Here is a 57,671-nt window from a genome sequence, read left to right on the forward strand (position 1 = left end):
CTTATAGAAACCACACCCGATAACAGTCTCACTTTATTCGACAAAGGCTTCTATTCTTTAGGGCTTTTACATAAATGGCAAACGACTGGCAGTGAACGCCATTGGCTAATTCCCCTGAAAAAAAATGTGCAATATGACGTTATTCAAACATTAGGGCGTAATGATAAATTAGTCCAACTTAGCAGCAACCCAAGAGCAAGAAAAATGTGGCCAACGCTGCCTGACACCTTAATAGCGAGGTTAGTGACTCGAAAAATAAAGGGGAAGTCATACAGTGTGATGACATCAATGACAGATCCGATGCGATATCCGTCAGCCGATATAGGCGATTTGTACAGTCACCGCTGGGAGATAGAGCTTGGTTATCGCGAACAAAAGCAATATATGCTGGGTAATCGATTTACATTAAGAAGTCGTTTAGCAGCGCTTGTAAAGCAAGAGCTGTGGGGAGTGTTGCTTACTTATAATATGGTGCGATATCAGATGGTAAAAATGTGCCACACATTAAAAGGTGATTATTTACCGTACCAACTGAGTTTCAATGGTAGTTTAGCTCAAATAATGAGGTTGCTTGTTGGATTACCTTATTCAACCCCAGGGGCCATACCACGTCAGTTAAAATACTTTTATACGATGGCAGAAAGCCTAATTCTAGAGCCTCGAAGGGAGCGAAGTTTTCCTCGCTCAGTCAAGCCAAGACCGCAGCGGTACGCTAGAAATAAAAAAGCCGCTCACCTTAAGTGAACGGCATTACTGCATTTGCAGGCTTTTTTATTGCTCAGAATTAATGTCACACTGTGTAACTAGTTAAAACTAGTGGTCGCGGTCAACCGCAATACGAGCAAGGCTTATGAGTGCTTGCTTGTAGTCAGACTCACCTAAAAAGTCTAAACACGCAATGGCTTTGTCGGCTTCAAGCTCTGCTTTTTGCATTGTAAACTCAAGCGCATTGGTTTGCTTTAGTGCAAATAAAATTTCTTCTAAATGCTCCATACCATTGCTGTGCTCTATTGCGTCACGAATAAGCTGCGTTTGCTGCTCGCTACCATGTTGCATAGCATAAATAAGTGGAAGCGTTGGTTTGCCTTCAGCTAAATCATCACCAATGTTTTTACCCAACTGCTCAGCATCTGCATTGTAATCGAGTACGTCATCCACTAACTGAAACGCAGTCCCTAAATGCATGCCGTACAGATTTAGTGCATCAAGCGTGGTTTGATCTTGCTCAGTGATAATAGCAGCAAGCCCTGTAGCGGCTTCAAACAACTTAGCCGTTTTAGAGTAAATAACCTGCATATAACTGGCTTCGGTTGTATCTGGGTCATTGCAGTTCATTAGCTGCAATACTTCGCCTTCAGCAATAATGTTTGTTGCATCGGCAAGTACTTGCATAACCTGCATTTTCCCAAGGCCAACCATAAGCTGAAATGAACGAGTGTAAATAAAGTCACCAACCAATACGCTAGCGGCATTACCAAATTCAGCATTTGCTGTAGGCGTGCCACGTCGTAAGTTTGATTCATCTACAACATCATCGTGCAATAGCGTTGCTGTATGAATAAACTCAACAATTGTTGCAAGCGTTATGTGATCTTTACCCTGATAACCGAGTGCTTTGGCCGCTAAAATCGCGAGCATTGGACGAACACGTTTGCCGCCACTGCTAACTATATATAAACCAAGCTGATTAACTAACGCCACATCTGAGCGCATTTGCGCATGTATAAGTTGATTGACGTCATTCATATCGCTTTCGATTAACGCCTGGATAGCTTTTATATCCATTGATCTCCGAGCCAATTTTTATGTGTGAACGGCGCAGATTGTACAACAAAAAATGCACTAGCTCGATATTTTGTGACGATTGATTGAAAAAACACTATTAAAGTACTTAATTTAGCCTGAATTAGCCAAGATAACTGATTAATTGATAATCAATATACAGTTTATGGTGTGCTTAGATATTAAGCTGTGAGGGTCATATTTGAGTGCATTAATTTATTTCGTCCAAGAGTTAAAAAGCGCTTGGCAAAAGGGCTAATTAATATAAAATGGGGTAAATATTGAATTGCTCTCAAAGCAGCTACTTTTTATTCATTTTAATTACAAAATAGGCTTGCTAGTTATTTCGCGTTAGCGTAAACTTCGCGCCCTATCGAAGAATATTTTAGTTGCGCCGATTTGAGGGTGCACAGACGGAGTTAATTATGTACGCGGTTTTCCAAAGTGGTGGTAAACAGCATCGTGTGACTGAAGGTCAAACGATTCGTCTTGAAAAATTAGACGTTGAAACTGGTGCGGCAGTAGAATTTGATTCAGTACTTTTAGTTGCTGATGGTGAGAAAATCGAGATCGGTGTACCGTTCGTAAACGGTGGCAAGATAACAGCTGAGGTTGTTTCACATGGTCGCGGTGAGAAGATTAAGGTTGTTAAATTTAGACGCCGTAAGCATTCTCGTAAGCAAATGGGCCATCGTCAATGGTTCACTGAAGTTAAAATCACTAGCATTAGCGCTTAATTAGAGGTACTTAGAAATGGCACATAAAAAAGCAGCTGGTAGTACTCGTAACGGTCGCGATTCAGAAAGCAAACGCCTAGGTGTTAAGCGTTTTGGTGGCGAATCAGTTCTAGCGGGTAGCATCATTGTTCGTCAGCGTGGAACTCGTTTCCACCCTGGTACTAACGTAGGTATCGGTAAAGACCACACTATCTTCGCAAAAGCAGATGGTAAAGTTCAATTTGAACAGAAAGGTCCTTTAAACCGTAAATACGTAACTATCGTAACTGAGTAATCAGTAAGGTAGTTAAAAACCCCGCCTTTGCGGGGTTTTTTGTTTTGTAGTCAGTCAAAATATATACCCAAGCCTGCATTTGTGTTGGCTTGGGTATATAATAGAGTTATTAAACAAGCCAATCCCTAAAGTGAGTAATCATGAAGTTTGTAGATGAAGTAGAAATTCGCGCAGAAGCTGGAGACGGTGGCAGCGGCATCGTGTCTTTCCGTCGTGAAAAATATGTTCCAGATGGTGGACCAGACGGCGGTGACGGTGGAGACGGTGGTAGTGTTTATCTACAAGCTGATGAAAACTTAAATACCCTAATTGATTATCAGTTTGAGCGCTTTCATAGAGCTGAACGTGGTACTAACGGTCGTAGCCGTAACTGTACAGGCCGAAAAGCCGATGATTTATTTGTTATGGTGCCTGTAGGCACACGCATCATGGATGTTGATACCCAAGAGGGGCTTGGCGACTTAACTCAAGATGGTCAACGAATTTTGGTTGCAAAAGGTGGTTTCCACGGCTTGGGGAATGCACGTTTTAAATCAAGTACTAACCGAGCACCTCGTCAAAAAACATTGGGTACACCCGGTGAAGTACGTAACTTAAAGTTAGAGTTACTATTATTAGCTGATGTAGGCTTACTTGGGTTACCAAACGCAGGTAAATCTACGTTTATCCGCAGTGTATCTGCAGCAAGACCAAAAGTAGCTGATTACCCATTCACGACGCTTATTCCTAATTTAGGGGTAGTTCGTCCTGAAGCAAATAAATCATTTGTTATAGCGGATATCCCAGGTCTAATTGAAGGTGCATCTGATGGTGCGGGCTTAGGCATTCGCTTCTTGAAGCATTTAGAGCGCTGTCGTGTGTTATTGCACATTATTGATGTAATGCCGGTAGATGGTTCAAACCCTGTTGATAATGCATTCTCAATTATTAACGAGCTACATCAATACAGCCCTAAATTAGCTGAAAAGCCACGTTGGTTGGTTTTTAATAAAATAGATTTATTACCAGAAGACGAAGCAAAAGCGCTTTGTGAAGCGATTGCAGAAGAACTAGGTGAAACTGAAAATATTTATCATATTTCAGCAATCAATAAGCTTAATACTCAACCTTTAATCCACAACATAATGACACTACTTGATAGCATGCCTAAAGAGAAGTTTGTACAAGTTGAAGATGAAGAAGTTGAATTTAAGTGGGATACCTATCATGAAAAAGCCACTAAAGGTAAGGGCAATGATGATGATTGGGACGACTGGGATGAAGATGATTACGACGTAGAAGTAGTCTACGAGCGTTAATTAAATAGAATTTATTAAAAAGGAGCTTATGCTCCTTTTTCTTTGTTAAGAATAAAGTACTAGGTATTTATTATGATAATTTCAATGATTGCTGCAATGGCAAATAACCGTGTAATTGGCCTAGATAATCAAATGCCATGGCATTTACCAGCAGATCTTCAGCATTTTAAAAAAGTGACAACAGGTAAACCTGTGATCATGGGTCGCAAAACTTTTGAGTCGATAGGTCGTCCTTTGCCTGGACGTCGTAATATTATTATTACTCGAAATAGCGAATATACTGCACAGGGCATTGAAACTGTAACTACCCCAGAGGCCGCATTAAGGCTAGTTTGTGATGTAGAAGAAGTAATGATTATTGGTGGCGGTAATATCTATGAGCAATTTTTACCAAAAGCTGATCGCTTGTATTTAACTTTTATTGATTTAAACGTTAATGGCGATACACAGTTTCCTGATTACAATAAAGTCGCTAATTGGAACGTAAAAGAAGAGCAAGAAAATCTTCCTGATGAAAAGAACAAATCTAGTTATAAATTCGTAACCTTATATAAAGCACGTTAACATTATTGCGTAATTTTTAGTAGGTTGATATAATATTAAACAGTCTATATACGAATAAAGTACCATAAAGGGTTTGTCATGTTTAAATTATCAAAGCTAGTAGTAGTTACTGCTGTTATCGCTGTAAGTTCATTTTCGTACACAGCACCTGCAAGTGCTGAAGATCAATTAGCGGTATCTATTTGTGAGTATATTGCTGCAGACGATAAAAACCGATTACGCAGCAAGCTTAAAAGCTCTCGCGTAAAAATTCGTAATATTTATGATGCGGTACAATGTAATGGTAATAACTTATTACGTCATGCTGTTGCTAGTAATGCAGTGGATACTGGTGAGTATATAGTTAAAAACTTATCAAAAAGTGCGTTAGCTGATGGTGCTGATATCGCTTGGGCTGAAGGTAACTTTGCCAGCTCACCACTTATTGCAGTAATTAAAGATCGCGCTGGTCTTTAATTATAAAAAGGTTTTATAACTCTACCTTCAGTAAGGTATTGTTAAATATTGATTAGTCTGAAGTTGTTATTAATAACAATCTCAGGCTTTTTTATTTAGCTAATGTAATCTCACTCCCCCCCAACAAAATCATTAATAAGTTCACTATTTACCTATCTATTTTATATTCCCAAAGTATAGAGTCTTCATTTTAAAAGCAGCTTTAAATTTACTTCTTCAAAAGATGTAACTTTATTCAGCTCGTATCTATTTTGAATCTGGTAGTTTATTTACAAACTTAAACACCAAGGATAGATATGAAAGCTGTAATTCCAGTAGCAGGCTTAGGGACGAGAATGCTCCCTATGACAAAAGCTATTCCAAAAGAAATGCTCCCAATAGTCGATAAGCCACTTATTCAATATATTGTCAGCGAATGTGTGTCTGCTGGTATTAAAGATATTGTATTAGTGACGCATAGCTCTAAAAATGCAATCGAAAACCATTTTGATACAAGTTACGAGCTAGAAGCTACTCTTGAAAAGCGGGTTAAACGTGCTTTATTAGATGAGATTCGCTCTATTTGTCCGCCTGATGTCACCATTATGAGTGTACGCCAAGGTGAAGCTAAAGGACTAGGGCATGCTATTTTATGCGCTAAGCCAATAGTCGGCGACAATGATTTTGTCGTGCTCCTACCAGACGTGATACTTGATGCGTATACAGCAGACCAAAAAACTGAAAACTTAGCTGCGATGATAAAACGCTTTAAAGAAACTCAAGCGAGTCAAATAATGCTTGAGCCGGTAGCTAAAGAAGATGTGAGTAAATATGGTATTGCGGACATAAACGGTGTTGAGTTAATGCCAGGTAAAAGTGCTGCAATTAAAGCGATGGTTGAAAAGCCTGATGCAGATTTAGCTCCTTCAAACCTTGCTGTTGTAGGGCGATATGTACTGAGTAAAAATATTTGGCCTCTACTCGCAAAAACCTCAGTAGGTGCTGGCGGCGAAATACAGCTTACTGATTCTATTGATGCGTTAATGGCGCAAGAAACCGTTGAAGCATTTCATATGAGTGGCCGCTCTCACGATTGTGGAGATAAGCTCGGTTATTTAAAAGCAATTGTAGAGTACAGCATGCGGGATAAAAAGTTAGGTAATGACTTTTCTCGCTTTATAAACGATTTAAATTTACCTTAACTGCAGATCAATAAATTTCATGAAAACTATAGAAGCTAAAATAGCTTTCATGAAGTGTAGTGAGCTCGGTCTATAAACCTTTACTATACTGCACTGGGTTACGTAGTATGGTTGTTACTTATTCTGTATTAATCTTTCCAAGGAACTACCATGATTGAGCAAGGCCAAGAATTACCAGCAGTTACACTAACGCAATTAACTGACGATGGTATGCAGTCTCTTACAAATAAAGAGTTGTTTGAAGGTAAAAAAGTCGTGTTATTTGCAGTACCAGGTGCATTTACGCCAACGTGTTCAAATGCACATCTACCTGAATTTATTACCCTTGCTGATAAAATTAAAGCAAAGGGCGTTGATGCTATTTACTGTGTATCTGTTAACGATGCATTTGTAATGAAAGCATGGGGCGACTCACAAAACGCACAAGAAATTACAATGCTTGCTGATGGCGATGGAAGTTTTACTAAATCGTTAGGGCTTGATAAAGATACTGCTGGTTTTGGTGGTGTACGTTCAACGCGTTACGCTATGATTATTGAAAATGCAGTAGTAACTGGTTTATTTGTAGAGCAAGACAAAGAGTTTGTTGTAAGCCGCGCAGAAGCAGTACTCGAGAAGCTATAACAGTAATAAAGTGTAGATATTTAACTTTAACTACTCAGCTATTTATTATTAAAAAACCGATGTTGAAAACAACATCGGTTTTTTATTTACGGTTAAAACTTAAAGTTACGGTTGGTATTGCCCGCTAAGTGTTAAACCAGAGAAAGTGCTATAAGCGTTAACGCTTAAGTGCCAAGTACCTGCTTGTGGATTGGTAAATGTACATGTTTCTGTATTGCCACTTTTATAAGGGCGACAATCGTACGTAGTGGTTGTTGGTTGGCTGCCGTATTTAACAAATAAATCTGCATCACCACTTCCGCCTGATGTTGTTACTGTAAACGTACTCATTCCTGCTGGCACATCTAACGTGTAATGTTTCCACTGACCAGTATTGGCTGTCACATCGCTTATAGTACCGCCACCTGCCTGTGGATTACCTGTGCCACCAGATGATGAACCACCAGTAATATTACCTATTAAGCTCACAGCTGAATACGCAGAGTAGCCATTAAGCATTACGTGGTAAGTTCCCGCAGTTGGATTATCGATAGAACACTCTTCGTTATTACCGCCCTCATAAGGACGACAATCATAGGTAGTCGTTGTAGGTTTGCTACCTGCACGTACGTATAAATCAGCATCGCCGGTGCCACCATTCATAGTGAACGTGACGTTAGTTGCACCGCTTGGAACGGTCATCGTGTAAAACGCTTGTGCATTTGCAGCCCCACTTAAACCTGTTTTAGCTTCACCATTAATAAGCTCGCTATCACCAGCTGTAGGTGGGGTAGTACCGCCACTTGCTGCTGCAACAGCTGCGGCTGCATCAACAATACCCGTACCACAGCTAGTACATGTAGCAGGGAACGAACGAGTAGTTGATTTTAAAATACTTTCTATTTCATCAGGTGTTGCATCTGGTTTTGCTTGCTTAATAAGAGCCGCAACACCAGCAACATGAGGTGCCGCCATTGATGTACCTTGCGAGTAGCCGTAGCTGTCGCTTGAAGGTGTAGACGAACCTGAGTTATAAGTTGATAAAACACCTTCAGAGTCGTTTGCAAAACTTTGCGCGCCACCTGGGGCTGCTACATCAATGTTACTACCATAGTTTGAGTAATAAGCGCGACCGCCGTTGCGCCCAACCGATGCTACGTTTACTACACCGCTACAGTTACCTGGATTGTAGTTTGCTGAGTTATCGTTATCGTTACCTGCAGCAATAACTACCACAGTGCCGTTACTACGCGCGGTGTTAATTGCATTTTGAGTTGTAGAGCTACATGAGCCGCTGCCACCTAAACTCATGTTAATTACATCTGCAGGGTTTGAGTTAGCAGGAATGCCTGAAACACTTCCACCAGATGCCCAAATAATACCGTCTGCAATATCTGAGGTTAAACCACCACACTTACCAAGTACACGAACAGGCACTACTTTTGCGTTATAAGCTACGCCTGCAACACCTTCACCGTTATTGGTTACCGCAGCAACTGTGCCGGCTACGTGCGTGCCGTGCCAGCTAGAGTTTTGTGCACCGTTAGTGCCACATTCATTCGCAGCAACTGCATCACCAGGATCACGTGCATCGCTATCGCGACCACCGCCATCGTTAGCTACCGATAGGTTAGAGATCATATCGTAACCCGGTAAAATGTTAGCATTTAAATCGGCATGTGGGCGGTAACCTGTATCTAGTACAGCTACAACTACACCGCTACCCGTTGCGGTATCCCATGCAGTCGGTAAGTTTAAACCACCGGCTTGCTCGTAGTAGTGCCATTGGTCATCAAAGCGTGGATCGTTAGGAGTTGAAAACGGCTTTAACATTTGATCCACTTCAATGTATTCCACATTGCCTGAATCAACCATTTCTTGCATAAATTCTTGCGCTTCTGCTGTACTTAATTTTTTATCAGCACGCATGACGTGGTGGTTATTAAGTGCCATTGCACGAATATATTTTGCTTTTACTTTGCCTTTTTTAGAAGCGAAGTTTTTAACAAAGCTTTGTGCGCGCTTTTTCATGCTAGACGGGCTTGCGTCTGCAGTTGAAAAACTCGCCATTTCGTTATTATTTTTATATTTAATAATGAACTGAGTTTCAAAGCCGCCTTGGCTTTGTAGCTTAGCTGATGTTTCAGCCATTGAGCTTGAAACCGATTGAGCCATGCCTGATGTTGCAGCAAAAAGCGTACTAACTGTAAGTGCAATTGCGCATTTTTTAAAAGTTTTACTAGTTGTCATAATTATCCCTAGATTTTTATTTATTATTTCGTGATGTAAGATCACGATGCGGGAACAAAAGTAAACGATCTGTTAATAAGGTTAAAATATCAATTTAGTATGTACCTCTTTCATTTGGTTATAACTCAGGTTTTTAGCGGTTTACTCGTTGTTTAGTATTTGTCATATAAATTAAAAACAAGTATAAAGGGTTGGTTTTTTGTTCGCGTAATTATTCCTTACTTATTACTGATTCGATTTTGTTGTGTTATTACTAATAATTCAAATGCTGCGTTGTTAGCTATTAACTTTGCTATAATCGAGAAAATTTTTTAATGAGATAAATAAATGACCCAAGTAGATGTAATTGTAATAGGTGCGGGAGCAGCAGGATTAATGTGTGCAGCGCAAGCTGGATACCGTGGCCGAAGCGTTACAGTACTTGATATGGGGAAAAAACCAGGTCGTAAAATTTTAATAAGTGGTGGTGGGCGTTGTAATTTTACAAATGAAAACGCAACACCGGATAACTACTTATGTGGCAATCCTCATTTTGTTAAATCATGTTTAAGTCGCTATACACAGCATGACTTTATTGAGCTTGTAGACAGACATGGCTTGGCGTATCACCATAAAACACTAGGCCAGCTTTTTTGCGACAACAATGCACAAGACATTGTTGATATTTTACTGACCGAATGTGAGTGGGCAGGCGTAAATATAAAGCTACGCAGCGAAGTGATCAGCGTATCAAAAACCGAAACCGGCTATAACGTTACCACAGAGCAAGAAACCTTAAGCTGCGAGTCGTTAGTTATTGCATCGGGTGGCTTAACTATGCCTAAACTGGGTGCAACACCAATTGGCTATAAGGTTGCAGAGCAGTTTGGGTTAAGCGTGTTACCAACCATGGCAGCACTTGTACCATTTACTTTGCACCAGCACGATAAAGAGCGTTTTGAAGGACTCTCGGGAATTAGTATCCCATGTGAAGTTTCAAGCGAAGATGGCACCGTATTTAAAGAAAATATCCTCTTTACTCACCGAGGGTTATCGGGCCCTGCAATATTACAAATAAGCTCATTTTGGCGAGCAGGGCAGGCTGTTACTATAAACCTATTACCTGAAATAGATTTAAGGCAACAACTTGCTGATTGGCGTGAAACACAAGCCCAAAAGTCGTTAAAAAATAGCCTTGCGACTATTTTACCTAAACGCTTTATAGAAATACTGCACGAAAGCAAAGCGATACCAGATTGTAATATTAATCAGCTTACACATGCTCAAATAGATGAGTTAGTAAATTATATTCATGCGTGGCAAATTAAACCCAATGGCACAGAAGGTTATAGAACAGCAGAAGTAACATTGGGCGGTGTAGATACCGACGAGTTGAGCTCAAAAACCTTTGAAGCTAAAAAAGCTAAAGGCCTATACTTTATAGGCGAAGTAACCGATGTAACGGGTTGGTTAGGGGGCTACAATTTTCAGTATGCGTGGAGCTGTGGATTTGCTTGTGGGCAGTATGCTTAGGTTGTGTAGAGACAATAAAGTTTGTAACCTTGGGGTGATCGCTTCACCCCTTAACCTTGGTAAAAAATATTATTTAAAATATGATTGAAAGTTAACCACTTGAATTTAATGTATTTTATTCCTTAAAAATAAAGTCATAATTTAAGTCATAAAAGCAATAAAATAGCGATTGAAAAACAAGCAAATAAGTCATATTTTTATTCTTTTTTTGACCTCATTTCTTTAATGAATTGTTCATGTTTAGCTAATTCTTCAGGTATTCGATCATAACAGGTTATATCCTGACTTTTTTTCTTGTTTTTAACTTTGCAAAATGACAACCATCTATCAAAAATATAAGATTTACGCCAGAGGGTGATTTTACTTTTAGCTTCCCTTCCAATAATTGTGGGAGCTATGGCTTTTACTGTATTACTATAAATGCTATTCGCTGGAAACTTATCGCTCATTTTTTTAACATAGTTTGAGTCATCTGTAGACCTAAAAACAATAAATGAGCCTCGACTCCTAAATTGAAGTTCATTTAGCAGATGTATATCTGGTAAGTTTTCAATTATGGTACAGGAACTATTTTTAGCTCCCATTTTATAGATCTTACTATCATATAAACATAAGGTAATAGTGCTTGATATTGGTAAGAAAACTTGCAATCCACATTTAGACAAACCACTGATATCTATTGAGTGTAAGTTACGAAGATACCAGTTGTAATGAACCACAGGATGATCTGATATCACAAACTCAGTGGCTGTTTCATTAATTAGTATGTGCCACTCTAAATCTAAGAGAAGAGGCACTTTGAGCGCTGCTTCCAGTGTTTGCAGTTGAAGAAAATATTTTGGGTTATCAAAAGAAACTTTTATACCGTCTAGAGCTTCTTTATCAAAACCATTTAATTGACCTAATTGATTTATTAATTCATTAAAATAATTGTCAATATTATCTAGCGAGGAAGAATATGCATTTGGTGTACGGCTTAATTGAACTAAAATAAACCGAAGAAGGTCTACTCGCCCTTCAAAATCCAATTGTCCATCAACTTCCCTTGTAATTATTTTTAAAGCCTGAGCGCCTGGCCCTTCAATATAATCACGCAAAAAATTTTCGATCGTGTTGTCTTTATCATAGAAGTTATTCTCGAATAGTTCAGCTCCAACATTAGATGGCCGTAACTTATTCCTAGTTGAATCGAATATATTAATAGCACCATCGTTATAGCTAAAGTTTTTAAGTAAACACCTGGGTACGAAGTGCTGCTTCCTTGTTATCTTTTTCATTTATATTTTCCCTACAATGTAGCGGCAATTATTAATAACCTCTAGCTATTTAATGCTAACGATCTTAGGTTTTGATTCTCGTAATAATCTAATTCTATCTTCTATATCTAGAAAATTCATCATCGCAGTTAACAGCATTGTTTGCTCTGCATATGCTTCATCTAGCCTTTGATTAGCAACATCTAACTCATGTCGGTATTTATCTTTTAGCCTTTTTTCTTTTGATTTATCTTCTTTAATTCTCTCCAAGTCAGTGCTAACAGAGCGTTTACGAGCCTTACCAGTTTTTTTAGCCTGAGTTTGTTTCTCTGATGAGATTGCATCCAAAACCTCAAGATACAAGTGGTACAGTGATTTTGGCCACCCATTAAGAAAAAAACCGCCAAACTGGCGGTTAAAAGGTCTACACAATACTGTAAAAGTTATAACTACATAGTTACTTTAATAGTTCGAGCACATCAAAGCAGGCACCCATAGTGTGGTAATCAGTTTTACCAATAGGGCTTTTCTCGGTATCCATTTTTTTGTTATCTACGGTTAAAATTCTAAACCACGCACCGTATTGATGATCAACTAAATGCAGCCACGAATACTGCCAAATTTTGTCGTACCATTGCTGGTATTTTTCATCACCTGTTGCTTGATAAAGATAGGCAGCACAACACAGTGTTTCGGCTTGAACCCAAAAGTACTTATCGTCATCGCAAATAGTTTTATCTGGGGCAAAACCGTAGCAAATACCGCCGTGTTTTTTATCCCATGCTACATCTATTGAGTTATCAAATAATGCTTGAGCGCGTTCAATAAGCCATTTTTGTGGCTTATGCTTATTTAAAAACATAAGCAGTTTTGACCACTCTGTTTGATGACCAGGCTGAAAGCCCCACGGACGAAATAAATTTTTAGGATCGTTTTTGTTGTACTCTAAATCGACCTGCCAATTTATATCGTAATGCTCCCAGATTAATCCGCCCATTAAATTAGCTTGGCGGTTAACCATGTTGTCGGCAAGAGTAAGCGCACGGTTTAAAAATATCTCGTCTTTTGTTGCTTCATAAGCAGCAATAAGTGCTTCGCAAGTGTGCATGTTGGCGTTCTGGCCACGGTATGAATCGCACTTTGTGAAGTCGCTGTTGTGCTGATCTTTATATAACCCGGCTTTTGCATCCCAAAAATGTGTTTCCATTGTTTGAAATGTATCGTTGAGGTATTCACGCGCCTCTGTAACGCCCACACGGTATGCCCAGCTGTACGCTAAAATAACAAACGCAAAGCCATAACAATGGTTAGTGTTATCAAGTACGGTTGCTTGGCCGTTTTCAACTTTTAATAACCAGTTGTAGCCGCCAGTTTGCTCAACAAGATGATGCTTACGAATAAACTCAATACCCGATTTAACACGGGTAAGGTATTTTTCGTCATTAAAGGTTTGATACGCGCGTGCATAGTTAAATACAAAACGAGTAGAGCTTACTAAATGGCGCGTTTGTTTATCAAACACCTCACCATTATCAGAAAAGTTTTGGTAAAAACCACCGTGTTCGTCGTCAATATTTGGCTCGTAAAACGCTAAGGTGTCGCTAATGTGCTGCGTTAAAAACTCATGGCTTTTAAAGTTATCAGGTGTACTTTTCATAGTTCGCTCCTAAAATCGTGTAGAGACTTTTGGTTAGGTAAGGAGTTAAATGCCCCTTTGTAAGATGCGGCGTGGGCACCGCATAACGAAGCAAATTCAAAAATAGTATTTAGCTTTGAATTATTTTCACAAAGCGTACTAAAGCTCACAGGTGTAAGTGCTTGTAAGCCTAGCTGATATAATAGGCCACCTACAAAGGCATCGCCGGCGGCGGTAGCATCAACCATAGTTACTTTTTTAGGGATAAGCATTTGTTTGCCGTGTTTAGTAAACCAATACATTGGGTTACTTGCATCTGTGACTACAAATAGCTCACAGCCGTTACTCAGTGTTTGGGCAATAAATTCATCACTCGATTGCTCACCCGCAAGGTATTCAAGCTCTTCTTTTGAGGCTTTAATAATTGAGCAGTCTTTTAATAATGGTAAAATATGTTCGCGAGGGTTAGCATCGCTTGGCCATAAATTAAGGCGCAAGTTAATATCAAAGCTCACAATTGAGTTATTTTGTTTTGCAAATTTAACACCGTAAGCGGTGGTGTTTCTGATGTTTTCGTCGGTTAACGTGTTTGAGCAAATATGAAAAATATCGCATTGCTCAAACCATTCGCTACTAAAGTCATTATTACTAAAGTGCAGATCGGCGGTGTTATCACGATAAAACTCAAACGTACGATCGCCGTCGTTATCAAGTGACACAAACGCAAGCGCCGTTTTAGCATGATCAGTAAAGCGCATAAAGTCGGTTTTTACACCTTGCTCTTTTAATGCGTTATGTAAAAAGTCGCCAAAGCTATCAGTGCTTAGCATTCCTGCAAAGTAGGCATTACCGCCTAGCTTTGCAATAGCTACGCTTACGTTTGCAGGCGCACCGCCTGCAAACTTTGTAAACGCTTCGTGTTCGTTGCTGTTTTGGCTCAATTTATTTGAAAGTAAATCAACCAGTACTTCACCAAAGCATATTGTGTGTTTCATGATGTTGCCTTAGTTGTTAGTCAAGTAGCCAATGTAATGCTATTGCAGCTGTCCACGAGAAGTCTTTACCACCACAGCCTGCGCCTGTTTCTGGGTTAAAGTATTCGTAGTAGCCTGACTTAACAACGAGGTTGCGCGTATCATCTTGAATTTTTTCAGCCGTTGTTACACAGCCGGCTTCTTTAAGGCCTGTGGCTATCATCCAGTTAATGTGTAACCAAATAGGGCCGCGCCAGTAGCGTTGTGGCTCGTATTTTTCTTCTTTAGGGTGGGTAGAAGCCACACTAAATTGGCTCGACTCAATAAAATCTTCAGTGGCTGTATTAATTATTTTAGTTTGCTCATCGCTTGTTAAGCCTGCATATACAGTTAATAGCGCGGCTGATGTTTTAACTTTCGCTAAGCTGTTAGTTAATACATCACGACAATAAAAATACTGACTTTGCTCACACCATAAAGTGTTTATGGCTTGCTCTGTTTTTTGTAAACGCTGTGCTAAGTAATCAGTGCGGGCATCGTTTAAACCAAGTTGTTCACCCATTTTGAGTAAATCTTTGGTTGCACGGTGCAAAATAGCAATAATACCTAGGTCATTCATTTTGTACGGGCTGGTTTCGTAAATTACTTTACTGTCAAAGTTGTTACGTTTAAAAAAGTCTACAAGGTATAAAAAGCGGTCGTATTCACTTTTATGTGGACGTTGAGAAGAGTCTACATGGCTTGTATCACGGCGCGTATATTCCCAATCCACACATGGCACAGCTTGAAGAGCGTCATCCCATGATGGGCTGTTATCCATGCCCGACTCCCACGGGTGGTATGTCACTACTAAACCAGTACTTTCAGGATCTCGGTCGTTGTACCACCATAAATGATAGTCAACTACTTGTGAAAATAACGCTTTAACTTTTTGTTCTGCAAGTGTTTTGTCTTTCGCACTGGCAAGCATCTCCTTCATTACAGTAGCAACTACTGGCGGCTGTGAAATAGAGGTACTTTTGATTTTTTTATCTGATCCCCATACGTCAGGACCTGGAAAATAAGTATCTGAATCTTTATGAAACAAGATGTGCGGCACCATGCCATCATCCCATTGGCCTGAAAATAACACATCAATTTCTTGCCATGCGCGGCTTTCGTCAGACTTCATCCAACCTAGCGCTGTAATGGCTGAGTCCCAGTTCCACTGAAACGGGTATAGGCCATGTGTTGGTACTGTATAGCCACCTAAGTCGTTTGCTATAAGTGTTTTAGTAGCAAGGTCTGCAAGCGATGAAGCCGTTGCTGAGTCAATTTTACCGCTGTTTATAGTAGTCATATTGGGTGCTCTTTGTGTATTATTTTCGATTTGGACAATATTAAAGCACTCATTATGGGTTGTAAATGTTTTTTTTCTGTGCTTAAATCCTGTTCGAAGTAACAAAAAACTAACATGTTCACTTGATTATTTCGGCTTTACTTAGCCACACTCTAAGTAAATACACACAGACAACTAGCACAAATGGAGAATACCCGTGAATAAAACTACGATCGCCTCTATTGTATCTTTATGCCTTGCACAGGGCGCTTATGCAGCAGAAGAAACTGCACCAGATACAGCAAAAAAAGCTAACAACGTTGAGCGTATTATCGTCTCTGGTACCAGTAAAGGGCGTGTTATTTCAGACACTCCACAATCAGTAACATCTATTAGCGAAGACGAGCTGGTAAAGCTTTCTTCAAGTAGCCAAGCAGATGTGCTTCGCTATATTCCGGGTATTAAAGTAGAAGGCGGTGGCGGTGAAGTCGCTACTAACCTTCAAGTAAGAGGCTTACCTTCATCGGGTCAGTTTCAATTTACGCCACTGTCGTATGATGGTTCACCGACACTGAGTGTTTTTGGTTTGAACTCATCGGCGTTTGATGTGTATTACCGTAACGATCTGGGTATTGAACGCGTAGAGTTTGTGCGTGGTGGTGTATCTAATTTATTTGGCCAAGGCTCTGTGGCCGGCATTATTAACTATATTTCTAAAACGGGCAGTGACGATCCGCAAAGTACCGTACAAATGGAGCTTTCTGACCAAGGGCGTACACGCTTAGATTTTGCAACGAGCGGTCCACTTAATGAAGACGGCTTATATTATGCGCTTTCTGGTTTTTACCGCTACGACGAGGGCCCTTTAGATACAGGCCTTGAGACTAAAGGTACTCAGTTACGTGGTAATATTCGTAAAGAATTTGATGATGGCTCTGGCTCATTTACGGTTTACGGACAGTACATTGACGACCAAGCTCAGTTTTATTTACCTATTCCACTTGATGGCGAAAGCCGTGAGCGCTTAATCGGTAACGATGGTCGTGAAGTAGAATCACTGCAAACAGCGCAAGTATCTAACTTAACGTACGATACAGCAAATGGTCGTTATGAATCGCCAATCAGCGATGGTGTAGTCACTAAAGGTGGCTCTGTTTCAGTGGTGTTTGAAAAAGAACTCGCTAACGATTTTGCTATCAACATGCGCAGTAAATACGCTAAATACCAACACGAATTTAATTTATTTTTAGATGGCGACGGTATTATTAATGTACCTGAAAGCCAAGACGACTTTTTAGCTAACCGTGGCTTAGGTGATGCAAGCGGCGCTGAGTTTTCTTATGTTAATTCAGGTATCGCACTTGCAAGCGATGACTTACTATTTGCTAACCGCATTTTAGACCGCGACCGCCCAGCTGAAGATTTTTCTGCAGAATTTAATATCATCAAAAGTATTTATGTAGGTGATTTTAGCCATGATATTACAGTTGGTACATTTTTCTCTCACAGTGAAGCCGACGACGATAACGTTATTACGACTTACTTAGGTGAATTTAATAATAACCCTCGCTTAATTGACTTAACGTATACCGATGTTAATGGCGACGAGATTCAATACACACAAAATGGCATTAGTGGGCCAGGTATTTCTTATACTAACCAAACCATTAGCGCTACCCGCCGTGCACTTTATATAGCGGATCAAATGGAAAGTGACGATTGGATTTTTGACTTTGGTGTTCGCTACGAAGAAATTGAAGGCAAAATTAGCCGCGAAGGCAGCCAAGTTGTACAAATAAATAATGACCCATCACTCGCATCTAACTTACAAGTAAACACAACCGGTAGTGGTGTAATGACCTACGGTGAAGTAGATACGTCTGAATTTGCTGTATCGGGTGCGGCGTTATATCGCTTAACAGATAACTTAAATGTATATGCCAATGCATCTCGCGGGTTTTTCTTCCCAGAAATTAGAGGTATTCAGTTTAATGACTTAGGCGAACCAGCTAGCTACGAAGCTGAAATTGTAGAGCAGGGCGAACTAGGTGTTAAGTTTTTTGATAACGACTTTAGCGGCAGTGTTGCGTTATTTAGAACTGACTTAAAAGATAGACGCAGCGTAGACTTTGTAAACGATGGTAACGGTGGCGTATTAGAACTGCCAGTTATGCAGTCAACTAAAGCAACCGGTGTTGAGCTTACAGGTCGTTACGATATTACCGATGAGTGGGCTGTTGATGCCAACATGACCTACACCGATCACGAATTTACCGAATTTGATTCAGATCCTTCTATTATTGGTAACGAGTTACGTCGTAAACCAAAAATACTATTCAATACATCTATAAGCTATACCACAGATGACTGGGATGCTTCTATTTATCATAACTTTACAGGTAAAAACTTTGCTAACGATGCAAACTCTGTAGAACTTGATTCATTCCATTTATTTAGATTTGATGCAGGTTATAACTGGCAAGTTGCACCAGAGCAAACAGTACGCTTAAGCGTTGGGGTATTTAACCTGTTTGATTCTGACGGTGTTACTGAAGGTTCGCCACGTTTAGGCAATAGCCAAACGGCAGATAATCCATACTTTGTAGGTCGCCCGATTCTCCCACGACGCGTTACTTTAAGAGTTAAATACGACTTTTAAATAAATGCTTTATGCCTATTAACTCACTTTTGGGTTAATAGGCTTTTTGCATTGTGATGCATTTTTCAGCTAAGTTAGTTACAGGTTTACCTTTTGGAATACGATTGTTTAGTAAAAAGGTAAAGGCAGGTAGCCGTTTGGTATTTTAATTTTGAAAAGGCGCAGTGTTTTCATATTGTGAATACGCGAATAAATTATGAATATATTAGATTTTTCAATAGTTGCTCTTTATCTTGGTGCCTTATTGGTAATGGGATTTATGCTACGCGAACAAACCAATAAAAATGACTATTTTTTAGGAGGTAAAAGCTTAGGTTGGAAACCTTTGGCTTTGTCGGTAATGGCCACTCAGCTTTCGGCTATTAGTTTTATTTCGGCTCCTGCATTTGTTGGTTTGCGTGAAGGTGGCGGTATGCAATGGCTCTCGTATGAGCTGGGTGTTCCGCTGGCGATGATTTTAATTTTAGCAACTATTTTACCCAAGCTTTATAAAAGCGGCATTGTTAGTATTTACGATTATTTAGAGATGCGCTTCGGACGCTCAACCCGTGTACTTATTAGTGTGGTATTTCAGTTTAGCCGTGCGTTTGCCACCGGTATTATGATTTACGCGGTATCACTTATTCTACAAGGCACCATGGGAATAGAAGCATGGCAGGCCATTGTATTAACTGGCGTTATAACTGTTTTATATTCACTGCAAGGTGGGATGAAAGCCGTAGTATATGGTGATGCGATTCAAATGATCATCATTGTTCTGGGGACTATTGCTTGTATAGGGTTTGGGCTTTATCACTTAGGTGGCGTTGACTCGTTTATTAGTAATGTTGATTCGAGCCGATTAGAAGCGATTAAGTTTGATTCATTTGGTTTTAGCGGTGATGGCTTTGGCTTTTTACCGATGATTTTTGGTGGTGTGGTACTTTATGCCTCTTACTACGGGTGTGACCAAACGCAAGCGCAACGAGCGCTCAGTGCAAAAGATCCTAAAAACCTACGCTACATGATTTTAGCAAATGGCGTAGTGCGCTTTCCTATTACTATTTTATATTGTGTGTCGGGTTTAATTGTTGGCACACTGGCAATGAGTAATCCTGAATTTTTAGCAAAAATTCCAGCAGATAACCCTGATTGGATGATGCCTATATTTATTTTAGATTACCTACCGCATGGCTTAATTGGTTTATTGGTTGTTGCTATTTTGTCGGCAGCGATGTCGTCACTAAGCTCTGCAATTAATTCACTTTCGGCCGTAAGTATTGAAGATTACAGCCGTATATCTAACAAAGAGCTCGACCAACCATCTTACTTAAAATTAGCTAAATACTTAGGTTTAGCATGGGGCGCAATTACACTTGTGCTATCACTTTTTGCTGGCGATATTGCACCAACCATCATTGAAGCGATTAACAAAGTAGGTTCGTTATTTTATGGCCCAATACTGGCGGTATTTTTAGTTGCTGTACTAAGTAAACGCAGTGCTGCATTGCATGCCAATATTGGCTTAATTAGCGGTGTATTAATTAACTTGTTGGTGTCGGTATTTGCGCCTGATATTTTCTGGTTTTGGTGGAACTTTATAGGTTTTGTAAGCGCCGCTGTGATTATTTATGTGACGAGTCGTTTAATTCCACGAGAAGTAAACGAAGTAACAAAAGTACAAAATGCCGAGACAGTGTCAAACTCAATTTTAACTGGCAAAGATATCGTTATGCTACTTAGCATGTTTATTGTGATGATATTAATTTGTTTAGCTATTCCTTCAATTTTTTCGTGAGCTGTGACTAATGGATTCTAAAAAATCGTTTTTAATTGATTTATTTACCACTGCGGTAAATGCCTGTAAACCCAGTGCTTGCATGAGTAAGTATTTAGAAAATATAGATGCAAGTAAAGGTTTGTGTGTAGTGGGGGCAGGTAAAGCCGCCGCCGAAATGGCCGCTGAAGTTAATCGCTTTTATGGTGATAAATGTTTTGGCGCAGTGGTAACGCGTTATGGCTACGAAAGTAGCGGCGATACTGGGCGAATTAAAGTGCTTAGTGCAAACCACCCAACACCAGACGATAACAGTTTAGCTGCTGGCAAAGAGTTATTGGAGCTTGTAAGAAATAATCCGGCTGATATTCCTATTTTGTTTATTATTTCGGGGGGCGGTTCGTCGTTGATGTGCCTACCTGTTGATGATGTACCTTTTTCACAAAAGCAAAAGCTTAACCAATTTTTACTGAGAAGTGGTGCAAGCGTTGATGAAATAAATGTAGTCCGTAAGCAGTTGTCACTTGTTAAAGGCGGCAAGTTAGCGCAGGCCGCTAAGTCGGATTACGTTACGTTGATTATTTCAGATGTAGTAGGGGATAAACCAAGTGATATAGCGTCTGGTCCAACTATTAGCGATGGCAGCACAAAAGCCGATGCACTGGCTATTTTACAAAAGTACAATTGGCCGGTAATTACAGAGGTTCAAGCGCATTTATTAAAACCTGAGCAAGAAAGAGCTGCCGATACCATAGGTGAGCACTTTATTGTTGCAAACGCGCAACATGCTATTGATAGCGCTATAAGTGTTGCACAGCATCAAGGTTGGGAAACCCAAGTACTAGGATATGATATTCAAGGCGAGGCTAAAGAAGTTGCAAAGCAACATGCGGCTATCGCACTTGAGCAAAAAGCCCAAGGCAAGCGCGTTATGTTGTTCTCCGGTGGCGAGCTTACCGTCACCGTTGCTGATGTTTATGGCGATGGTGGGCCAAATCAAGAATACTTAATGGCACTGGCTGAGGCACTTAATGGCAAAGCGGGTATTTACGCACTTGCTTGTGATACAGATGGTGTAGATGGTAGTAAAGATGTAGCGGGTGCTTACATAAATAGCACCACGATTACACGCGCTCAAAACGCCGGAGAGAGCCTTCAAGCACAGTTAGAAGGGCATAATAGCCATCAGTTTTTTAAAGCCATTGATGATTTAATTATTACTGGGCCAACTAACACAAATGTGAATGATTTTAGAGTGATAGTGATTGAATAGGCGCAGTTTATCTACTTGTTCTTTATAATGGTTTCACGTAATCTTGTGCTCCAATTTTGTTAGGGTTAATACCTATGTTTTCGTTAAACAACAGTAACTTATTACGCTCTGGTTTTGAGCTTGGAAAAGGCGAAAAGCTATTTCAAGATATTGAGCGCGATATTATAAAAGTGGTGTTTTGGGAAAAGTGCGTAACTCAAAGTCATATTGTGAGCGCAACTCGTATTCCACAACAAACTGTGTCGCGTTTACTTAAGTCGTTAACCCAGCACGGCGTAATAGTGCAAAGCGATACGCTAATTCCAAATAAAAAAGGTAAGCCAGGGTTTGGCATTGCCCTTAACCCCGATTACGGATTTACCTTTGGCTTAGCTATTTTGCTTGATGCTATTTCGATTGCCGTAATGGATTTTACGGGAAAGGTGGTTTACACCCATATGCAGCTAATGTCGGATATGAGCATTAATAATGTGCTTAAATGTGCACAAAAGCTGGTGGAAGATATAAGCGCTGAGCGGGACATCCCAAGTGAAAAAGTACTGGGAATGGGCGTGGGTATCTCTGGCTTTTTTAGCTCAATGGATGGAAAAATGAATACTCACCATATGCTAGAAGAATGGTCGCAAGTTGATATTATCGATATTGTGTCGCAGCATTTTCAGCTTCCTACGTGGGTTGTTAACGATGCAACAGGCGCAGCTGCAGGCGAGGGCGTTGCTGGTATTGGTCGTGAGTACAAAAACTTTGTTTATATGTTTGTATCGGCCGCATTTGGTGGCGGTATTGTAAATAATGGCGATGTACTGCGTGGTACTTACGGAAACGCAGGTGAGCTTGGCGACATGCTACCGCCTAAATTGTATGCGCACCCTAATCTTGAATTACTAAAACGTATTTTGAAAAAAAATGGCGTAGCCGTTACTTCTATTTACGATCTGCACGACAACTTTGACCCCGATTGGCCAGGCGTTGAAGAGTGGCTGTTTAAAGTTCAAGACTCATTTGATTTAGTGGCAACTTGTTGCTCTGCATTATTAGATGCTGAAGCGATTATTATTGGTGGTCATATTCCAAAAGAGTTGGCTGAAAAAGTTATTGCACGTACTGAGGTTTATGCACAATTTAGACGTGGCGCTAAGCGGCCAATGCCTAAGTTGGTGGTATCTAATATTGATAATTTTCCGGTATCAATTGGCGCAGCTACTTTGCCATTTAGAGAGCTGTGTTTGTAGTTTAAGAGGAATTTAAAAACAAAAAAGCCGATATTGTTTATGCAATATCGGCTTTTTAGTGTGGGTTATTTACTCTTCAACGAATGCCTCACCTTGTGTCATCCACTTAGCAGCTGGTTTGCCTTTTAAGTAATGATCAAAGTACTGCATCATACGTACTGAAAAATCGACCTGATTAGGAAACTTTTTCAAGTGGTGTGGTTCACCTTCGTATTGTAAAAATGTAGCATCTTTTCCTGCACGGCGCAGAGCTAAGTAGTACTGCACGCTCTCATGCCAAGGTACTGCATCGTCTTTGTCGCCAGACATTATTAAGATAGGCGTATTAACTTTGTCTGCAAAAAATACTGGTGAGTTTTCTATATAAAGTTCTGGTGCTTCAAATAAGTTTTTGCCAATACGGCTTTGTCCTGTTTCGTATTGAAATTGACGAGCAAGGCCCGATTTTAAACGTATGCCACTGTAAGCACTGGTCATGTTTGATACTGGCGCGCCAGATACAACCGCTTTAAACATATCTGTTTGGGTTATCATAAACGCACTTTGATAACCCGCCCAAGAGTGACCTTGTAAGCCTATTTTATCTGGGTCGGCTATGCCTAAATCTATTAATTTTTGGGTAGCGTTTATCATGGTTTGCGTTGACGATTTACCAGGGTGACCTATTTCAAAGCGAATATCAGGTAAAAATACCGCATAACCGTTTGAGGTAAACATAGGGAAGTTAGGGCGATGATTTAATTCCATCTTAGGAAAATCAAACATGCGTTGACTCATGTAACGATAAAAATACACAACCACAGGTACTTTATCGCCTTTTTTATAGCCCGCTGGTTTTATAAGTACGCCTTGTAAGTCTTCGCCATCAAAACCTTTATAGCTAATTAGCTCTGGCTTTTCGCCCCACGCAAAATTATTAATTTGTGGGTTTAGCGTGGTCACTTGTTTTGGTGCGCTAAAGCTAAAATCTGTTTGGTAGTAATCAGGAAATTGGCTATAAGTTTGCGAGGTAAATAAGTACTTGTCAGCCTTTTTGGCTTTTTTAACCATATCAAAGCGTTTATTACCGCTAAGCACCTTAGTTAGTGTGTTAGTGGTTAAGTCGAGCTTTGCAACTTCGCTTTGTTTAGTTTGTAAGTTAATAGCAGAGACAAGTAATGTATCGCCTTTTTTAAAGCCCACTTGGGTTTTATCAAGCTTAATAACACGGTACTGCGTATTGCTTTGCTTACCATTAGTTAGGCGTTTAGCTTGCTGCGTTTTTACGTCAAATGCCCAAATATCGTACTTACTATAAGCAAGCACTTGGCTGCTATCGGTCATCCAACCAGCAAAACCATAACCAGGTTGGGTAGATGGGTAGTCGTGTTTGTCATCAGCAAAGGTTGCCTGAATAGCTTTTGTAAGCGGTGTTACTTTATTATTTTTTAAATCTTTTAACTGTATTTGGCTATCGCTAAAATAAGCCGCAAACTCACCACTTGGTGCAAGGCTTGGTCTAAACGGGTAGTTGCTAATAATGGGTGTTTGCTTACCTGTATTTATATTTACTGCAAAGTAATCAGCAAAAAAACCGCCGTACATTATTTTTTCTAGATAGGGGATGTTAGATGAGCCAAGTAAAGAGGCATCTCGCTCAGGGTTCAGTGCAACCTCAGGCATATTAGTGGTACTTAGCTGTACCACTTTTTGCGAGTTAACGTGATATACCGCGCTGTAATGGCGATTTTTATTAACTTGATTCCATTGTTGTTCTTCACGTGGTTTTATTTGCGCATCGTTGTTATGCCATACATCTAAACCTTTATGTTCACGTATGGTATCAAAGTCGTACAATGAGGCTTCATCGGTATATTCTTTGGCTTTTACTTTAGCTGCTAATTTTGGATGGTTTTCAAAATATAAGCGCTCGCCATTTTCTGACCACTTAAGAGAGGCTGTTTTACCTAAAACCCATGTTTTATCAGGTGATGCTATTGTTGAAAGTTTATCGTTTTTATATAGCTGTAAACTATAGCTACGGCGACGCGTGTCATCATTTACATAATTACCCAATGTAAACGCTGCAATGTTGTCAGTTGGGTGCCACGCTATTTTATTTGCGATTACGCCCGGTTCATCAATTAATACGCTGTTATTAAAGTTACTTAGCTCAATTAACGCTATTTGGTTGTTATTACCGTCGCTGTAACTTTGACTCACTAATAGTTGGCTGTTAGCTGAGTTAATAGCGTAGCTAAATACGTTTTCTATTGTATGGGTGCGTTTATCAGATAAATTTACGATAACAAGCGCATAGCTCTTATCTTTTTTATCGGGCGTGATAGCGTTATCTTCTTCGTTTTTAGTGCTATCGGTTTTATCTTCTACTTTTGCGTCATCGTCTTTTTTATTTAAACGATAAGCAAGCCACATACCGTCATCAGATAACGTGTAATCTTTTACATCAGCAAAGTTTTGTTGGGCACCTGATTGCGTGTTTACGAGTACCAGATTGTTTTTAAGGGTGTCTTTTTTTTTGGTTGTTTCTTTTTCAAGTAAGGTAGGTACTTGTGTAAAAGCGACCCAGTTTGCCGCTTTATTAATATGAGGCTTAGTGCCGCGCTCTACTTCTGCGATGAGAGTATTGCTTTGTAGTGAGTAAACTTGGCCTGTTGCATTACCACGATACGGCGTTGCACTAAAAGTGAGTACTTGACCATTGTCAGACAGTTGCGTGCTTTTTGCTGATTTAAAACCAAATACATCTTTAAATTGTAGCGATTCTTTAGCGTGTATGGCGGCGCTAGTTAAGCTAGCAATGAGTGCTGTGCTTAATAGGGTGAGTTTTGTTTTCATTATTGATTCTCGTATTATGACATGGTTTCATTGTAACGAGTTTGGTTCATAATTCGAGCGGATCAGATAAATGGCAGTTACATACGACAAAACGACCCGTAGGTCGTTTTTTAGTATTTAATTTAGTATTTAATTTATTAATTTAGCAGTAATTACAGCCAAATTTTTTGCAGCTCAAGCCATTGTTTTTCAAATTGAACACTGGGCTTTGCTTTAAAGTCGCTGCGTACAAACTGATTCATTTTTCCTTCAACGTAGGCAAGTAAAAAGTTTGCAAGAGTAAGCTCATCACTTTGAAAGTTTTTACCTTCACGTAATTTACGCTCACGAAGTACTTGTTTAAACTGAGTTTCTAATTTTTCAAACAGACTTTGTACACGCTCGCGTAAACGTTCCTGCTCACCTTGCAATGCGTCGCCGGTTAAAATACGGGTAATGCCTGGGTTTTTTTCAGCAAAGGTTAGAAGTAATAATAAAATGTTGTAAATGCGCGTTTGGCTTTCTTTTTCGTTTTCAATAATAATATTTATACGCGATAAAAGGGTATCTTCAATAAACTCAATTAAGCCCTCAAACATACGTGCTTTGCTAGGGAAGTGGCGGTACAGCGCGGCTTCAGATACGCCTACTTCAGCAGCTAGTTTTGCTGTAGTGATGCGTTGACCTAAATTAGTTTCTAACATTTGTGCGAGTGCTTGCAGTATTTGCTCTTTGCGATTACTTCTTTTTGTCGCAGGCATGAACATTCCTTTTTATTAGTTATTCTTAGTGGCGCAGTTAAGAACCCTAGTCATTTTTTGTTCAAATGAATGGCGTATGTTAATGTTTTATTCAGTTTGTTTCCAGCCTTTTTATAGATGTTTAGCCAGCTGTTCGATCACCTTGCGAGCTATTTCTGTTTTACTTGTTGTTGGTAATTCTAGTTGTTCATTATGCCAGTACAGTGTTAAAGCATTATGATCTGAATTAAACCCTAAGCCACTTTTTGATACGTCATTAGCGCAAATCATATCTAGATTTTTATTTTGTAGTTTACCTTTAGCATAGCTTTCTACATTTTGAGTTTCGGCGGCAAACCCAACCGTATAAGGACGGTTTTGTTTAAGATTGGCAATAGCTGCAATTACGTCAGGGTTTTTAGTTAAAGTAAGGGTGAGTTCGTCGCCTTGTTTTTTCATTTTTTGAGTCGCAATGTTTGCCGCTCGATAATCTGCTACAGCGGCGCAGCCTATAAATGCATCTGATTGTGGTGCATAAATTAATGATTCATTTAGTAACTGCTCAGCGCTTTCTATATTAATAAGGTTTACGCCAGTAGGGGCTTTAATGTTTACAGGGCCTGAAATTAAGTTAACCTCTGCACCGAGTTGCAAAGCAGCCTCTGCCAGTGCATAACCCATTTTTCCAGAGCTGTGATTTGATATAAAACGTACTGGGTCGAGAGGCTCACGCGTTGGGCCTGCCGTTATTGTGATTGTTTTTCCTGCAAGTAATTGCGGTTGCTCTTTTGCTATACATAGGGCAACAAGCTCATGTGGTTCTAGCATGCGTCCAGCGCCTACATCGCCACACGCTTGCTCACCTTTCCCTGGGCCCCAAATTAGTACGTTACGTGCTTTTAATGTGGCCAAATTAGCTTGTGTAGCTGCGTGTGCATACATTTGCTGGTTCATTGCTGGTGCAACGGCCACTTTTGCAGGCGTTGCGAGCAGTAACGTTGTTAGTAAATCATCAGCAATGCCGGCTGCCATTTTAGCAATAATATTACACGTCGCTGGAGCAACTAAAATTAAGTCAGCCCATTTTGCAAATTCAATATGGCCCATTGAAGCTTCAGCAGAAGGGTCTAGCAATGAGTCAGAGACTGTTTCGCCACTAACGGCTTGCATGGTCAGTGGTGTAATAAAGTGTTTAGCTGATTCAGTCATAACTACTTTTACTTCACAACCAGAGTCTTTTAATCGCCTAACGAGTTCTGCACATTTATAAGCTGCAATACCGCCGGTAATACCTAGTACAATTTTTTTGTTTGTTAAGTTAGTCATGGATGTTCATCAGTTTTTATTAAATATTGGGCTTAAAATAACAAATCTTTAGCCATACAGCGAAGTTTTTTAATTCGAAATAACAGGCTAAATTTCAAATTTGCATTACATTTATAAGACACTTTCGCCTCTCAAGGATGAATAATGCAACTTACTTCACTACCAAACTCACTTCGACCTCGTGAAAAATTGATCGCAAAAGGGGCTAAAGCACTCAGTGACGCAGAGCTTCTTGCTATATTTTTACGAACAGGGTTACCGGGAATGAATGTAATTGAGTTGGCTCAGCATTTATTAAACGAGAATAAAACACTTCATAATTTGTTTAATGCAAGCATTGAGGAGTTTTGCTCTCAAAAGGGGTTAGGGACCGCTAAGTATGTTCAGCTACAAGCTGTGTTAGAGCTAAGCCAACGTTATATGCAGGAGCGTTGCCAACGAGACGCCGTGTTTAATTCGCCAAACTCAGTTTACGATTACCTAACAATTCAAATGCGGGGCTTACAACAAGAAGTCTTTATGGTGTTATACCTAGATAGCCAAAATAGATTAGTAAAAGATGAAATACTTTTTTATGGCACAATTAATTCTGCCAGTGTGTACCCGCGTGAAGTGGTAAAAGCTGCCCTTAAAAATAATGCAGCCGCTGTTATTTTTGCGCATAATCATCCAAGTGGTATTGCAGAACCGAGCCAAGCAGACAAACTTATTACTAATAAATTGCAGCAAGCACTGCAATTGGTCGACATAAGTGTGCTCGATCACATCATTGTTGGTGGAGAAACGTGTGTTTCGTTTGCCGAGCGAGGCCTGATTTAGCTTTGTTAGATACAGAAGTGTGTTAAAAATGAGCTGTTTAACGTGTTTTGGCAAATTAGTTTAATTTAAATGCAGTTTTTACTTTCCCTAAGGGCATTCGATCTTTATAATTAGCCGCTATCAAATTTACATATATGAGCTGATTGGATAGATCAGTGTTTGATCTTTGCCTGTAAAAGCTGTATAAAGAGCGCCCTTCGATTTATCTCTAGGGCGGAAATACACGGCCTTAGATTAAATTAAGCTCGAGCGAAGTTATTGGAGATATATAGACATGTCTAAAGTATGTCAAGTTACAGGTAAGCGTCCTGCGGTTGGTAATCACCGTTCACACGCGAGAAACGCGACTAGACGTCGTTTCCTACCTAACCTACAAACACACCGTTTTTGGGTTGAAAGTGAAAAACGTTTTGTAACATTACGCACTACTACTAAAGGTATGCGTATTATCGATAAAAAAGGCATCGACACGGTTCTTACAGAAATCCGTGCTCGCGGCGTTAAAGTTTAAGGATCTGAATCATGCGCGATAAAATCCGTTTAGTTTCAACTGCCGGTACTGGTTTTTTCTACACTACTGACAAAAACAAACGTAACATGCCTGAGAAGATGGAAATCAAAAAGTTTGATCCAAAGATTCGTAAACATGTTCTTTTTAAAGAAGCTAAAATTAAGTAATTTTAGTTCTTTTAGAATTTAAAAACCCAGCTTAGGCTGGGTTTTTTGTTTTTAAAAATATGATTAGGGAATTGATATAAAAAAACCTCGTTGGCATAACCAACAAGGCTTTTAAGTCAAAAAACGAAAACACAATTAGATTTTTGTGAATGCATCTTGTAGTGGTGGTACTACTTGCTTTTTACGGCTCAGTACACCCTCTAACCATACTTTATCATTTTCTGGTTTTACGCCATAAGCCTGCTCAACTAAGTTTGCATCGTCAGATACAATTAGCATTTCTGAGCCTTCTTTCATTATATCGGTAAGCAGTAAAAATACCGAGTGGCGGTTGCCCTCAACTTTTAGCTTAGCAATATCGGCTGCAAGGTCTGCTTTAATATCGTCAAAAACAGCAAGGTCGATTACTTCTAATTGGCCAATGCCTACTAGGTTACCGTTCATGTTGAAGTCTTTAAAGTCACGCATTACTAAATCACGTGCTGGTGTGTCTTCTACCGCAGATTTAACGCGGAACATATCCATACCCAATTCTTTAAAGTCATCGATACCTGCAATTTCAGCAAGCGCTTCAACACATTTAATATCGGCAGTGGTACATGTTGGTGATTTAAATATGACTGTGTCGCTTAAAATTGCACACATCATAATACCCGCGATGTCTTTAGGGATTTCTACGCTGTAGAAGTCGTACATCATTTTAATAATAGTGTTTGAACAACCAACAGGACGAATCCAGCATTCAAGCGGAGTAGATGATGTTAAGTCACCTAATTTGTGGTGATCTACCACGCCAACAACGCGAGCTTGGTCGATATCATCGGGTGCTTGTGTTTTTTCTGTGTGATCTACAATATACACATCTTCACCCGCGTAGCTTAATTTAAGCTCTGGTGCTTCGAAGCCAAATTTATCAAGGATAAATTGAGTTTCAGGTGAAATTTCACCAAGACGAGTTGGAATTGCAGGCTCATCGATTTGGTTTTTTAAATAAGCCAGTGCAATTGCACCACAAATAGAATCTGAATCTGGGATTTTATGGCCCACTACATACATAGACATTGACGGAACTCCTTTAAATTTGCCGATATTCTAACAAAGTCTGCGGCCTTTAACATATAGACAGCGCAATTAAGTTTTAGTTACACTTTAAAATCTTGAATTTACTAGGTGTATTAATATGCGACTGGGCCGTAAAGGTTGGAACAACGTTATAATATTTTCGATGTTGATTATGATCTTCTTCTTAAATGGCTGGCATAAGCAACTTTTTGGAGGGGAGGATAAACCAACATTACAAGCCGTACTCCCCCAGCAAAGTTTTGTACTGACACTGCAATTTGTTGATCAAAAAATTGAGCGAATAGGAACAAGCTGGCGTACAACCCCACTACAAAAAGACATACCGCTTGTGTGGCAAGCATCTGAGCAGCAACTTAGTGATTTAATTAACCAATGGCAAAGCGCGCAGTTAATGGGCGTTAACGAATCTGTTGTTTTTAATCCTAATGAGCCTTTATATGTTGCTACATTTGAGTTGGCTGGCGAGAGTTTACCTTGGGTTTATTTGCTTTATAAAGGCGATGGGCAATATTACTTACTCGAAAAGAGTAGCCAACGAATACTCGCACTCGATTTAAAAACTGCACAGCAGTTATTTCCTAGTTTTGATTTTTCACAAAGTGAGTCTAATTAATGCCTGAATTACCAGAGGTAGAAGTGAGCCGAATGGGCATCACTCCCCACATACAAAACCAAGTAGTTACTAAGGTAAATATTTACAATGCCAGTATGCGCTGGCCAGTGCCAGATGACGTGTATCAACTTGAAGGGCTAATTGTTACTAGTATTGAACGACGAGCTAAATATTTACTTTTACACTGTGAGCTTGGAAGCACTATTTTACACTTGGGTATGTCGGGTAATTTACGTGTTGTAGAAAAAAATGAGCCGCTTAAAAAACATGACCATGTTGAGTTTATTTTTGGCAACGGTAAAGCACTGCGCTTAAACGATCCTCGTCGCTTTGGTTGCTGCTTATGGCAAGAGCGAGGTGAAGTGCATAAGCTACTCTCTAAGCTTGGCCCTGAGCCGCTTACCGATGATTTTTTTGCTAAACGCGTGTACGAACAGTCGCGCAATAAAAAAGTACCCGTAAAGCAATTTATTATGGATAACGCAGTGGTGGTTGGTGTTGGTAATATTTACGCGAATGAATCGTTATTTAAAGCGGGTATACATCCAAAGCGAGAAGCGGGAAAAGTATCGCTCAAACGTTATCAAGCACTTATCCCTATTATAAAAGACACGCTTGCTGCGGCTATAATACAAGGTGGTACAACGCTTAAAGACTTTGCACAAAGTGATGGTAAACCAGGGTATTTTGCTCAAGAGTTATTAGTATATGGGCGCAAAGGCAAGCCATGTATGACGTGTGAAAACGAATTGGAAGAAATTAGATTGGGGCAGCGCAGTACTATTTTTTGCTCAAATTGCCAAAAGTAGTTATCTAGTTATCTAGTTATTTGAATATTTAGTTATGTAAATTTTTTCGATTCTAAATTTAATGATATTTAAGGGCCAGCTTTAAAAGCTGGCCCTTTATTTTAAAGCTCGAACGGTGCTACACCGACCGCTTTCATTTTATATCCTACCTGCGCTATTTCGCCCGACCATGTTTGTGTACTTATGACTCCAGTTACAACAATTGCGTCGTATAGGCTATCTATTGGTACTCCACCTTTAATTGTTACATGGACTATTTGATTTGGCGGTGGTGGTGGTACGTGTATACAGGCGCCAAAATAAGGGACGAGTAAAAACTCAGTAATGACTTCGCTATCGCCCTCAAGTGGTACAACAAAGCCGGGTAAGCTTACCGATTGCCCATCAAGTGCTTTTACTACTGGTGCATCTAAATCGGGTTGCACCCAGTTTTGATCACTACCTTCGTGATTAGCTTGTGCTTGAGTGTCTATTTGCACGTGGTTTTTAGGGATTAAGTCTTCCCAAAAAATTTCTTTTGGTGGATTGGCACTGCTTATAAAGCTTATAAATAATAAGCTAATACACAAGCTGTAATTAACTGCTGTTTTAAAAAATGTCATAGAGTACCTAAAAATTATGCTTTTATACTCATGCCATCGCTGAGTGAATAAAAATAAGCGCGAGTAGCGGGTATTAAGCCAATAATAAAACCGGCTGCCATAATAACGCCGATTAAGCCCAGTTCATAGTAAGAGAGCATTGTGATATTTACGCTTATACCAGCATGACTTTGTAAGTAACCGCTGGCTGAAAAAATAACTAAATAGTAAAGCGCACTACCTACTAGGCAACCAAGTAAAGTGGTTAGTAGTGACTCAATACTTATAAGTGTAAATAAATGCCAAGGGCGAGCGCCTACCGAACGTAATATAGCAAGTTCGCGACGACGCTGACTTAAATTTGCAAGCAATGTCGTTAGCATGCCAAGTAGGCTTACTAACACGACAACAGCTGAGAATAGTAAAAGTATTTTTTCTACTATGGCGAGCATTTCCCATAACTCTTTAAGTGTTACGGTTGGCATAATGCCAAGCAGGGCTTCTGGCTTATATTGATTTATATTGCGCCTAATTTGTAGTGTGTACAAAGGCGAATTAAATCCCATTAAAAATGCTGTAATTTGTTTTGGATGACCCGTTAAATCATTATGCTTTTCGTGTTCAGCGTGAGCTGGACTTGAACCGCCGTGAATTAAATCGATTGCAGCTAAAGGTATATGCAATGTTTTATCAACAGGCGTGCCTGTTGGATTTAAAATGCCGACGATTTTAAATGGGTTGTCGTCATGATGATGAAAGCTGGTATTACCCATACCGTGCGATATAACAATAGAGTCGTTAAGTTTATAACCTAATTTATTTGCAACTTCACTACCTAGCACCACTTCGTTAATTGCAGCAAAAGGGTGGCCTTTGTTAAAGGTTAAACTTTGTTTTTTTGCAAAGCGATAATGGCTAAAATAATCAAGTGTTGTGCCTAGTACCGCTTGGCCTTTATGGCTGTCGCCTAGGCTTATAGGTATGCTCCATTTTACGCCTCGCTGACTTGTTATGTATTCATAACTTTTCCAGCTTACGCCGTTATTAGTATGGCCGATTCTAAATACCGAAGAAAGCAGCAACTGTATGTCGCCGGTACGTGCACCCACAATTAAATCAGTGCCCGAAATAGTATTACTAAAACTACTTTTAGCATCAATTCGTACACGCTCAATACTTAAAAGTAGCATTACACTAATTGCGATAGTAAATAATGTAAGCAGTACACTTGCGCGGCGGTTTAATAAGCTTTTGTAAGCAAGTTTAGCGAGAATCATACTTGTTCCTGCAAGCTTATAAGGTCAATAGAGCGGTTAAATAAAGGCTTTAGTGTTTCATCGTGGCTCACAAATACCAGCGTACTATTAGATAACTTTGCCTGCTCAAACAGTAGGTTTATAAAGCTTTCACGGTTATTTGTATCGAGTGCGGAGGTGGGCTCATCAGCAATTATTAATTCAGGGCTGCCTATAAATGCACGAGCGGCAGCAACGCGCTGTTGCTGTCCAATACTAAGCTCTGCTACATCCTTATGATGGTACTGCGCAGTAAGGCCTAAAGCATTTAATAATCGTATGGCTTCTTGTTGTAATGCAGAGTTTTTATTTGATGACTGTTTTAATATTTTTTGTTTGCGGCTTTTTGAAAACTCACACCCAAGCGTTATATTTTCAATAGGTGTTAAATAAGGGAGTAAGTTAAAGTTTTGAAAAATGTAGCCAATATGATCTGCTCTAAACGCATCACGGGTAGTATTGCTTAATGTAGTTAGATTTTGGTCTAAAATTGATACCTCACCGCTAGTGGCTGTATTAATGCCAGCAAGAATCGCTAATAATGTCGATTTACCTGAGCCACTAGGACCGTGTAAAAAAATATGCTCACCTTTTTCAATAACTAGCTCGTTTATACTGAGCGTGGGTGAACTGTCGCTTTTATGCCATTTAAAAGTAACGTTTTTTAGATTTATCATTATCTGGTTACCAACCCCAGTAGTTTAGATCTTTACGCATTTTAAGCTGTCTTATTATATTTAGTGGTTTGGATTTTAGTTTATCGTTACTTTGTAAAAATTCATTAGCTGCATTTAATACGCGCTGGCTAGATTGACCATCGGTATACGGATGAAGTTCTTGGCAATAGCTTTCTATGTTTTGCATTAAATCACTAGGTTTAGTAAGCGCATGTTCAATAGCTGCTTCTACTTCATCAGCGTCGGTAATATCGAGTAAATGAGGAAGGGGCTTTTGATTACAAAACGTGACTACCGGTTTACGTAGTAGTAAGAACATTAAAAGAACTGACGATGTATCGCACAGCATAACATCGGCTGCTTGGAGTAACGGCAATACATTATCGGTTTCAATAAATGTTAGATTTTCGTTACTCAGCGCTTTGTATTTATTAACCCATTCGGCAGGCATTTTAGGGTGAAACTGCATCAAAATACGCCATTTACCTTGTTCACTAAAATGTTTTATTTGCTCATATAGTTTAGGAGCAAGTGACAGCTTCCGTGAAAAAGTAGAGCATATAAGTAAAGTGGGGCGAGAGTCGTCACTTATATAAGGGTTATTTAAGGTATCGTTAAAAAGCGGATCGAGTGTTGGCCAACCGGTTTCAACTACTTTAAAGAAACCATGCTGCTTAGCTAGCTCTTTAAATCGGGTTGTTGTATTTGGCCCTTGCGTGCAATATAAATCGTAACAACCACGAATAGTAAAATGCCCACGATTACCTTCAGAGCTGCGTTTTTCAGAATTAAAACCATGAAATACAGCTACTTTTTTACCCGGAATAAAGCCTGGGACTATATTTCCTGGTATAAATGTAATGTTTGGAGTCCAGCTTTTAACATCTTTAATTGTATCTAAACGCTGCTCGTTTGCGGCTAAAAAGTTGGGGTTTACTTCGCTACCAGCTAAAAACCAACGTACTTCACCACCATGTGCCAATATCTGCGCCTGCAAAGGTCTCAAAATAGCGTACGAGTAATTTTGAGAAATATACATTAAGTATTTTTTATTTTTAGTGGCAGTTAAGTAGTTCAAGCTATCTCCTCAGGCTGGTTAGCACATTAAGTTTACCCCATTGCGACCTGCTTATAAATATATGCCTTTATTTGTTTTAAGCATCCGATTGAGCTTTGAGGTTGGCTAGATTATTATACAGCTCATATAACCCCATACCATACTTTGCTCAAAGAGCATCCCTAACCCCGGAGATAGCATGACTAGCTATAAAGTTTTAGACGTAAACGATGATTTACCCATTCGTACCAAAGGTGAAGTACACAGCGGTAAAGTTCGTTCAGTTTATTGGTTAACTGATGAAGACAGCGCGCGACTAATTAAAGATAAAGGTTACAAAGTGCCACAGGGTACTGAGCTTGCGATTATGGTTATTTCAGACCGAATCTCTGCATTTGATTGCATTTGGCAAGCTGAAAATGGTTTAAATGGCGTACCAGGTAAAGGTATAGCGTTAAACTCGGTTGCAGCCCATTGGTTTAAGTTATTTGATAAAGCGGGTCTTGCGGGTAACCACATTGTTGATATTCCGCATCCATATGTATGGATTGTGCGCAAAGCCAGTACTGTAAAAGTAGAGGCAATTGCTCGCCAGTATATTACCGGTAGCATGTGGCGCGATTACGCTAAAGGCGTACGTAATTTTTGTGGTATTGATTTACCAGAGGGCTTAAAAGCCAATCAAAAACTTGATAGCGTTTTAATTACGCCATCAACAAAAGGTATTATTGAAGGCGTTGCCGATATTCCGGCCGTCGATGATGTAAATATTACTCGCGCTAACATTACTAATAACTTAGATGTATTTAACTTTAAATCGGCAGATGATGTAACAAAATACGAAAAACTGTTAGTTGAAGGTTTTAAATTAATTAGTGATGAACTTGCTAAGCTTGACCAGATTTTTGTAGATACAAAATTTGAGTTTGGTTATGTAGAGGATTTAAATGGCGCACAGCAACTTATTTATATTGATGAAGTAGGCACGCCTGATTCGTCACGTATTTGGGATGAATCTGCTTATCAAGACGGTAAAGTTGTTGAAAACTCTAAAGAAGGCTTTCGCCAATTACTTATTAATAATGTGCCAGAGAGCGACGTATTATTAAATAAAGATCGCATGAGTGAGCGTGAGCAGTTAGCTAAAGATTATATTTTACCAGAATCAGTAATGCTTGAAGTGTCAAATACCTATGTTGGCATAGCGAGTAAAATTGTGGGTAAAGATATTGTGATCCCTGAAGATCCTCGCCAAGAAGTAATTACTATTTTAGATAACGATTACGGATTAATTGTTAAATAGCAGCACTTAAGTGCTAACAAAGCCAGTAACTAAGTCTTTATTTTTAGTTACTGGGCTATAATTCTTGCAATTAGTGCTCGTCTCTAATTAACTTAACCTAACATTAATATTTAGGTGTTGTTATGTTTGAACGGGCATTGCAAAAATTTGTAAAAAGCAGTTACTTTTTAGCTATAGGTTTGTTTTTTAGTCAGTTTGCTTTAAGTGCTAATATTGATTTAGTAATAGAAGATCAACATGGCCAAAAGTTATCAGGTGCAGTGGTTGAGCTTAATATTGCTGACAAACAAGCCACACCATCAAATTTGCCCATTGCTATAATGGATCAAGTTCATAAGCAGTTTTTACCCGAATTATTAGTTGTACAACAGGGTCAAAAAGTTAACTTTCCTAACAGCGATAATATTCGCCATCATGTTTATTCTTTTTCACAAGCTAAGCCTTTTCAACTAAGATTATATTCAGGGCAACCAAAAGAGCCCATTACGTTTGAGCAACAAGGGGTTGTTGTTTTAGGGTGTAATATTCATGATTCTATGGTGGGCTATATTTATGTAGCGAGTAGTGAATCCGTATATAAAACAGATAAAAAAGGCCATGTAAGTTTGCCTATTAATACACTACCTGCACAAGTGAGTGTGTGGCATCCTTTACAAACAGCGCCATTGGAGAATAAAAAAATGATAACAATTAATTCTCAAAAACAGTTACAGATAACTGTAAATACATCCTCTCCAGCACCTAGAAACACTTTTGGTAGTAAGTTTAAGGCTGGTAATGACTAATAGTTTACGAAATCGCATAACCATTTTATGTGTTGGCTTAGTGTTATTAACCACTATGGTCAGCTTGTTTAGTTTTTGGTGGTCTACGAGTAAGTTTCAAGAACAAAAAGTAAATCAAGACATTACCGTAGCGCAAAATGTTTATAAGCAATATTTAAAATCAAAAGAAAGCCTACTGTTAACAGCCGCTAAAGTATTGACATCAGATTTCGGTTTTAAGCAAGCTGTAGCTACGCGAGATGCAGGAACAATAAGCAGTGTGCTATTCAACCATAGCCAGCGTATTGATGCTGAGCTAATGTTGTTACTTGATTTGTCGGGTAAATTAATATCAGCTAATACAAATGAAGATGCTTTTGCACATGACTTAAAACCGCTAATGGAAGAGCTTTTAAGCGCGCCCGAAGAGTCTAGCTTTGTAGTGCTTAATAATGAACTCTACCAAATTATTTTATTACCAGTAAGAGCACCGCGAACAGTAGCCTATAGTTTAGTAGGTTTTAAAATTGATGATAATGTAGCCCATGAACTAAAAAGCTTAACAGGCATGGATGTAAGTTTTATAGGCAGTGCTGACGATATTGTTATTAGCTCATTAGCTAATCGCCCTGAGCAATTTGAGCCTGTTAGCTATTTTAGTACCGTAACCACATCGCGTTTTTTTGGTGAATACTTGGTGTATCGTAACCGCGATATAGACCTACCATCGTTATTGACCCATCCCATAATTATTTTACTGAGTGCCGATTTAACACAAAGTTATAGTGACTTCGAAAAACTGTTATTTACACTTATTATTTTAGCTATTTTAACTATGTTTGTGGGTGTAGTTACGAGCAGTATATTTGCAAATAATTTAACTACGCCACTTACTCAACTAGCTGTAATTGCAAGGCAGTTTGCGCAAGGTAACTATGCCTTTGAGTTTAAAGGTCAAAGGCAAAGTACCGAAATAGACACTTTAGTAGCCGCGTTTGATAGCATGGGTAATGATATTAATCAGCGCGAGCAACAAATTAGCTTTCAAGCCAGGCACGACTCCCTAACAGGCTTTTATAACCGCTCAGCAATGCTTGAGGTGCTTGATGAAGAGTTGGATTCATCAGCCGAGTACACGCTTGTTGCAATAGACATAAAAGGTCTTCGTCATATTAACGACAAGTTAGGCCCGCGCATCGGCGACGACTGTTTAAAAGCGGTCGCTTGCAGAATAAGTGAGTTTTCGGATGAGTTAGGGGGCTTTCATGCACGTATTGGTGGCGATGAGTTTTTAACGGTATTTCCGACTGCTGCAGTACGTGAGCAAAAAAGCGGTATTGTGGGTTTAATGGCACAATTGCAAGCGTGCTATACAATTCAAACACTTAAAATTAATTTACGCTTCAGTGCGGGCATTGTGCAGTATCCTACGCAAGGTATTGCGAGTGATGACTTAATGCGCCGTGTACTAATCGCAGTAGAAAGTGCAGCTAATAATCAAGAAAGCATACATCACTATCAAAATGGTGAGGACGAAGCGCATTTAGAACGCTTAATAATGCTTGATGAATTAAAGCAGGCAATTAGTGATGACGATGGCCAGTTATTTATGACTTATCAGCCTAAATTACACATGAAAACGCAAAAAATAGATAAAGTTGAGTCACTTATTCGTTGGCAACGAAAAGACGGAAGCTGGGTTAATCCCGAGCTATTTATTGACTTAGCGGAGCAGTCGGGGCTTATCGTTGAGCTAACCGCGTGGGTAGTTAATACGGTTATTGCACAAGTCGCTGATTGGCAATCTAAAAATATAAACTTACAGGCTGCAATAAATGTATCTGCGCAAGATATAGCATTTCCAGGTTTTCATTCCGCATTAGTACGCACACTTAAAAAGTATAAAGTAGATCCTAAATTGATCACTATTGAGCTTACTGAGCGCGATATGATCGAAAACGAAGAGAAAGGTATTAAAGCGCTCGAAAATCTTAAGGCAATTGGCGTTAAAATATCATTAGATGATTATGGTGTAGGGCAAACATCACTTGGTCGATTAAAAATGTTACCTATTGATGAGCTTAAGCTAGATAAGTGCTTTATCCTAAAACTTGATGAATCGCAAAAAGATCAATTTATAGTGCAATCATCAATTACGCTGGGGCACCAGCTAGGTTTCTCGGTTGTAGCTGAGGGGGTTGAAACGCTTGGCTCGTTAAATCTACTTAAAAGTATGCATTGCGACCATGCACAAGGATATTACCTAAGTAGGCCTCTAAAAGCAGAGCTATTAGAGAAATGGCTAGAGGAATACTATGAAAAAAATTAAATGCTTATTAGCTAGTCTATTATTAATATTTACTTTACCAAGCGTAGCAAGCAATGGAAAACTGCTAGCTACGCCGGGAGTCTCTCAAATAGAAGGCAGTGGCGGCGGTGGTATTGTACCGTGGGCACAACTTGCTGGGTACGCAAGTGATGACGAATTTTCGGTAAATGGCTTTTGTAGCCGCGCAGATGTAACCGACTACACACTTGACGTATGTGGTGCACAACTTAATTTATTTAATCGTGTTGAGCTCAGTTATGCCCAACAGCGCTTTGATGTACCAGCACTTGATGCTGAAATAGAGCAATCAATTACAGGTGCTAAAATACGTTTATATGGTGATATTGTTTACAGTGATTGGCCACAACTTAGCTTAGGTATTCAGCATAAATCACTGGATGATGGCAGTATTGCAACACTTGTAGGCGCAGAAGATACTAGCGGCACTGACTACTACCTCGCTGCTAGTAAATTACATTTAGGGGCCATTGCTGGTTATAACTGGTTTTGGAACGTAACTACACGATACAGCGAAGCTAATCAACTTGGTTTGCTTGGCTACGGTGGAGAAAATGGTAGTGGTAAAGTGCTATTTGAAGGCAGCACAGCTATATTTTTTAGTCGTGAAGTAGCCGTAGGTGTTGAGTATCGTCAAAAATCAAATAACTTAAACTTAGGCGAACAAGATTGGAAAGACTTATTTGTAGCATGGATGCCTAATAAGCACGTAAGTGTGACAGCGGCTTACCTTGATTTAGGGAGTATTGCAGGGGCTGACGATCAAACAGGTTGGTACCTATCGGTAACAGGGTATTGGTAATGAAAAGCGTTGGTATTTTTTTAATCTGTGTAGGATTACTTTGCGGGTGCGCGAGCTCAACTCAGTTATCACTTTATCAAAAGCTGGATGGTAAAGCGGGCTTGGCTCGAATAGTCGATAGTTTTATTTATCAGATAGGTAATGATGAGCAAGTTATTCATTACTTTGAACACAGTAATATAGAACATTTTCGTCAAGGCTTTATTACTCATATGTGTATGTTAGTTGAGGGCCCATGCACATACGATGGCGACTCTATGGTGGCTATTCATACAGGTATGCATATTACAGAGAAAGACTTTAACCGTGTAGTTGATTTACTTATAAGTGCAATGAATGAGCAAAATATCAGCCATAGCTTACAAAACGAGATACTCTCACGAATGGCGCCACTTCGTGGTGAAATTATAAAAATGTAGCTATATTAGGTTTTAAAGTAATCATTAAGTAAAGGGAACCTTGCTTTGATGCCATTGTCCACATAGAATTATTTCATAAAAACAATAATAGGCAAATATAGCTTGTATGGCTTATCTATTCATCTCTCGCAAAAATGTACACGCAAAATACTATAAAAAAATAATCAAAAAATTGTCGATGGATTGCCAATTACATATCATGGGAGCGCCTAAGCTTTCTGCTGTTAAATATTTAAAAGATGCGTTTCAAGTTAATTTTACTGATGTGATTAACTCTCAACTAAAACGTAAAAGAGCACGTAATGCTATCTGGAATAACCCTGTTATTACTACTGTTTATACTGCAGGATTAGTTTTATTTGAACGATTACGATACGCTAAATATTTAGCCTTATTAACCGAGACTAATCCTGAGTGCATTGTTATCTGGAATGGCAATAAACTTCCAAATACCACAGTTGCTATGGCAGCAAAAGCGCTAGGTATTAAGCAATTTTATTATGAGAATGGTTTGCTCCCCGGCACAAGTAGTTTAGACCCTAGTGGCATAAATTATAATGCGTCGTTAAGCCGTGAACCTTCTTTTTATCTAAATTTTGATCCACAGGATGAGTTAAATTTTTGCGCACCAGATTTAATTCCAAGAGCTGATCATAAAAAGCGCTGTGAATTTGAATGCGCTGATGTGCCAGAACGCTATATATTTGCACCTTTTCAGGTCCCTCACGATACTCAGTTAGCGAGTTTTTCGCCTTGGATAGATTCCATGGATATGTTTTACGAGGAAGTTATTAAAGCGGTAAAGAGTCTGAACGATCCTAATTTAAAAGTGGTTTTTAAAGAGCATCCGTCGTGGCATAAGCATTACGCTCATCTTTATGAAAAAGACTCGATTGCAGTTTTTGCTAATGGAAATCAAACGAGTGATTTGATTAAGTGCGCTGAAGCGGTAGTAACGATTAATTCAACTGTCGGCTTAGAAGCATTACTGCTAAATAAACGAGTTTTAACTCTTGGACAAACCTGTTACAACATTGAGGGTTTGGTAAAGCATGCAAGCACTGCAGAGCAACTAGCAGAGAATATGAACGAAGTAGTGCAAGGCTGGCAACCAAACACATTATTAAGGGATAAGTTTTTTAGCTTTATTGAGCATGTATATTGCATTCCTGGTGTTTGGAAACACACCGAAGATAAGCACATTAAAGCGATTGAAGCGCGTTTTACGGGTAATGATGAGTTTGCTAAGTATCATGGCAATAAGGAAAACTAATGAAAAACCTAATTAGCTGTCAGCAATTGCACGAGCAACTTAATAATCCTGCATTAGTGATATTTGATGCAGGTATGCTGCGCCCAGGTGTTTTAGGTACTTATTCGCCGCAAGCTATGCTGCCTAACGCTAAACGTTTTGACATAAAAAACGAGTTGGCCGATAGATCAAATCCCTTAACAAGTACGGTATGCAGCGAGCAGCAATTTACTCACGTGATGCAAAATGCAGGTGTAAATAACGACTCGTTTATAGTTGTATACGAAGATGGCGGTTTATTTAGCTCAGCAAGAGCATGGTGGATGTTTAAAGCTATGGGGCATCACAATGTTAAAGTACTCAGTGGTGGCCTTAAAAAGTGGTTAGAGAGCGGTTTCGCCACACAACAAGGTTATAGCAAAGCGTCAGGTAGAGGTGATTTTACGGCAAACTATAATTCTGAGTATTTTATTAATAGCCAACAAGTGCTTAACGAAATAGATGAACCTAACACCGTATTACTAGATGCACGTGCTTATAAGCGTTTTACAGGCGAAGAAAGCGAACCCCGAAAAGGCATGCGTAGCGGGCATATCCCAAATAGTCGCTCGTTGCCTTTTATGGATTTACTCAATGAAGGTGAAGCAAAACCACTAGCTGAAATTAAAGCGATATTTAGTGACGTGGTTGATGATGCGCAGCAGTTACAATTTAGCTGTGGCTCGGGTATTACGGCGTGTGTTTTAGCGTTATTTGCTACTGAATGTGGGTACAAAAATTTAAGTGTTTACGATGGCTCGTGGAGTGAGTGGGGCGCAAGTGATTCACTACCCATCAGTACGGGTGAAGCATAAATGTGGTTAGCGTAGAACTTACTCACGCGAAAAGCGCAGTAAATTACTTTACTACCTTTTAAAACCATAAGGGCAATTTTTACAACCATTTTTGCAGCACGAACCACGCTTTAAAAAAAACCACTTACTAAATACCATGTAACCACTTTGCATGGTGTAGTCGAGCCCTTCAATTAAATTTTCATTACCTCTAAATTGTTTTGCAAAGTCTATTTGGATTTTAATAGGTTGTGTATAAACACCCTCTAAAAAAATATTTATTTTATTAAGCGTGCACTTGCGGCATAAACAACTTGTTGCTGTGATATCAAGCGGTAAAATAGCTGGCAGCTCATTGCACCAACACGCTGATATATCGTCTACATTACACGTTAAAGTGTTGTCGCATTGAGTACAGTTAAGTTGAGTCATTATAATTCTTTTTAGTAACAGTGAGCCAAGAATAACAAATATTATGAATACACAAAAAGCATTAGCTGAATTTATTACGTTTGGTGAACAAAGAGATGAAGCTATATCGGTTATCGTTTCAAGCCCTGCTGATAACAATAAAGTTCATTATACTCTCTCAACCGAGGTTTTAGTTGATGTGCTAAAGCGATGTTTGAGTAACGAAATAGACTTAGATGATTTAGAACTTTGGGCAAACGTAATTGAATCGCGAGGCGATATTGATTGCACTGAGCACGAAGGTGTTATTTATGCGCTCAGTAATAGTGAGCAAATGGGAGAGCTTAATCATCAAAAGCTTGCTCAAATAGTTGCGTTAGTAAAAATTTGATTTGTCTAAAAAGCGAGATATAAAACCTCACCTACAAAAAACCGCATTTAACTTAAATGCGGTTTTTTTACAATTAGCGATTACCGCTTTAAGCGATTATTTATGGTATCCCAAGCACGTTTCGACTTCGTTTTTAGAACCTAAAATAACGGCTACTCGCTGGTGGATTGCATCAGGCTGAATGTCCATAATACGCTCGGTACCCGTTGAGGCAATACCGCCTGCTTGCTCTACTAACATAGCCATTGGATTTGCTTCGTAAAGTAGGCGTAATTTATTAGGCTTTTTAGGATCTTTAGTGTCTATAGGGTAAGTAAATAAACCACCACGGCTAAGTACGCGATGCACATCGCCCACCATTGCTGCAATCCAGCGCATGTTAAAGTTTTTAGCGCGAGGGCCAGTATCACCTGCTAGCAAATCATTTATATAGCTCTTCATCGCTGGTTGCCAATGGCGTTGGTTAGACGTATTAATTGCAAATTCGTTTGTATCAGCAGGAATATCAGCAAAATCTTGTGTTAGTAAAAAGCTGCCTTGTGTTTTATCAAGGGTAAACATGCGCGTGCCTTTACCTGTAGTTAGCGCAAGCATAGTTGACGGACCGTAAAGTACGTAACCTGCTGCAACTTGCTTGTGGCCTGGCTGCATAAATATGCTTTCGTCAGCGGCATCAGAGCCTTCAGGCGCTTCCATAATGGAAAATATAGTACCGACAAGCGAGTTAATATCGGTATTTGACGAGCCATCAAGTGGATCAAATGCCACTATAAATTTAGCATCTGGGTTGCCTGCTACTGTGTAGTCTTCTTCTTCAGACGCGATTGCTTTAACAGTGCCTGATTCCAGTAAAATATCTTTTAACAGCTGATTAGATAATACATCGAGCTTTTTTTGAGTTTCGCCTTGAATGTTTTCATCAAGGGTTGAGCCCAATACGCCAGAAAGCGCGCCTTGACCAACGCGAAACGAAATTTCTTTACATGCCGCTAAAATTGTTCGAATTAATGATAAAAGTTCTCTTGAACAACCATCTTCAAGTAATACTGGAGGGAGTCTACGCATTCTATTTTCCTGATAACGTGTTAAAACCAATCATAATGTGAGAGAGATTAGCTTAGAGCGCTGAAATTCGTCTTAAATAACTGTATTGTTTAAATAGCACCCTATAATGGGACCACCTAATCGTACTTAAAACACAAATAACAAAGATAAGATTATGAAAAAAATACCACTACTAAGTTACATATTCTTTACCGTGCTGTGCTCTATCATAACTCAAGCGCACGCAGCAATTAAGTCAATTGATGAATTTACTACGCAAATGAATCATTTTCCGGGCTATTATTCGTTCTTTTACGACACCCAAAACGGAAAAGTATATTTAAAAGTTGATAAGTTTGAACAACAATTTTTACTGCAACAAAGCTTGCCATACGGTATTGGCTCTAACGACATAGGTCTTGATAGAGGCCAGCTTGGTAATACTCACCTTGTACAGTTTGAGCGTTTTGGTGACAAAGTAATGCTACGTGCTGTAAATACTTACTATCGTGCTAATACAAGTAATAAGGCTGAGCAGCAAAGTATTAAAGAAGCATTTGCATCAAGCATACTTGCTGGTTTTAAAGTCGTCGCAGAAGATAAAGCCACAGCACTTATTGATTACACGCCTTATTTGTTAAGTGATGTACATGGCGTAAGCCGAACGCTTGCTGCACGTAAGCAAGGTAACTTTAGCCTTGATGAATCACGTAGCGCCGTTTATATGAATCGCTCAAAAGCATTTGTAAAAAACACCGAGCTTGAAGCCGTACTTACATTTAAAGGCACAAAACCAGGTGAGTTTGTTCGCCAAGTAAGTGCCGACCCTTATGCGCTTACTGTGCACATGCATCATTCATTGATTCAATTACCAGATGATAACTACACGCCGCGTAAGTTTAATCCACAATCAGGTTTTTGGAGTATTGAACATAAAAATTACGCAGCCAAACTTGGCGAATCAATGTATGTGCGTTATATACCGCGCCACCGTTTAACTAAAAAAGATTCAAGCTTACCTATTAGCGAACCTGTTAAACCAATTGTTTATTACCTTGATCCTGGCGTTCCAGAGCCTGTTAAAAGTGCTTTACTTGAAGGTGGAAAATGGTGGAACGACGCATTTACTGCTGCAGGATATAAAAACGCATTTATAGTAAAAGTACTGCCAAGTAGCGCCGACCCGATGGATATTCGTTACAACGTAATTCAATGGGTACACCGTGCAACGCGTGGTTGGTCATACGGTAGCTCGGTAATTGACCCACGCACGGGTGAAATACTTAAGGGGCATGTAACACTTGGCTCATTGCGTGTTCGCCAAGATATATTAATTGCCGAAGCACTTGCTGCACCTTATTTAAAAGGCAATGAAGTTGCTAAAAACTTGCAAGCTATGGCGCTTGATCGTATTCGCCAATTAAGCGCACATGAAATTGGCCACACGTTAGGTATTTCTCATAACTTTGCGGCATCGGTAGGGGATAGAGCCTCAGTAATGGACTACCCACACCCGCTACTTAGTTTTAATGAACAAGGTAAGCTTGATGTAACGCGCGGCTATGCAACAGGTATGGGCGTGTGGGATACCCAAGTAATTAAATATGGTTATAGCGATTTTACTAACCAAGATGAAAGTGTAGAACTCGCTGCTATTTTAAAAGAGAACAAAACTAAAGGTCTTGAGTTTATATCTGACAGTGACGCTCGTGCTAAAGGTGGCGCGCATCCAACAGCTCATTTATGGGATAACGGCACTAATCCTTCGCAGGAGCTTTTACGCGTACTCGACGTACGTAAAAAAGCACTTTCGCAGTTTGGTATTAATAATATTAAAACGGGCGATGCATTATCTCAATTAGAGGAAAAACTAGTTCCGCTTTATCTGTTTCACCGTTTTCAGGTTGAGGCTGCAGTTAAGCTTATAGCCGGTGTTGATTACGAATACGAAACACGCGACGGCTCACCCGTAAAAGGCGCACAAGTCGTTAATAAAAAAACACAGCAAGAAGCAGTAAACGCTATTTTTGCAACGCTTAAGCCAAGTAACTTATTATTGCCGGAGTCAGTATTATCGCTAATTCCGCCAAAAGCGTATGGCGAGTCTAAATCGCGCGAGAGCATAGTTGGGCGCACAGGGTTAACGCTCGATGCAATGGCATTACCTGAGGTTGCAGTGCAGCACAGCTTGTCGCTTTTATTAAATGCACAGCGTTTAAACCGCCTAGCGCAGCAGCAAGCACGCAGTAACGACTTTTATAGCTTAGATGAACTACTCGAAGCGTTATATAGCCAAGTGTTTAACGTGTCGTCGCCTAATACAATGACAGGTAAAATAACTCAGCGCGTGCAATTTTTAACTGCAAAAACGTTTGCTGATTTAGTCGCAAGCGATAATACAAGCCCTGAAGTGCAAGCGCAGCTACGTTACTACTTAGTTAAGTTGAGTGAAGACTTTAATCAAAACTCAATGCTTAGCAATACCAGTACTGGCGAGAGTGCGTTTAAGCAATATTTAGCTGAGCAAGTAAATCAGTTTTTAATTAAAGGGCAATGGCCAAACAACTTTAAAGTGCTGCCAATCCCACCGGGCTCACCAATTTAGAATAAAACGTAGAAGCGCTTATTTTTAATCAATCATTTAATCAATCATAAAGCAAAACACCGAGTATATTTATACTCGGTGTTATTTGATTATAAAAATGAATACGTACTCTAAGACTTTATTTGCACTAAATCGTAATCGGCCATACCAGGGACTATTGCTTGTAAGCGAGACTCTGTTACATCAAGTGCATTTAAACATTCGCAATATTCAGAAGCTTTAAGCTCTAATTGATGCGCCTTTTTTTGTAGCGACTTATCAATTTCTCTTGAGATAATATCCATACGTTGCCCCATATCGTTAATACGATCTTCTATATTACCTTCACGCGATTTAAACGCATCTCCAAGTGATACTAAAATAGCACCTAGCGATCCATGCACGGCAGAGTGAATTTGCTGGCTGATCTCTTTAGTAAAAAAATCATCTATTTGCGAAAGTGATTGAGGGGCTATAAAAAAGAAGTCATCACCGCGCTTAAACTTATCCATTAGCGCGCGCTCTACATACTTTAGTTGTGTTTTTAGTACTTCAGGTTCTTTATCTGACATACCTTCAACTACGTGCTCAATAGCGCTTAAACCTAAGTTAACACCATCTGTAGCAAGGTTAACTAGCTCGGGGACTGTGTGGCGAATACCATTACTAAATTGTTCGAGTACTTTGCTTTCGTCATCGCTTAAGTCAACCCAATAACCACGAATAAACAGTTGGTTATCATTATTAATTTGTACGCGAGTTTGGCCTTTATCTAATATGCGAATAGTGTCGTCAGTAATAATTAAACCATGACGTAATTCAACATCGCATTGGGCTTGAGCAAAGACACTGCAGCTTGAGAACGCTATGGACAACGCCAATATCGAACGAGATAAAAACGCCATAAACACCTCAAGAAGACTAAAATGGAAGGCGGGTAGGTTAACAAAAAAACAACTTTATGCAAGTGAAAATAAACAGGCCAGTTATCTTATAAAATAGGTGTATTGATCGCGGCTTTATTTTTTAGGTGCGGCTATGTTGGTAGGAAAAATCAACAGTACAACAAAGTGCTAAGTATAAAGCTAAAGAGGGGGACTGACTCAGATCTAAATAAGAACACGTGGTTTTTAAAATGAAGTTTTAAAAGATACAGCTATTTAGTTAATTAAGCTTTTAATAGCTGACCCCATATTTACTCTGGAGTCAGCTCAAAAGGCTAACGGCTAAAAGTCGAAATCCCTAGTGCGAAACCACAATTAAGCGAATTGCATCAAGTTGTAACTGCGTTTTTTCAATATACGTAGTTAGGTCGGTACGTTGCTTATCGTAAAACGTTATTTCTTCTTGGCGAATATTCGGGTTAATTTGCTTAAGGGCAACAAGTCGCTCTTGCTCTTCACTTAGTGACGTTTGCATTTTAACAAGCGACGCTGCACGAATAACTTCAAGCTTTTCTTGTGCCATATCTTTAGCGGTAGCAATCATAGGGTGAACGGCACTTTGCAATGCACCCGCAAGCTTACTTGCTGTTTGACGACCCACTGAAGATAACTGCTGGTTAAAGCCTTCAAAAGCCACATTCTCACCCAAGTTATTACCTGCTTTATCAAGCAATATACGAATTGGTGTAGGTGGTAAAAAGCGACCTACTTGCAATACTTTTGGCGCCATCGCTTCGGCAACAAAAATAAGCTCAACAAAAAAGGTGCCTGGTGGTAACTTTTTATTTTTAAGCAATGCAACCGATGCGCTACCAAAGTCGTCGTCACAAATCATATCCATGGTGCCTTGCACCATTGGGTGATCCCAGCTAACAAAGTGCACGTCTTCTTGCGAAAGCGCTGTGTCGCGATCAAACGTAACGGTCATACCGTCTTCTCTAAGCGATGGGAATGATGGGTTTAGCATGTGCTCAGTTGGCTTTAAGATAATGGTATTTTCGCCTTTATCTTCTTGGCTTACGCCAAATGTGTCGAACACGTTGATCATGTAACTTGGCAATTCAAACTGGTTATCGAGTTTTTCAATATCAGTTACAAGTGAATCTGCAGCACCTTGACCCGATGAATGCAGCTCTAGTAAACGATCCCGTCCGCTTTCCATTTTTTTACGAAGTACAGTATTTTGCTGTGCTACTTGCTCAAGTAATGGGTCGAGTTCGTCTTCATCGCAGTTATGCGCAGAAATATATTCAAGTAGATCATCACGGAACTCTTTATAAAGCATTTGCCCCGTTGACGAGGTAGATTCAAATGCATCTAGACCTTCGTTGTACCAACGTAGCAGTACTTCTTGAGCGGTGTTTTCAAAATATGGAACATGAATGTTCACATCTTGTGTTTGACCTATACGGTCTAATCGACCAATACGCTGCTCTAGCAAATCTGGGTTCAGTGGTAAATCAAACAACACTAAGTGATGTGAAAACTGGAAGTTACGACCTTCTGAGCCAATTTCTGAACACAATAGTATTTGTGCGTTGTCATACTCGTCTGCAAAAAATGCAGCGGCGCGGTCACGCTCAATAATAGACATACCTTCGTGGAATACCGAGGCTTTAATTGCTTCGCGTTCACGCAGTATTTGCTCAAGGCTAATCGCTGTTTCAGCTTTAGCACATATAAGTAGTACTTTTTCGCGCTTAAGCGTTTTAAGTGTTTCGATTAACCAATCTACACGTGGATCGAACAGGCCCCAGCTTGCACTTTCGCCTTCAAACTCTTGAAATATTTTTTCAGGAAAAAGAGCACGGTGTGCACTTAGCTCAGGGTTTTGAATGCCACCCATATTACCAAGAACCGACATAGCCGTTTTATACTGCTTTGGCAGTGCCATAGGGTAGGCGTGTAATTTACGACTTGGGTAGCCATCAATGCCGCTGCGGCTGTTTCTAAATAATATACGACCTGTGCCGTGGCGATCGAGCAGCATGTTAAGTATTTCTTTACGTGCTGGTAAATCACCTTGCTGTGCTTTTTCAAGAATATCAGTAATATCGGTTTCTTTTAATAGCTCAATTAGCGTGGCTTTGGCTGTGTCGTCTAGCCCTTGCTCTTGCAGTAATTGATTTGCGGCTTCGGCTACGTCTTTATAATTTGCTTCTTCTTCTTTAAACACGTCGTAGTCATAAAAACGGTCTGGATCGAGTAACTGTAAACGTGCAAAGTGACTGCTGTGACCAAGTTGATCAGGCGTTGCAGTAAGCAAAATAAGGCCCGGAATATCTTGGCTAAGCTCTGCCATACGTTGGTACTCTGAGCTTGGCTTGCCGTTATTTATACTTAGGTGATGGGCTTCATCTATAACTAGTAAATCCCAATCAGCAAGCGTTGCTTGTTCAAACCAGCGTTTTTTCTTGGTTAAAAACTCAAGACTGGTAAGTACCAATTGTTCTGTATCAAACACGTTTGGAGAATCAGCAAACGCTTCGTCGCAGCGTTCTTCATCAAAAATAGAAAAGTGTAGATTAAAGCGGCGTAGCATTTCTACTAACCATTGGTGTTGTAAGTTTTCTGGTACAACAATAAGTACGCGGCTCGCACGACCACTAATAATTTGTTGATGTAAAATCATGCCTGCTTCAATTGTTTTACCCAGGCCTACTTCATCTGATAAAAGTACGCGTGGTGCAAAACGTTTACCCACTTCTTGGGCAATATAAAGCTGGTGCGGAATAAGATTCGCACGTTGACCAATTAAGCCTTTAATAGGCGATTGTTCACGTTCAAATTTATGTAACCACGTTTGGTAGCGAAGTGTGTAGCGATCAAAACGATCGACTTGGCCTGCAAATAAACGATCTTGTGGTTTATTAAACTTAATAAAATGATCTAAAAAGGTTTCTTTAAGCTTGGCAGTTTCGCCGTTATCAACACGGATGCCGTGATAACAAAGTAACTCGCCTTGTACTTCAATAGACTCTACTTCTAATTCCCATTCTTCAACGCTTTTGATCACATCGCCAGGATTAAATGCCACACGGGTAACAGGGGCTTCTGCCGAAGAATAAACGCGGCTCTCACCACTGGCAGGAAATAATATGCTGACCTGACGGCCTTCAATGGCAACAACGGTGCCTAATCCTAAATCTGACTCTGTATCACTGATCCAACGCTGACCTAAGGAAAAATTCATGTATGTCTCGTCTATGAAGAAAAAGGCGGCTATGTTACCTGTTACATAACACCACTGCAAGGCGCTATTTGGCTGACTTTTAATTAATTTTGTAAGTGTTAATTATTACTATTAAAACAACTTATATGTGGCTCTTTTTTAAGTAAATAAAAACTAATTACAGTTTGTAATAAAACGGACTTTTATGACAAATAGACTAAACTTACATTATGCCTTGGCAATTAAGTATTGCAGGTTTAAGTTTTGCCCGTTTTACTTAGTTATTTTGGTATAGCATAAAAATCATAAAACGTAAGGAAAGTGCTATGGAAAAAGCTTCGAACCTTGAAAGTAAAATGTATGTGCTAGATACCAACGTACTACTTCACGAACCCCTCGCTTATTTGTCTTTTCAAGAACATGACGTTGTAATTCCGATGACGGTGCTTGAAGAGCTCGACCACATAAAAGACAGAAAACATGATGTAAGTCGTGACGCGCGGGTCGCCATTCGTGGATTAGATGAAGTACTTAAAAATGCAACACCCGAGCAAATGCTACAAGGCGTGGCGCTGCCGAGTAACAAAAAGGCAAAAGCGAGCTCTGCAGGTACCCTCATTATTGTAAACGACCATTTATTTGCCGACTCTATTTCTGGTTTGCCTGGTAACGAAAACGATCATCGTATTATCAATTGCGCCGTTTACTTACAAAAGCAGCACAGTGATTCAAAAGTAATACTTGTAACAAAAGACATAAACATGCGCTTAAAAGCCAAAGGTGCAGGGCTTAAGTATGTTGAGGATTACCGTACCGACCAACTTATTGACGACATAAGCTTACTCACTAGTGGTTATAAAAAAATTGAAGGTGATTTTTGGGACCATGTAGGAGAATGTAATACAGAGCAACACGGACGCGATACGTTTCATCATGTACCTAAAAACTTAATACCTGATGTATTTTGTAATGAATATTTACTTGATGGAGGGGATCAGTTTGCTGCACGTGTTAAATGCTACGATGACGAACACATAACACTAAAAGATATTGGCGTTGAGCGTTTAATGCATCAGCAGGCATGGGGTGTTAAACCTAAAAATATTTATCAGGGGATGGCGCTTGATGCACTGCTCGATACAAGTATAGAGCTTGTTATTTTAACCGGCCCAGCAGGGTGCGGTAAAACCTTGTTAGCACTTGCCAGCGCCCTTGAAATGGTCATCGAAAAAGGGATTTACGATAAAGTAATCGTCACCCGTAATACGCCAGAAATAGCAGAGTCCATTGGCTTTTTACCCGGCACGGAAGAAGAGAAAATGGCGCCTTGGCTTGCAGCCATTACCGATACATTAGAGGTATTGCACAAAGGCGACGAAAACCCGATATCGAGCCGAAACTACATAATGGAAAAAGCGAATGTACAGTTTAAGTCGGTTAACTTTATGCGTGGGCGTAGTATTCAAAATGCAGTGGTCATTTTAGACGAGAGCCAAAATTTAACGGCTTCTCAGCTAAAAACTATTATTACCCGCTGCGGCGAAGGTACTAAATTAATTTGTACGGGTAACTTGGCGCAAATAGATAGTAACTATTTAACGCCAGTAACATCGGGCTTAACGTACATAGTAGAGCGCTTTAAAAACTTTGAAGGCAGCGCAACTATAAACCTCAATGGTGTGGTGCGTAGTCGCTTAGCGTCATTTGCAGAAGAAAATTTATAACTTGCGCTTAACAAATTGGCTCGATAGTCTATCGATTGATTTTCGAGCCAAATGGCAGACAGTATATTGAATTTTTTACCTCTCAAGCATTATTATCGTTCATTATTTATTGCGCTGTTAGTACCATTGATTGTCGCTTTTTTACTGTGTTTACACTTCTATAATATAAAGCTTGAACGTGCAGTTGAAAAACGCAAAGCCGATTTTACGAATGTTTCAGCACAGGTTACTCACGGGATGGAAGCGGTGAGTAATTTACTTACCACAATGTTTAGCTTGTACGAGCAAACAACTTATCCAAAAATAAACCAAAGCTTGCTCGAAGGTATAAATCAATACGATGGTTACTATTATCGTCACTTTAGTGAGCAAGGTACTGAAATTGTAGGTAAGGGGAAGTTTGCGTTATCTGCTAAGGCATTAATGCAGTGGCAAAAGGCGATTACATTAGGGCCTTCGTTTGATACAACGCTTGCGTTAATGCAGTCGTTATCTGGTGTAGCATATGTTGATGATAATGGTTTTGCTTATGTAAGTAGGCACAATAAAAGCCAAAGTTTAATGCTTACTGAAATTCTAAATGGAAAATTTAAACCAAAATTTGCACAAAACAAACTTACTTCAAGTCCTATTGTTAAAGTTAATGACAAATCATATTTTGCTATTGGTCGACAACGGAGCACTGGCTCAGCTGATTACATTATTTTAATTTATGACGTACAAGCAATTTCGGCATGGTTAAAAAAGATTTCACCGAGTAGTGGTGAATACGTTTTTATGAACCAATCACATCAAATTATCGCCAGCTCTAAACAGTTAATAGAGCAAGCGACTGCGTTAAAGAATTATTGGCCAGACTTGGCCGAGCATCAGAGTAAAAAAAATGTGTTAACTAGTGATAGTAATTACTTTATGCAGCCTATGGGTGAGTTACCCATTCATGCAGCATTTTACGAGCACAAACCTCAATTAATAAGCTCAATTAAGTATGAAATATTATTAGAGTTTACTTTTTTAACGTTATTTTTAAGCATTATGTTTGGCGTGTTTTTTTGGTTAAGTCAGCGCATTTTTATAAAACCAATGACTCACTTGATGTCCTATCTTGAGAGTAACGGTACACAACCCCAAGAGCAGCTAAACTACAAAGTACCGTTGAGCTGGCAGCCTTGGTTTTCTAAAGTTAAACGCGTATTTAATAAAAACAAAGAATTGGTTGATTCGTTACAAAGTGCGAATAAGGCGCTGGATGACCAAGTTCAGTTGCAATCAGAAAAACTAAGCCGTAGTTACGAAGCCAAAGAGCGCCACTTGGCTTTGCTCAACACGATGCTAAACAGTGTGCCTGATCTTATTTATTTTAAAAATATTGATGGATCATTTTTAGGATGCAATAAAGCATTTGAGGCATACATTGGCAAAGATCAAACTGCGTTAGTCGGTAAATATGTGGATGATTTAGGCGACAACGATCAGCAAATAAATACGCTTGAAAAACAAGTATTACAAAATAGAAATAGTGTTGAACAGCGAATAGAAACCGATACGAAATCGTATCAGCTTACTATTGCCCCTTTTTATAATGAGCACCAACACCTATTGGGAACTATGGGGATTGGCCGCGATATTACCGAGCAACAGCAAACATTACTGGCTTTAAAAGCGTCAGAATCTAAATTTAGGAGTGCGATTGAATTTGCGGCTAACTGCGTGGTTTTACTCTCGCTTGAGCACACAATATTACAAGTAAATAAAGCAGCAAGAAAGCAGTTTTCTGAACATCCAGTACTGGTTGGGGAGCAGTTAAAAGCACTATTTGATGATTCTCAATGGCAGCAAATAAAAAGTACTTTAGCGCAATTGCTAGATGATAAAAAACGCGTGTACCACTTAACTTTATCGCAAGGGCGGCTAGCAAGCTGGTTGCAACTGAGTGTATCGCTTGTATGGGATGAAAACCGCGATCCAGCCTATTATGTTATTCACATTCAGGATGTGAGTGCGCTAACTAAATCAAAACTAGATGCTGAGCGGGCAACTCTAGCTAAAAGCCGCTTTATAGCCAATTTAAGCCATGAAATACGCACCCCGCTTAACGCTGTTTTAGGGTTGCTTGATATGCTAATTGAGCAAGGGTTAACGCAAAAGCAATTACAGCAAACTGACCAAGCTAAGCATGCTGCACAAAGCTTATTACTAATGCTCAATAGAATGCTTGATTTTGCACGTATAGAAAGTTCGCAAACTGATTTAAAACAAGCATCTTTTAGTATGGTTGAGTTGGTGGATATCTGCGAAAGTTTAACGGCTCCATTGTGCGAAGGAAAAGGTATTGAATTTGTTATTGATATCGACCCATTAATAGCGCCTGATTTGATATGCGACAGTATTCGTTTACAGCAAATATTAGGTAACTTATTAACTAATGCTGTTAAGTTTACAAAAACAGGTTCCATTACTTTAAAAATGGAACTCATTAAAAGCGATAGTCTAGAGCAACAGCATATTTGCTTTAAAATAATTGATACCGGTATGGGAATAGATGAAGCCGATCAAAGTCGCTTATTTGACGCATTTACGCAAGGTGATGAATCCTCAACGCGCATACATCAAGGTGTTGGACTCGGTTTAGCGATTGTTAAACATGCCGTGTCGTTAATGGGGGGCGAAATTGCTTTAAAGAGTAAAAAAGGCCAAGGTTGTGAGTTTTATTTCAACATTAGCTTTTTAGTTGATACGGGTAAAAACACGATGTTACCGACTAACACTTTGGCTATTTTATCTGAGCAAAGTAAAGAGCTTAAACAAGTAACAAATGCGTATAAAGAATTTGCTAATATTAATTTAGATGAAGTATTAAAATACCCTATTAAACTCTCCAATGTTCAGCAGATAATAATAGATGCTGCTGACCTACCAGCACTGTTAAATATTGAAGCGATTAATGATTCGTTGTCAGCTAAAGAAACATCGGTGATTATTATTAATCATCAGCACACGCTTAATTTACCAACGAGTGAGCATCTAGCAGCGCATCACGTTAAAGCATCTGCACTAGGGCAAAGATTATTTAGTTTGAATTCTCAGCAGAAGCTTCAGGTTAATACAAATGCCGTAATACATAACATAACTGAAATTAAAGCTGATATATCGGGTCTACTTGTATTAGCAATTGATGATAATCAGCTTAATTTAGAAATAATTAGTAGTGTATTACGCCAAGCAAATGTAAGTGTTGTTACGGCTTTAAGCGCATCGATTGGCATGGAATTACTACACGTTTTAAAGCCAGATTTAATATTGATGGATGTGCAAATGCCGCAAATAGATGGCTGCCAAGCAACGGCTTTAATTCGTCAACAGTTTGACGCAAAACAACTGCCTATTTTTGCATTAACGGCCCATTGTGAACCTGCGGATATTGAGCGTTCTTTAAAGTGCGGTATGAATAAGCACTTAACTAAACCGGTTGTTGCTAAGGTGCTTATTGACGCAATTGCCGATTTAAACTTAGTTAAACCAAGCTTTTTCGAAAAATCATTCGCTTTAACTCAATTTAGTATGGATGAAAAACTGCTCAATACTATGATTGATAAGTTTGCTAGCTTGTGTGAAACACAATTATCTCAAATTGAAGAAACAACCAATAAAGATGATTTGGTACGCTTAGTGCATAGTATAAAAGGTGTTGCAGGTAATTTAGGTTTTAGACGACTATCACACTGTGCTTTATTATGTGAAAGAGAGATTAAAACAACTAACAAGCCTATTGAAATAACACTCAAAGAGCTTATCATACAGCTAGAACAGGTAATTGTTTTTATTAAAGGGTTAGGGGTTAGGGATGTCGAAAAGAGCTAAAGTACTTATTGTAGATGATGATCCAATCAACAGATTAGTACTTGAAAAAACACTTAAAGGAGAGCATGACGTGTTCTTGGTTGAAAGTGGTGAAAAAGCACTTACCTTTGTAAAAACAGCGCAAGTTGATTTAATAATCCTTGATGTGATTATGCCCGGAATTGACGGCTATCAAGTACTTGTAGAACTTAAAGAAAACCCGATAACTCAGTCTATTCCTATCATATTTATATCAGCCAATAGCAGCCATGACGATGAAGCAAAGGGTTTAGAGCTCGGTGCAATGGACTATATAACTAAGCCATTTAGTCCTTCTATCGTTCGCGTTAGGGTACGTAACCAATTACTTATAAAACAAAAAAATGATTTGCTAGAAATGCTAGCTTCAATAGATGGCTTAACCGAAATTCCAAATAGACGCTATCTCGATGAGAATTTATCTCGAGAATGGCGCCGCAGTAAACGCAATGGCACACCGCTATCGGTTTTACTTATGGATATAGACCATTTTAAACGTTACAACGATTGCTACGGACACCGTGCAGGTGATGAATGTTTAAAGGA

The 57,671-nt window shown here is 39.4% G+C and carries 49 protein-coding genes (1 of these 49 running past the window's edge); 30 read left to right on the plus strand and 19 right to left on the minus strand.

The window, feature by feature from the left end:
- The coding region (locus GQR55_RS04810; RefSeq protein WP_166419659.1) for an IS4 family transposase at window positions 1-744 on the plus strand (744 nt) is incomplete at its 5' end.
- Between the two features lie 69 nt (window positions 745-813).
- Here the strand turns inward: GQR55_RS04810 and ispB are convergent.
- Window positions 814-1,785: an octaprenyl diphosphate synthase gene (gene ispB / locus GQR55_RS04815; RefSeq protein WP_166419660.1), complete on the minus strand. Its 972-nt coding sequence runs from the start codon at window positions 1,783-1,785 to the stop codon at window positions 814-816.
- A gap of 422 nt (window positions 1,786-2,207) precedes the next feature.
- On the opposite strand from ispB, the gene rplU reads away from it, so the two are divergent.
- From rplU to GQR55_RS04850, 7 genes are all read left to right on the plus strand, one after another.
- Window positions 2,208-2,519 (plus strand): 50S ribosomal protein L21, encoded by a 312-nt coding sequence (rplU, locus tag GQR55_RS04820; protein WP_002957748.1) that lies wholly within the window; start codon window positions 2,208-2,210, stop codon window positions 2,517-2,519.
- A 16-nt stretch (window positions 2,520-2,535) separates the two neighbouring features.
- Window positions 2,536-2,793 carry a 50S ribosomal protein L27 gene (gene rpmA / locus GQR55_RS04825; protein ID WP_002957747.1) on the plus strand — a complete coding sequence of 86 codons (258 nt, stop codon included), beginning with the start codon at window positions 2,536-2,538 and terminating at the stop codon, window positions 2,791-2,793.
- A gap of 140 nt (window positions 2,794-2,933) precedes the next feature.
- Entirely contained in the window at window positions 2,934-4,091 is a 1,158-nt protein-coding gene (gene cgtA, locus GQR55_RS04830) for an Obg family GTPase CgtA (RefSeq protein ID WP_007586086.1), read from the plus strand.
- Window positions 4,092-4,163: 72 nt separating this feature from the next.
- Entirely contained in the window at window positions 4,164-4,655 is a 492-nt protein-coding gene (gene folA / locus GQR55_RS04835; protein WP_166419661.1) for a type 3 dihydrofolate reductase, read from the plus strand.
- A gap of 78 nt (window positions 4,656-4,733) precedes the next feature.
- Window positions 4,734-5,111, plus strand: coding sequence for a DUF3718 domain-containing protein (locus tag GQR55_RS04840; RefSeq protein WP_166419662.1), 378 nt, complete (start codon window positions 4,734-4,736; stop codon window positions 5,109-5,111).
- A gap of 296 nt (window positions 5,112-5,407) precedes the next feature.
- Complete coding sequence (galU, locus tag GQR55_RS04845) at window positions 5,408-6,292, plus strand: UTP--glucose-1-phosphate uridylyltransferase GalU (RefSeq protein WP_166419663.1); 885 nt, start codon at window positions 5,408-5,410, stop codon at window positions 6,290-6,292.
- Window positions 6,293-6,442: 150 nt separating this feature from the next.
- Window positions 6,443-6,916, plus strand: coding sequence for a peroxiredoxin (locus tag GQR55_RS04850; protein ID WP_166419664.1), 474 nt, complete (start codon window positions 6,443-6,445; stop codon window positions 6,914-6,916).
- A 105-nt stretch (window positions 6,917-7,021) separates the two neighbouring features.
- Here GQR55_RS04850 and GQR55_RS04855 read toward each other — a convergent pair whose 3' ends face one another.
- Window positions 7,022-9,145, minus strand: coding sequence for a S8 family peptidase (locus tag GQR55_RS04855; protein ID WP_166419665.1), 2,124 nt, complete (start codon window positions 9,143-9,145; stop codon window positions 7,022-7,024).
- Window positions 9,146-9,472: 327 nt separating this feature from the next.
- On the opposite strand from GQR55_RS04855, the gene GQR55_RS04860 reads away from it, so the two are divergent.
- On the plus strand, window positions 9,473-10,657 hold the full coding sequence (locus GQR55_RS04860; protein ID WP_166419666.1) for an NAD(P)/FAD-dependent oxidoreductase: 1,185 nt from the start codon (window positions 9,473-9,475) through the stop codon (window positions 10,655-10,657).
- Between the two features lie 197 nt (window positions 10,658-10,854).
- On the opposite strand, the gene GQR55_RS04865 is transcribed toward GQR55_RS04860, so the two are convergent.
- From GQR55_RS04865 to GQR55_RS04885, 5 genes are all read right to left on the minus strand, one after another.
- Window positions 10,855-11,934: a DUF4238 domain-containing protein gene (locus GQR55_RS04865; RefSeq protein ID WP_024608050.1), complete on the minus strand. Its 1,080-nt coding sequence runs from the start codon at window positions 11,932-11,934 to the stop codon at window positions 10,855-10,857.
- Between the two features lie 45 nt (window positions 11,935-11,979).
- Window positions 11,980-12,261 (minus strand): hypothetical protein, encoded by a 282-nt coding sequence (locus GQR55_RS04870; protein ID WP_133120271.1) that lies wholly within the window; start codon window positions 12,259-12,261, stop codon window positions 11,980-11,982.
- A gap of 109 nt (window positions 12,262-12,370) precedes the next feature.
- Complete coding sequence (locus GQR55_RS04875; protein WP_166419667.1) at window positions 12,371-13,570, minus strand: AGE family epimerase/isomerase; 1,200 nt, start codon at window positions 13,568-13,570, stop codon at window positions 12,371-12,373.
- Window positions 13,567-14,544: a carbohydrate kinase gene (locus GQR55_RS04880; protein WP_166419668.1), complete on the minus strand. Its 978-nt coding sequence runs from the start codon at window positions 14,542-14,544 to the stop codon at window positions 13,567-13,569. Before GQR55_RS04880 ends, GQR55_RS04875 begins: the two co-directional genes overlap by 4 nt.
- Window positions 14,545-14,560: 16 nt before the next feature.
- On the minus strand, window positions 14,561-15,862 hold the full coding sequence (locus GQR55_RS04885) for a trehalase family glycosidase (RefSeq protein WP_166419669.1): 1,302 nt from the start codon (window positions 15,860-15,862) through the stop codon (window positions 14,561-14,563).
- A gap of 196 nt (window positions 15,863-16,058) precedes the next feature.
- On the opposite strand from GQR55_RS04885, the gene GQR55_RS20335 reads away from it, so the two are divergent.
- The 4 genes from GQR55_RS20335 (at window position 16,059) to GQR55_RS04905 (ending at window position 22,761) form a co-directional block, all read left to right on the plus strand.
- Window positions 16,059-18,500 (plus strand): TonB-dependent receptor, encoded by a 2,442-nt coding sequence (locus tag GQR55_RS20335; protein WP_166419670.1) that lies wholly within the window; start codon window positions 16,059-16,061, stop codon window positions 18,498-18,500.
- A gap of 196 nt (window positions 18,501-18,696) precedes the next feature.
- Window positions 18,697-20,277 (plus strand): sodium:solute symporter, encoded by a 1,581-nt coding sequence (locus tag GQR55_RS04895; protein WP_165727166.1) that lies wholly within the window; start codon window positions 18,697-18,699, stop codon window positions 20,275-20,277.
- Between the two features lie 10 nt (window positions 20,278-20,287).
- Window positions 20,288-21,529: a DUF4147 domain-containing protein gene (locus GQR55_RS04900; protein ID WP_166419671.1), complete on the plus strand. Its 1,242-nt coding sequence runs from the start codon at window positions 20,288-20,290 to the stop codon at window positions 21,527-21,529.
- Between the two features lie 74 nt (window positions 21,530-21,603).
- Complete coding sequence (locus GQR55_RS04905; RefSeq protein WP_165727168.1) at window positions 21,604-22,761, plus strand: ROK family transcriptional regulator; 1,158 nt, start codon at window positions 21,604-21,606, stop codon at window positions 22,759-22,761.
- A gap of 69 nt (window positions 22,762-22,830) precedes the next feature.
- On the opposite strand, the gene GQR55_RS04910 is transcribed toward GQR55_RS04905, so the two are convergent.
- From GQR55_RS04910 to coaBC, 3 genes are all read right to left on the minus strand, one after another.
- Entirely contained in the window at window positions 22,831-25,599 is a 2,769-nt protein-coding gene (locus tag GQR55_RS04910) for a prolyl oligopeptidase family serine peptidase (protein WP_166419672.1), read from the minus strand.
- 152 nt (window positions 25,600-25,751) lie between these two features.
- Window positions 25,752-26,339: a nucleoid occlusion factor SlmA gene (gene slmA, locus GQR55_RS04915; RefSeq protein WP_007581932.1), complete on the minus strand. Its 588-nt coding sequence runs from the start codon at window positions 26,337-26,339 to the stop codon at window positions 25,752-25,754.
- Between the two features lie 111 nt (window positions 26,340-26,450).
- Window positions 26,451-27,644, minus strand: coding sequence for a bifunctional phosphopantothenoylcysteine decarboxylase/phosphopantothenate--cysteine ligase CoaBC (gene coaBC / locus GQR55_RS04920; RefSeq protein ID WP_166419673.1), 1,194 nt, complete (start codon window positions 27,642-27,644; stop codon window positions 26,451-26,453).
- A gap of 144 nt (window positions 27,645-27,788) precedes the next feature.
- Here coaBC and radC point away from each other — a divergent pair, with 144 nt between their 5' ends.
- The 3 genes from radC to rpmG all read left to right on the plus strand — a co-directional run bounded on the left by radC (window position 27,789) and on the right by rpmG (window position 29,141).
- Complete coding sequence (gene radC, locus GQR55_RS04925) at window positions 27,789-28,463, plus strand: DNA repair protein RadC (protein ID WP_024598926.1); 675 nt, start codon at window positions 27,789-27,791, stop codon at window positions 28,461-28,463.
- Window positions 28,464-28,737: 274 nt separating this feature from the next.
- Window positions 28,738-28,974, plus strand: a complete 237-nt coding sequence (rpmB, locus tag GQR55_RS04930) for a 50S ribosomal protein L28 (RefSeq protein ID WP_004335549.1) — start codon at window positions 28,738-28,740, stop codon at window positions 28,972-28,974.
- A gap of 11 nt (window positions 28,975-28,985) precedes the next feature.
- The gene (rpmG, locus tag GQR55_RS04935) at window positions 28,986-29,141 is read left to right on the plus strand and encodes a 50S ribosomal protein L33 (RefSeq protein ID WP_004335545.1); all 156 of its coding nucleotides are present in this window, start codon (window positions 28,986-28,988) and stop codon (window positions 29,139-29,141) included.
- 135 nt (window positions 29,142-29,276) lie between these two features.
- Here the strand turns inward: rpmG and GQR55_RS04940 are convergent, their stop codons facing one another.
- Window positions 29,277-30,203, minus strand: coding sequence for a manganese-dependent inorganic pyrophosphatase (locus tag GQR55_RS04940; protein WP_166419674.1), 927 nt, complete (start codon window positions 30,201-30,203; stop codon window positions 29,277-29,279).
- Between the two features lie 118 nt (window positions 30,204-30,321).
- Between GQR55_RS04940 and GQR55_RS04945 the strand changes: the two genes are divergently transcribed.
- Together GQR55_RS04945 and mutM are read left to right on the plus strand one after the other, a co-directional pair.
- On the plus strand, window positions 30,322-30,837 hold the full coding sequence (locus GQR55_RS04945) for a hypothetical protein (protein ID WP_024592812.1): 516 nt from the start codon (window positions 30,322-30,324) through the stop codon (window positions 30,835-30,837).
- Entirely contained in the window at window positions 30,837-31,646 is an 810-nt protein-coding gene (mutM, locus tag GQR55_RS04950; protein ID WP_166419675.1) for a bifunctional DNA-formamidopyrimidine glycosylase/DNA-(apurinic or apyrimidinic site) lyase, read from the plus strand. The genes GQR55_RS04945 and mutM overlap by 1 nt, the downstream gene beginning before the upstream one ends.
- A 101-nt stretch (window positions 31,647-31,747) precedes the next feature.
- Here the strand turns inward: mutM and GQR55_RS04955 are convergent, their stop codons facing one another.
- From GQR55_RS04955 to GQR55_RS04970, 4 genes are read right to left on the minus strand one after another with little or no spacing between them, the layout of a single operon-like run.
- Window positions 31,748-32,248 carry a DUF3299 domain-containing protein gene (locus tag GQR55_RS04955; protein WP_165740325.1) on the minus strand — a complete coding sequence of 167 codons (501 nt, stop codon included), beginning with the start codon at window positions 32,246-32,248 and terminating at the stop codon, window positions 31,748-31,750.
- Between the two features lie 14 nt (window positions 32,249-32,262).
- Window positions 32,263-33,504: an ABC transporter permease gene (locus GQR55_RS04960; protein WP_166419676.1), complete on the minus strand. Its 1,242-nt coding sequence runs from the start codon at window positions 33,502-33,504 to the stop codon at window positions 32,263-32,265.
- Window positions 33,501-34,199: an ABC transporter ATP-binding protein gene (locus tag GQR55_RS04965; protein ID WP_166419677.1), complete on the minus strand. Its 699-nt coding sequence runs from the start codon at window positions 34,197-34,199 to the stop codon at window positions 33,501-33,503. Before GQR55_RS04965 ends, GQR55_RS04960 begins: the two co-directional genes overlap by 4 nt.
- A gap of 7 nt (window positions 34,200-34,206) precedes the next feature.
- Window positions 34,207-35,277: a CDP-glycerol glycerophosphotransferase family protein gene (locus tag GQR55_RS04970; protein ID WP_197238931.1), complete on the minus strand. Its 1,071-nt coding sequence runs from the start codon at window positions 35,275-35,277 to the stop codon at window positions 34,207-34,209.
- Between the two features lie 178 nt (window positions 35,278-35,455).
- On the opposite strand from GQR55_RS04970, the gene GQR55_RS04975 reads away from it, so the two are divergent.
- The 7 genes from GQR55_RS04975 (at window position 35,456) to GQR55_RS05005 (ending at window position 42,997) form a co-directional block, all read left to right on the plus strand.
- Window positions 35,456-36,559, plus strand: a complete 1,104-nt coding sequence (locus tag GQR55_RS04975) for a phosphoribosylaminoimidazolesuccinocarboxamide synthase (protein ID WP_166419678.1) — start codon at window positions 35,456-35,458, stop codon at window positions 36,557-36,559.
- Between the two features lie 122 nt (window positions 36,560-36,681).
- Window positions 36,682-37,344: a methylamine utilization protein gene (locus GQR55_RS04980; RefSeq protein ID WP_166419679.1), complete on the plus strand. Its 663-nt coding sequence runs from the start codon at window positions 36,682-36,684 to the stop codon at window positions 37,342-37,344.
- Entirely contained in the window at window positions 37,337-39,652 is a 2,316-nt protein-coding gene (locus GQR55_RS04985) for an EAL domain-containing protein (RefSeq protein ID WP_166419680.1), read from the plus strand. The genes GQR55_RS04980 and GQR55_RS04985 overlap by 8 nt, the downstream gene beginning before the upstream one ends.
- The gene (locus tag GQR55_RS04990) at window positions 39,639-40,472 is read left to right on the plus strand and encodes a DUF3034 family protein (RefSeq protein ID WP_024592821.1); all 834 of its coding nucleotides are present in this window, start codon (window positions 39,639-39,641) and stop codon (window positions 40,470-40,472) included. The genes GQR55_RS04985 and GQR55_RS04990 overlap by 14 nt, the downstream gene beginning before the upstream one ends.
- On the plus strand, window positions 40,472-40,891 hold the full coding sequence (locus GQR55_RS04995) for a group 1 truncated hemoglobin (protein ID WP_166419681.1): 420 nt from the start codon (window positions 40,472-40,474) through the stop codon (window positions 40,889-40,891). Before GQR55_RS04990 ends, GQR55_RS04995 begins: the two co-directional genes overlap by 1 nt.
- A 106-nt stretch (window positions 40,892-40,997) precedes the next feature.
- A complete protein-coding gene (locus tag GQR55_RS05000; protein ID WP_166419682.1) occupies window positions 40,998-42,164 on the plus strand; it encodes a capsular biosynthesis protein in 1,167 nt (388 codons plus the stop codon).
- Window positions 42,164-42,997 carry a sulfurtransferase gene (locus GQR55_RS05005; protein ID WP_166419683.1) on the plus strand — a complete coding sequence of 278 codons (834 nt, stop codon included), beginning with the start codon at window positions 42,164-42,166 and terminating at the stop codon, window positions 42,995-42,997. Before GQR55_RS05000 ends, GQR55_RS05005 begins: the two co-directional genes overlap by 1 nt.
- Window positions 42,998-43,048: 51 nt before the next feature.
- Here the strand turns inward: GQR55_RS05005 and GQR55_RS05010 are convergent, their stop codons facing one another.
- On the minus strand, window positions 43,049-43,408 hold the full coding sequence (locus GQR55_RS05010; protein ID WP_166419684.1) for a DUF5522 domain-containing protein: 360 nt from the start codon (window positions 43,406-43,408) through the stop codon (window positions 43,049-43,051).
- A 43-nt stretch (window positions 43,409-43,451) separates the two neighbouring features.
- On the opposite strand from GQR55_RS05010, the gene GQR55_RS05015 reads away from it, so the two are divergent.
- On the plus strand, window positions 43,452-43,778 hold the full coding sequence (locus GQR55_RS05015; RefSeq protein ID WP_166419685.1) for a hypothetical protein: 327 nt from the start codon (window positions 43,452-43,454) through the stop codon (window positions 43,776-43,778).
- A gap of 96 nt (window positions 43,779-43,874) precedes the next feature.
- Here GQR55_RS05015 and GQR55_RS05020 read toward each other — a convergent pair whose 3' ends face one another.
- Complete coding sequence (locus tag GQR55_RS05020) at window positions 43,875-44,843, minus strand: class 1 fructose-bisphosphatase (RefSeq protein ID WP_166419686.1); 969 nt, start codon at window positions 44,841-44,843, stop codon at window positions 43,875-43,877.
- Window positions 44,844-44,997: 154 nt separating this feature from the next.
- Here GQR55_RS05020 and GQR55_RS05025 point away from each other — a divergent pair, with 154 nt between their 5' ends.
- The gene (locus GQR55_RS05025; RefSeq protein WP_166419687.1) at window positions 44,998-47,427 is read left to right on the plus strand and encodes a zinc-dependent metalloprotease; all 2,430 of its coding nucleotides are present in this window, start codon (window positions 44,998-45,000) and stop codon (window positions 47,425-47,427) included.
- Between the two features lie 110 nt (window positions 47,428-47,537).
- Here GQR55_RS05025 and GQR55_RS05030 read toward each other — a convergent pair whose 3' ends face one another.
- A complete protein-coding gene (locus tag GQR55_RS05030; protein WP_166419688.1) occupies window positions 47,538-48,311 on the minus strand; it encodes a YggN family protein in 774 nt (257 codons plus the stop codon).
- 337 nt (window positions 48,312-48,648) lie between these two features.
- Window positions 48,649-51,543: an RNA polymerase-associated protein RapA gene (gene rapA, locus GQR55_RS05035; RefSeq protein WP_166419689.1), complete on the minus strand. Its 2,895-nt coding sequence runs from the start codon at window positions 51,541-51,543 to the stop codon at window positions 48,649-48,651.
- A gap of 305 nt (window positions 51,544-51,848) precedes the next feature.
- On the opposite strand from rapA, the gene GQR55_RS05040 reads away from it, so the two are divergent.
- The 3 genes in view from GQR55_RS05040 to GQR55_RS05050 are tightly spaced (at most 51 nt apart) and all read left to right on the plus strand, a layout consistent with a single transcriptional unit that may run on beyond the window.
- Entirely contained in the window at window positions 51,849-53,246 is a 1,398-nt protein-coding gene (locus GQR55_RS05040; RefSeq protein ID WP_166419690.1) for a PhoH family protein, read from the plus strand.
- A gap of 51 nt (window positions 53,247-53,297) precedes the next feature.
- Window positions 53,298-57,107: an ATP-binding protein gene (locus GQR55_RS05045; protein WP_206012031.1), complete on the plus strand. Its 3,810-nt coding sequence runs from the start codon at window positions 53,298-53,300 to the stop codon at window positions 57,105-57,107.
- A protein-coding gene (locus GQR55_RS05050) for a diguanylate cyclase (RefSeq protein WP_166419691.1) crosses the window boundary here: on the plus strand, window positions 57,091-57,671 show its 5' portion. 319 nt of this gene lie beyond the right edge of the window; 581 of the gene's 900 nt are visible here — the first part of the coding sequence; the start codon lies at window positions 57,091-57,093; the stop codon falls past the right edge of the window. Before GQR55_RS05045 ends, GQR55_RS05050 begins: the two co-directional genes overlap by 17 nt.

This window comes from Pseudoalteromonas sp. Z1A8 (assembly GCF_011378855.1).
Lineage (GTDB): Bacteria > Pseudomonadota > Gammaproteobacteria > Enterobacterales > Alteromonadaceae > Pseudoalteromonas.

Coding starts and splice junctions, on each gene's coding strand:
- ispB (WP_166419660.1), bottom strand. CDS start 1,785: ATGGATATAAAAGCTATCCAGGCGTTAATCGAAAGCGATATGAATGAC.
- rplU (WP_002957748.1), top strand. CDS start 2,208: ATGTACGCGGTTTTCCAAAGTGGTGGTAAACAGCATCGTGTGACTGAA.
- rpmA (WP_002957747.1), top strand. CDS start 2,536: ATGGCACATAAAAAAGCAGCTGGTAGTACTCGTAACGGTCGCGATTCA.
- cgtA (WP_007586086.1), top strand. CDS start 2,934: ATGAAGTTTGTAGATGAAGTAGAAATTCGCGCAGAAGCTGGAGACGGT.
- folA (WP_166419661.1), top strand. CDS start 4,164: ATGATAATTTCAATGATTGCTGCAATGGCAAATAACCGTGTAATTGGC.
- GQR55_RS04840 (WP_166419662.1), top strand. CDS start 4,734: ATGTTTAAATTATCAAAGCTAGTAGTAGTTACTGCTGTTATCGCTGTA.
- galU (WP_166419663.1), top strand. CDS start 5,408: ATGAAAGCTGTAATTCCAGTAGCAGGCTTAGGGACGAGAATGCTCCCT.
- GQR55_RS04850 (WP_166419664.1), top strand. CDS start 6,443: ATGATTGAGCAAGGCCAAGAATTACCAGCAGTTACACTAACGCAATTA.
- GQR55_RS04855 (WP_166419665.1), bottom strand. CDS start 9,145: ATGACAACTAGTAAAACTTTTAAAAAATGCGCAATTGCACTTACAGTT.
- GQR55_RS04860 (WP_166419666.1), top strand. CDS start 9,473: ATGACCCAAGTAGATGTAATTGTAATAGGTGCGGGAGCAGCAGGATTA.
- GQR55_RS04865 (WP_024608050.1), bottom strand. CDS start 11,934: ATGAAAAAGATAACAAGGAAGCAGCACTTCGTACCCAGGTGTTTACTT.
- GQR55_RS04875 (WP_166419667.1), bottom strand. CDS start 13,570: ATGAAAAGTACACCTGATAACTTTAAAAGCCATGAGTTTTTAACGCAG.
- GQR55_RS04880 (WP_166419668.1), bottom strand. CDS start 14,544: ATGAAACACACAATATGCTTTGGTGAAGTACTGGTTGATTTACTTTCA.
- GQR55_RS04885 (WP_166419669.1), bottom strand. CDS start 15,862: ATGACTACTATAAACAGCGGTAAAATTGACTCAGCAACGGCTTCATCG.
- GQR55_RS04895 (WP_165727166.1), top strand. CDS start 18,697: ATGAATATATTAGATTTTTCAATAGTTGCTCTTTATCTTGGTGCCTTA.
- GQR55_RS04900 (WP_166419671.1), top strand. CDS start 20,288: ATGGATTCTAAAAAATCGTTTTTAATTGATTTATTTACCACTGCGGTA.
- GQR55_RS04905 (WP_165727168.1), top strand. CDS start 21,604: ATGTTTTCGTTAAACAACAGTAACTTATTACGCTCTGGTTTTGAGCTT.
- GQR55_RS04910 (WP_166419672.1), bottom strand. CDS start 25,599: ATGAAAACAAAACTCACCCTATTAAGCACAGCACTCATTGCTAGCTTA.
- slmA (WP_007581932.1), bottom strand. CDS start 26,339: ATGCCTGCGACAAAAAGAAGTAATCGCAAAGAGCAAATACTGCAAGCA.
- coaBC (WP_166419673.1), bottom strand. CDS start 27,644: ATGACTAACTTAACAAACAAAAAAATTGTACTAGGTATTACCGGCGGT.
- radC (WP_024598926.1), top strand. CDS start 27,789: ATGCAACTTACTTCACTACCAAACTCACTTCGACCTCGTGAAAAATTG.
- rpmB (WP_004335549.1), top strand. CDS start 28,738: ATGTCTAAAGTATGTCAAGTTACAGGTAAGCGTCCTGCGGTTGGTAAT.
- rpmG (WP_004335545.1), top strand. CDS start 28,986: ATGCGCGATAAAATCCGTTTAGTTTCAACTGCCGGTACTGGTTTTTTC.
- GQR55_RS04940 (WP_166419674.1), bottom strand. CDS start 30,203: ATGTCTATGTATGTAGTGGGCCATAAAATCCCAGATTCAGATTCTATT.
- GQR55_RS04945 (WP_024592812.1), top strand. CDS start 30,322: ATGCGACTGGGCCGTAAAGGTTGGAACAACGTTATAATATTTTCGATG.
- mutM (WP_166419675.1), top strand. CDS start 30,837: ATGCCTGAATTACCAGAGGTAGAAGTGAGCCGAATGGGCATCACTCCC.
- GQR55_RS04955 (WP_165740325.1), bottom strand. CDS start 32,248: ATGACATTTTTTAAAACAGCAGTTAATTACAGCTTGTGTATTAGCTTA.
- GQR55_RS04960 (WP_166419676.1), bottom strand. CDS start 33,504: ATGATTCTCGCTAAACTTGCTTACAAAAGCTTATTAAACCGCCGCGCA.
- GQR55_RS04965 (WP_166419677.1), bottom strand. CDS start 34,199: ATGATAAATCTAAAAAACGTTACTTTTAAATGGCATAAAAGCGACAGT.
- GQR55_RS04975 (WP_166419678.1), top strand. CDS start 35,456: ATGACTAGCTATAAAGTTTTAGACGTAAACGATGATTTACCCATTCGT.
- GQR55_RS04980 (WP_166419679.1), top strand. CDS start 36,682: ATGTTTGAACGGGCATTGCAAAAATTTGTAAAAAGCAGTTACTTTTTA.
- GQR55_RS04985 (WP_166419680.1), top strand. CDS start 37,337: ATGACTAATAGTTTACGAAATCGCATAACCATTTTATGTGTTGGCTTA.
- GQR55_RS04990 (WP_024592821.1), top strand. CDS start 39,639: ATGAAAAAAATTAAATGCTTATTAGCTAGTCTATTATTAATATTTACT.
- GQR55_RS04995 (WP_166419681.1), top strand. CDS start 40,472: ATGAAAAGCGTTGGTATTTTTTTAATCTGTGTAGGATTACTTTGCGGG.
- GQR55_RS05000 (WP_166419682.1), top strand. CDS start 40,998: ATGGCTTATCTATTCATCTCTCGCAAAAATGTACACGCAAAATACTAT.
- GQR55_RS05005 (WP_166419683.1), top strand. CDS start 42,164: ATGAAAAACCTAATTAGCTGTCAGCAATTGCACGAGCAACTTAATAAT.
- GQR55_RS05010 (WP_166419684.1), bottom strand. CDS start 43,408: ATGACTCAACTTAACTGTACTCAATGCGACAACACTTTAACGTGTAAT.
- GQR55_RS05015 (WP_166419685.1), top strand. CDS start 43,452: ATGAATACACAAAAAGCATTAGCTGAATTTATTACGTTTGGTGAACAA.
- GQR55_RS05020 (WP_166419686.1), bottom strand. CDS start 44,843: ATGCGTAGACTCCCTCCAGTATTACTTGAAGATGGTTGTTCAAGAGAA.
- GQR55_RS05025 (WP_166419687.1), top strand. CDS start 44,998: ATGAAAAAAATACCACTACTAAGTTACATATTCTTTACCGTGCTGTGC.
- GQR55_RS05030 (WP_166419688.1), bottom strand. CDS start 48,311: ATGGCGTTTTTATCTCGTTCGATATTGGCGTTGTCCATAGCGTTCTCA.
- rapA (WP_166419689.1), bottom strand. CDS start 51,543: ATGAATTTTTCCTTAGGTCAGCGTTGGATCAGTGATACAGAGTCAGAT.
- GQR55_RS05040 (WP_166419690.1), top strand. CDS start 51,849: ATGGAAAAAGCTTCGAACCTTGAAAGTAAAATGTATGTGCTAGATACC.
- GQR55_RS05045 (WP_206012031.1), top strand. CDS start 53,298: ATGGCAGACAGTATATTGAATTTTTTACCTCTCAAGCATTATTATCGT.